This window comes from Blastococcus sp. TF02A-26 (genome assembly GCF_003319125.1).
Lineage (GTDB): Bacteria > Actinomycetota > Actinomycetes > Mycobacteriales > Geodermatophilaceae > Trujillonella.
The window spans coordinates 56,862-113,072 of record NZ_QOHG01000013.1; the positions used below are offsets into that span (position 1 = coordinate 56,862).

General features: G+C 76.2%; 57 protein-coding genes, 1 pseudogene and 1 riboswitch (2 of these 59 running past the window's edge). Of the genes and pseudogenes, 25 read left to right on the forward strand and 33 right to left on the reverse strand.

Going from position 1 to position 56,211, the window contains the following annotated elements; all coding sequences use genetic code 11:
• Positions 1–1,631: the 5' portion of a sodium-translocating pyrophosphatase gene (locus tag DQ240_RS15295; RefSeq protein ID WP_113840483.1), read on the reverse strand. It extends 631 nt beyond the left edge of the window; only the first 1,631 of its 2,262 coding nucleotides appear in the window; the start codon lies at positions 1,629–1,631; its stop codon lies off the left edge, out of view.
• Between the two features lie 273 nt (positions 1,632–1,904).
• Between DQ240_RS15295 and DQ240_RS15300 the strand changes: the two genes are divergently transcribed.
• Complete coding sequence (locus DQ240_RS15300) at positions 1,905–4,412, forward strand: DEAD/DEAH box helicase (RefSeq protein WP_113840484.1); 2,508 nt, start codon at positions 1,905–1,907, stop codon at positions 4,410–4,412.
• A gap of 33 nt (positions 4,413–4,445) precedes the next feature.
• Here DQ240_RS15300 and DQ240_RS24435 read toward each other — a convergent pair.
• The 7 genes and pseudogenes from DQ240_RS24435 to ssd form a co-directional block, all read right to left on the reverse strand.
• Positions 4,446–4,784, reverse strand: a pseudogene (locus DQ240_RS24435) (Rv3654c family TadE-like protein); the annotation flags it as partial.
• Positions 4,781–5,164, reverse strand: a complete 384-nt coding sequence (locus DQ240_RS15310) for a TadE family type IV pilus minor pilin (protein WP_233498741.1) — start codon at positions 5,162–5,164, stop codon at positions 4,781–4,783. The gene DQ240_RS15310 and the pseudogene DQ240_RS24435, both read right to left, overlap by 4 nt.
• Before the next feature lie 2 nt (positions 5,165–5,166).
• Positions 5,167–5,427, reverse strand: coding sequence for a DUF4244 domain-containing protein (locus tag DQ240_RS15315; protein ID WP_113840485.1), 261 nt, complete (start codon positions 5,425–5,427; stop codon positions 5,167–5,169).
• Positions 5,428–5,553: 126 nt separating this feature from the next.
• Entirely contained in the window at positions 5,554–6,294 is a 741-nt protein-coding gene (locus DQ240_RS15320; RefSeq protein ID WP_233498742.1) for a type II secretion system F family protein, read from the reverse strand.
• Complete coding sequence (locus DQ240_RS15325) at positions 6,291–7,082, reverse strand: type II secretion system F family protein (protein WP_113840486.1); 792 nt, start codon at positions 7,080–7,082, stop codon at positions 6,291–6,293. Before DQ240_RS15325 ends, DQ240_RS15320 begins: the two co-directional genes overlap by 4 nt.
• A complete protein-coding gene (locus tag DQ240_RS15330; RefSeq protein ID WP_113840487.1) occupies positions 7,079–8,221 on the reverse strand; it encodes a TadA family conjugal transfer-associated ATPase in 1,143 nt (380 codons plus the stop codon). The genes DQ240_RS15325 and DQ240_RS15330 overlap by 4 nt, the downstream gene beginning before the upstream one ends.
• Positions 8,218–9,267, reverse strand: a complete 1,050-nt coding sequence (gene ssd, locus DQ240_RS15335; protein ID WP_233498743.1) for a septum site-determining protein Ssd — start codon at positions 9,265–9,267, stop codon at positions 8,218–8,220. Before ssd ends, DQ240_RS15330 begins: the two co-directional genes overlap by 4 nt.
• A gap of 159 nt (positions 9,268–9,426) precedes the next feature.
• Here ssd and DQ240_RS15340 point away from each other — a divergent pair, with 159 nt between their 5' ends.
• Together DQ240_RS15340 and DQ240_RS15345 are read left to right on the forward strand one after the other, a co-directional pair.
• Positions 9,427–10,272 (forward strand): HAD family phosphatase, encoded by an 846-nt coding sequence (locus DQ240_RS15340; RefSeq protein WP_113840489.1) that lies wholly within the window; start codon positions 9,427–9,429, stop codon positions 10,270–10,272.
• Positions 10,273–10,344: 72 nt separating this feature from the next.
• Positions 10,345–10,626 (forward strand): hypothetical protein, encoded by a 282-nt coding sequence (locus DQ240_RS15345; RefSeq protein ID WP_113840490.1) that lies wholly within the window; start codon positions 10,345–10,347, stop codon positions 10,624–10,626.
• A gap of 62 nt (positions 10,627–10,688) precedes the next feature.
• Here the strand turns inward: DQ240_RS15345 and DQ240_RS15350 are convergent, their stop codons facing one another.
• Positions 10,689–11,477 carry an oxidoreductase gene (locus tag DQ240_RS15350; protein WP_113840560.1) on the reverse strand — a complete coding sequence of 263 codons (789 nt, stop codon included), beginning with the start codon at positions 11,475–11,477 and terminating at the stop codon, positions 10,689–10,691.
• A gap of 112 nt (positions 11,478–11,589) precedes the next feature.
• Between DQ240_RS15350 and DQ240_RS15355 the strand changes: the two genes are divergently transcribed.
• The 3 genes from DQ240_RS15355 to DQ240_RS15365 are packed head-to-tail and all read left to right on the forward strand — an operon-like array spanning position 11,590 to position 13,432.
• Positions 11,590–12,141: a histidine phosphatase family protein gene (locus DQ240_RS15355; protein WP_113840491.1), complete on the forward strand. Its 552-nt coding sequence runs from the start codon at positions 11,590–11,592 to the stop codon at positions 12,139–12,141.
• Positions 12,138–12,659 carry a bifunctional adenosylcobinamide kinase/adenosylcobinamide-phosphate guanylyltransferase gene (gene cobU, locus DQ240_RS15360; protein ID WP_113840492.1) on the forward strand — a complete coding sequence of 174 codons (522 nt, stop codon included), beginning with the start codon at positions 12,138–12,140 and terminating at the stop codon, positions 12,657–12,659. Before DQ240_RS15355 ends, cobU begins: the two co-directional genes overlap by 4 nt.
• Positions 12,656–13,432 (forward strand): adenosylcobinamide-GDP ribazoletransferase, encoded by a 777-nt coding sequence (locus DQ240_RS15365; RefSeq protein ID WP_113840493.1) that lies wholly within the window; start codon positions 12,656–12,658, stop codon positions 13,430–13,432. The genes cobU and DQ240_RS15365 overlap by 4 nt, the downstream gene beginning before the upstream one ends.
• Before the next feature lie 296 nt (positions 13,433–13,728).
• Here the strand turns inward: DQ240_RS15365 and cobN are convergent, their stop codons facing one another.
• A complete protein-coding gene (gene cobN, locus DQ240_RS15375; RefSeq protein WP_113840495.1) occupies positions 13,729–17,358 on the reverse strand; it encodes a cobaltochelatase subunit CobN in 3,630 nt (1,209 codons plus the stop codon).
• 52 nt (positions 17,359–17,410) lie between these two features.
• Positions 17,411–17,479, reverse strand: a riboswitch (cobalamin riboswitch).
• A gap of 374 nt (positions 17,480–17,853) precedes the next feature.
• On the opposite strand from cobN, the gene DQ240_RS15385 reads away from it, so the two are divergent.
• Genes DQ240_RS15385 through DQ240_RS15405 form a run of 6 tightly spaced genes read left to right on the forward strand, consistent with a single transcriptional unit; the run spans position 17,854 to position 25,720 of the window.
• Complete coding sequence (locus tag DQ240_RS15385; RefSeq protein WP_304550499.1) at positions 17,854–19,353, forward strand: aspartate aminotransferase family protein; 1,500 nt, start codon at positions 17,854–17,856, stop codon at positions 19,351–19,353.
• A complete protein-coding gene (locus DQ240_RS15390) occupies positions 19,350–20,657 on the forward strand; it encodes a lysine N(6)-hydroxylase/L-ornithine N(5)-oxygenase family protein (RefSeq protein ID WP_113840496.1) in 1,308 nt (435 codons plus the stop codon). Before DQ240_RS15385 ends, DQ240_RS15390 begins: the two co-directional genes overlap by 4 nt.
• Positions 20,654–21,232 (forward strand): GNAT family N-acetyltransferase, encoded by a 579-nt coding sequence (locus tag DQ240_RS23650; RefSeq protein ID WP_199589336.1) that lies wholly within the window; start codon positions 20,654–20,656, stop codon positions 21,230–21,232. The genes DQ240_RS15390 and DQ240_RS23650 overlap by 4 nt, the downstream gene beginning before the upstream one ends.
• Positions 21,229–23,019, forward strand: a complete 1,791-nt coding sequence (locus DQ240_RS15395; protein ID WP_233498744.1) for an IucA/IucC family siderophore biosynthesis protein — start codon at positions 21,229–21,231, stop codon at positions 23,017–23,019. Before DQ240_RS23650 ends, DQ240_RS15395 begins: the two co-directional genes overlap by 4 nt.
• A complete protein-coding gene (locus DQ240_RS15400) occupies positions 23,016–25,130 on the forward strand; it encodes a penicillin acylase family protein (RefSeq protein ID WP_113840497.1) in 2,115 nt (704 codons plus the stop codon). Before DQ240_RS15395 ends, DQ240_RS15400 begins: the two co-directional genes overlap by 4 nt.
• A complete protein-coding gene (locus DQ240_RS15405) occupies positions 25,112–25,720 on the forward strand; it encodes a GNAT family N-acetyltransferase (RefSeq protein ID WP_113840498.1) in 609 nt (202 codons plus the stop codon). Before DQ240_RS15400 ends, DQ240_RS15405 begins: the two co-directional genes overlap by 19 nt.
• On the opposite strand, the gene DQ240_RS15410 is transcribed toward DQ240_RS15405, so the two are convergent.
• Together DQ240_RS15410 and DQ240_RS15415 are read right to left on the reverse strand one after the other, a co-directional pair.
• A complete protein-coding gene (locus tag DQ240_RS15410; RefSeq protein WP_113840499.1) occupies positions 25,717–26,100 on the reverse strand; it encodes a hypothetical protein in 384 nt (127 codons plus the stop codon). The two genes, DQ240_RS15405 and DQ240_RS15410, sit on opposite strands and share 4 nt — an antisense overlap.
• A 29-nt stretch (positions 26,101–26,129) precedes the next feature.
• Positions 26,130–26,759 (reverse strand): TetR/AcrR family transcriptional regulator, encoded by a 630-nt coding sequence (locus DQ240_RS15415; RefSeq protein WP_113840500.1) that lies wholly within the window; start codon positions 26,757–26,759, stop codon positions 26,130–26,132.
• Positions 26,760–26,820: 61 nt separating this feature from the next.
• Between DQ240_RS15415 and DQ240_RS15420 the strand changes: the two genes are divergently transcribed.
• Entirely contained in the window at positions 26,821–27,510 is a 690-nt protein-coding gene (locus tag DQ240_RS15420; RefSeq protein WP_113840501.1) for a hemerythrin domain-containing protein, read from the forward strand.
• A complete protein-coding gene (locus tag DQ240_RS15425) occupies positions 27,507–27,971 on the forward strand; it encodes a nitroreductase/quinone reductase family protein (RefSeq protein ID WP_158548740.1) in 465 nt (154 codons plus the stop codon). Before DQ240_RS15420 ends, DQ240_RS15425 begins: the two co-directional genes overlap by 4 nt.
• On the opposite strand, the gene DQ240_RS15430 is transcribed toward DQ240_RS15425, so the two are convergent.
• Together DQ240_RS15430 and DQ240_RS15435 are read right to left on the reverse strand one after the other, a co-directional pair.
• Positions 27,961–29,835, reverse strand: a complete 1,875-nt coding sequence (locus DQ240_RS15430) for an ABC transporter ATP-binding protein (RefSeq protein WP_199589340.1) — start codon at positions 29,833–29,835, stop codon at positions 27,961–27,963. The two genes, DQ240_RS15425 and DQ240_RS15430, sit on opposite strands and share 11 nt — an antisense overlap.
• A gap of 120 nt (positions 29,836–29,955) precedes the next feature.
• Positions 29,956–30,291, reverse strand: a complete 336-nt coding sequence (locus tag DQ240_RS15435) for a tetratricopeptide repeat protein (protein ID WP_199589337.1) — start codon at positions 30,289–30,291, stop codon at positions 29,956–29,958.
• A gap of 117 nt (positions 30,292–30,408) precedes the next feature.
• Here DQ240_RS15435 and DQ240_RS15440 point away from each other — a divergent pair, with 117 nt between their 5' ends.
• Complete coding sequence (locus DQ240_RS15440; protein ID WP_113840503.1) at positions 30,409–31,089, forward strand: DUF4383 domain-containing protein; 681 nt, start codon at positions 30,409–30,411, stop codon at positions 31,087–31,089.
• A gap of 36 nt (positions 31,090–31,125) precedes the next feature.
• Positions 31,126–32,286, forward strand: coding sequence for a nitrite/sulfite reductase (locus tag DQ240_RS15445; protein ID WP_113840504.1), 1,161 nt, complete (start codon positions 31,126–31,128; stop codon positions 32,284–32,286).
• A gap of 26 nt (positions 32,287–32,312) precedes the next feature.
• On the opposite strand, the gene DQ240_RS15450 is transcribed toward DQ240_RS15445, so the two are convergent.
• Positions 32,313–33,494, reverse strand: coding sequence for a glucose-1-phosphate adenylyltransferase family protein (locus DQ240_RS15450; RefSeq protein WP_113840505.1), 1,182 nt, complete (start codon positions 33,492–33,494; stop codon positions 32,313–32,315).
• Positions 33,495–33,568: 74 nt separating this feature from the next.
• Between DQ240_RS15450 and DQ240_RS15455 the strand changes: the two genes are divergently transcribed.
• From DQ240_RS15455 to DQ240_RS15465, 3 genes are all read left to right on the forward strand, one after another.
• Complete coding sequence (locus DQ240_RS15455; protein ID WP_113840506.1) at positions 33,569–34,189, forward strand: precorrin-8X methylmutase; 621 nt, start codon at positions 33,569–33,571, stop codon at positions 34,187–34,189.
• Positions 34,186–35,688 (forward strand): precorrin-2 C(20)-methyltransferase, encoded by a 1,503-nt coding sequence (locus tag DQ240_RS15460; RefSeq protein ID WP_113840507.1) that lies wholly within the window; start codon positions 34,186–34,188, stop codon positions 35,686–35,688. The genes DQ240_RS15455 and DQ240_RS15460 overlap by 4 nt, the downstream gene beginning before the upstream one ends.
• Before the next feature lie 111 nt (positions 35,689–35,799).
• The gene (locus DQ240_RS15465) at positions 35,800–37,032 is read left to right on the forward strand and encodes an MFS transporter (protein ID WP_233498745.1); all 1,233 of its coding nucleotides are present in this window, start codon (positions 35,800–35,802) and stop codon (positions 37,030–37,032) included.
• Between the two features lie 4 nt (positions 37,033–37,036).
• Here the strand turns inward: DQ240_RS15465 and DQ240_RS15470 are convergent, their stop codons facing one another.
• From DQ240_RS15470 to DQ240_RS15485, 4 genes are read right to left on the reverse strand one after another with little or no spacing between them, the layout of a single operon-like run.
• A complete protein-coding gene (locus DQ240_RS15470; protein WP_113840564.1) occupies positions 37,037–37,657 on the reverse strand; it encodes a flavodoxin family protein in 621 nt (206 codons plus the stop codon).
• 29 nt (positions 37,658–37,686) lie between these two features.
• Positions 37,687–38,337, reverse strand: coding sequence for an HAD hydrolase-like protein (locus DQ240_RS15475; RefSeq protein ID WP_113840565.1), 651 nt, complete (start codon positions 38,335–38,337; stop codon positions 37,687–37,689).
• Entirely contained in the window at positions 38,334–38,828 is a 495-nt protein-coding gene (locus DQ240_RS15480; RefSeq protein WP_113840509.1) for an FBP domain-containing protein, read from the reverse strand. The genes DQ240_RS15475 and DQ240_RS15480 overlap by 4 nt, the downstream gene beginning before the upstream one ends.
• Positions 38,816–39,559: a cobalt-precorrin-6A reductase gene (locus DQ240_RS15485; RefSeq protein WP_113840510.1), complete on the reverse strand. Its 744-nt coding sequence runs from the start codon at positions 39,557–39,559 to the stop codon at positions 38,816–38,818. The genes DQ240_RS15480 and DQ240_RS15485 overlap by 13 nt, the downstream gene beginning before the upstream one ends.
• 26 nt (positions 39,560–39,585) lie before the next feature.
• Here DQ240_RS15485 and DQ240_RS15490 point away from each other — a divergent pair, with 26 nt between their 5' ends.
• Positions 39,586–40,668, forward strand: a complete 1,083-nt coding sequence (locus DQ240_RS15490; RefSeq protein ID WP_113840511.1) for a cobalt-precorrin-5B (C(1))-methyltransferase — start codon at positions 39,586–39,588, stop codon at positions 40,666–40,668.
• 30 nt (positions 40,669–40,698) lie between these two features.
• Here DQ240_RS15490 and cobM read toward each other — a convergent pair whose 3' ends face one another.
• Genes cobM through def form a run of 3 tightly spaced genes read right to left on the reverse strand, consistent with a single transcriptional unit; the run spans position 40,699 to position 43,218 of the window.
• A complete protein-coding gene (cobM, locus tag DQ240_RS15495) occupies positions 40,699–41,439 on the reverse strand; it encodes a precorrin-4 C(11)-methyltransferase (protein WP_113840512.1) in 741 nt (246 codons plus the stop codon).
• Between the two features lie 28 nt (positions 41,440–41,467).
• The gene (gene cbiE, locus DQ240_RS15500; RefSeq protein WP_113840513.1) at positions 41,468–42,685 is read right to left on the reverse strand and encodes a precorrin-6y C5,15-methyltransferase (decarboxylating) subunit CbiE; all 1,218 of its coding nucleotides are present in this window, start codon (positions 42,683–42,685) and stop codon (positions 41,468–41,470) included.
• On the reverse strand, positions 42,682–43,218 hold the full coding sequence (gene def / locus DQ240_RS15505) for a peptide deformylase (protein WP_113840514.1): 537 nt from the start codon (positions 43,216–43,218) through the stop codon (positions 42,682–42,684). The genes cbiE and def overlap by 4 nt, the downstream gene beginning before the upstream one ends.
• A gap of 31 nt (positions 43,219–43,249) precedes the next feature.
• Here def and DQ240_RS15510 point away from each other — a divergent pair, with 31 nt between their 5' ends.
• The gene (locus DQ240_RS15510) at positions 43,250–44,209 is read left to right on the forward strand and encodes a cobalamin biosynthesis protein (protein ID WP_113840515.1); all 960 of its coding nucleotides are present in this window, start codon (positions 43,250–43,252) and stop codon (positions 44,207–44,209) included.
• A gap of 24 nt (positions 44,210–44,233) precedes the next feature.
• Here DQ240_RS15510 and DQ240_RS24290 read toward each other — a convergent pair whose 3' ends face one another.
• From DQ240_RS24290 to DQ240_RS15560, 11 genes are all read right to left on the reverse strand, one after another.
• Positions 44,234–44,359 carry a hypothetical protein gene (locus DQ240_RS24290; protein WP_255410905.1) on the reverse strand — a complete coding sequence of 42 codons (126 nt, stop codon included), beginning with the start codon at positions 44,357–44,359 and terminating at the stop codon, positions 44,234–44,236.
• 82 nt (positions 44,360–44,441) lie between these two features.
• The gene (locus tag DQ240_RS15515) at positions 44,442–45,164 is read right to left on the reverse strand and encodes a PIG-L deacetylase family protein (RefSeq protein WP_113840516.1); all 723 of its coding nucleotides are present in this window, start codon (positions 45,162–45,164) and stop codon (positions 44,442–44,444) included.
• Positions 45,165–45,340: 176 nt separating this feature from the next.
• Positions 45,341–46,036, reverse strand: a complete 696-nt coding sequence (locus tag DQ240_RS15520) for a PIG-L deacetylase family protein (RefSeq protein WP_113840517.1) — start codon at positions 46,034–46,036, stop codon at positions 45,341–45,343.
• Between the two features lie 5 nt (positions 46,037–46,041).
• On the reverse strand, positions 46,042–46,614 hold the full coding sequence (locus DQ240_RS15525) for a hypothetical protein (RefSeq protein WP_113840518.1): 573 nt from the start codon (positions 46,612–46,614) through the stop codon (positions 46,042–46,044).
• Between the two features lie 95 nt (positions 46,615–46,709).
• On the reverse strand, positions 46,710–47,198 hold the full coding sequence (locus DQ240_RS15530; RefSeq protein WP_147262004.1) for a hypothetical protein: 489 nt from the start codon (positions 47,196–47,198) through the stop codon (positions 46,710–46,712).
• A gap of 156 nt (positions 47,199–47,354) precedes the next feature.
• Entirely contained in the window at positions 47,355–48,071 is a 717-nt protein-coding gene (locus DQ240_RS15535; RefSeq protein ID WP_233498747.1) for an HAD family hydrolase, read from the reverse strand.
• Positions 48,068–49,219: a non-hydrolyzing UDP-N-acetylglucosamine 2-epimerase gene (wecB, locus tag DQ240_RS15540; RefSeq protein ID WP_113840567.1), complete on the reverse strand. Its 1,152-nt coding sequence runs from the start codon at positions 49,217–49,219 to the stop codon at positions 48,068–48,070. Before wecB ends, DQ240_RS15535 begins: the two co-directional genes overlap by 4 nt.
• A complete protein-coding gene (locus DQ240_RS15545) occupies positions 49,216–50,256 on the reverse strand; it encodes an ATP-grasp domain-containing protein (protein WP_113840520.1) in 1,041 nt (346 codons plus the stop codon). Before DQ240_RS15545 ends, wecB begins: the two co-directional genes overlap by 4 nt.
• Positions 50,253–51,542, reverse strand: coding sequence for an archaeosortase/exosortase family protein (locus DQ240_RS15550; protein WP_113840521.1), 1,290 nt, complete (start codon positions 51,540–51,542; stop codon positions 50,253–50,255). Before DQ240_RS15550 ends, DQ240_RS15545 begins: the two co-directional genes overlap by 4 nt.
• Positions 51,539–52,990: a glycosyltransferase family 2 protein gene (locus DQ240_RS15555; protein WP_113840522.1), complete on the reverse strand. Its 1,452-nt coding sequence runs from the start codon at positions 52,988–52,990 to the stop codon at positions 51,539–51,541. Before DQ240_RS15555 ends, DQ240_RS15550 begins: the two co-directional genes overlap by 4 nt.
• Before the next feature lie 84 nt (positions 52,991–53,074).
• Entirely contained in the window at positions 53,075–53,368 is a 294-nt protein-coding gene (locus DQ240_RS15560) for a hypothetical protein (protein ID WP_113840523.1), read from the reverse strand.
• A 61-nt stretch (positions 53,369–53,429) separates the two neighbouring features.
• On the opposite strand from DQ240_RS15560, the gene DQ240_RS15565 reads away from it, so the two are divergent.
• The 4 genes from DQ240_RS15565 to DQ240_RS15580 all read left to right on the forward strand — a co-directional run.
• A complete protein-coding gene (locus tag DQ240_RS15565) occupies positions 53,430–54,887 on the forward strand; it encodes a PLP-dependent aminotransferase family protein (RefSeq protein ID WP_113840568.1) in 1,458 nt (485 codons plus the stop codon).
• 147 nt (positions 54,888–55,034) lie between these two features.
• Complete coding sequence (locus DQ240_RS15570; protein ID WP_158548742.1) at positions 55,035–55,364, forward strand: ANTAR domain-containing protein; 330 nt, start codon at positions 55,035–55,037, stop codon at positions 55,362–55,364.
• Between the two features lie 111 nt (positions 55,365–55,475).
• The gene (locus DQ240_RS15575) at positions 55,476–56,141 is read left to right on the forward strand and encodes a 1-acyl-sn-glycerol-3-phosphate acyltransferase (RefSeq protein ID WP_113840525.1); all 666 of its coding nucleotides are present in this window, start codon (positions 55,476–55,478) and stop codon (positions 56,139–56,141) included.
• On the forward strand, positions 56,138–56,211 hold the start of the coding sequence (locus DQ240_RS15580; RefSeq protein ID WP_113840526.1) for a cobyric acid synthase. The gene runs 1,426 nt beyond the window's last position; only the first 74 of its 1,500 coding nucleotides appear in the window; it begins with the start codon at positions 56,138–56,140; the stop codon falls past the right edge of the window. Before DQ240_RS15575 ends, DQ240_RS15580 begins: the two co-directional genes overlap by 4 nt.

The following is a 56,211-nucleotide window of genomic DNA, read 5'->3' on the forward strand; positions in this document are numbered from 1 at the left end:
CTCACCAGCAGCCCGCTGAAGAGGAACACGACGGACGCCCCGAGCAGGGCGCCCACGATGTTGTTCGGGTTCACCAGGCTGAAGGCGTCCCCGAGGCTGGAGCCGGCATCCCGCAGGGCGACCTGCACCTGGGCGTTGTAGGACCCGAAGAGCGCGGTGGCGGCGAGCACCGCCGTGGCGATCGCGATGCCCTTGGTGATGGCCTTCGTGGTGTTCCCGACCGCGTCGAGGTCGGTGAGCACCCGGGCGCCGTCGTCGTCGATGTCGCCGGACATCTCGGCGATGCCCTGCGCGTTGTCGCTCACCGGGCCGAAGGTGTCCATCGAGACGATGACGCCGGCGGTGGTGAGCAGGCCGCAGCCGGCGAGCGCCACGGCGTAGAGGGCCGCGCCGCCGCCGATGAGGAAGGCCAGGTACACGCCGCCGCCGATGAGGAGCGCGGCGTAGACGGCGCTCTCCAGGCCGAGCGAGATGCCGGAGAGGATCACCGTGGCCGGGCCGGTGAGGGAACTGCGGCCGACGTCCTTGACCGGCTTGCGCGAGGTCTCGGTGAAGTAGCCGGTGAGCTGCTGGATCGCCCCGGCCAGGACGATGCCGACGAGGACGGAGAGGAACCCGAGCACCTGCGGGCTGACCACGGTGTCCTCGAGGTCGGCGACGCTGGGCAGCACGGTGAACGACGCGACCGCCACCAGCACCAGCGAGGCGACCGCCGAGGTGAAGAAGCCCCGGTTGATCGGCGTCATGCCGCTGGAGTCACGGTCGCTCGGGTTGCTGGCGAGGATGCCGACCACCGAGGCGATGACACCGATGGCGGCCACCACCAGCGGGAAGACCATGCCGTCGGCGCCGAGGAAGACCTGGCCCAGGATCAGGGCGGCCACCAGGGTGACGGCGTAGGACTCGAAGAGGTCGGCGGCCATCCCGGCGCAGTCGCCGACGTTGTCCCCCACGTTGTCGGCGATCGTCGCCGCGTTGCGCGGGTCGTCCTCGGGGATCCCGGCCTCGACCTTGCCGACCAGGTCGGCGCCGACGTCGGCGGCCTTGGTGAAGATGCCGCCACCGACACGCATGAACATCGCCAGCAGCGCGCCGCCGAAGCCGAAGCCCTCGAGGACCACCGGCGCCGTCTCGTCGAAGAAGAGCAGTGCCAGCGAGGCGCCGAACAGGCCCAGCCCGATGGTGATCATCCCGACGACGCCGCCGGTGCGGTAGGCGATGCGGAAGGAGGGGACGTAGCCCCCGCCGCGGGCTGCCGCGGCGACCCGGACGTTGCCGCGGGTCGCCAGCGTCATGCCGATGAACCCGACCGCCGCGGAGAAGAGGGCGCCGACGAGGAAGAAGACGGCCCGTCCGAGCTTCGTCCCCCAGCCGCCCTCGGAGACCGGCAGCAGGAGCAGCAGCAGGAACACGACGACGGCGAACGCCCCGAGGGTGCGGAACTGTCTGCGCAGGTAGGCCGCCGCACCTTCCTGCACCGCCCGCGCGATGTCGCGCATGGTCGTCGTCCCCTGGTCGGCGGCCATGACCGCCCGGACCAGGTACGCGGCGAAGGCGAGGGCGGCGAGGGAGATGGCGAGGACGACGACGACCAGCGCCACGTCCCCGCCCGACAGAGCGGTCTCCGGCATGAGGTTCCTCCCAGCGGTCAGCGACTGCCGGGACACACGCGCCCCGGTCGGCGGAGGTCTCGTCCGTCGGCGGGTCTCACCGGGCCGGACGCCGCGCGAGTGTAAGCCAGATCACACCGGCTTCCGGTAGTCCCTGCAGCGAGACCGTTACGGACCGGGGCCGCCACGGGTTGCCGACAGGTGTGACAGTGGTGAGGTGACCGAGCTTGCGAGGTCGCCCGAGGGCACAGCACCGCCGGGCGCGCGAACGCCGAGCGCCGGCGAGGAGGGCGCGTGACGGCGCTCCACCCGGTCCGGCCGGCTCCCCCTCCCGGCACGGACGCCGGCTCCGAGGGGCGTGCCCGACCCACCGGGGTCCTGCCCGGCGCCGAGCTGCTCGACGACCTCCTGGCGGCCACGCCGGAGGAGGAGCACCCGGTCACCCACGTGCACCGGATGCCGGTCCGGGAGAGCAGCACGCTGCCCTGGCCGGCCTGGGTGGCCGCGGACCTGCGCGCTCGCCTGGAGGAGCAGGGTGTCACGGCGCCCTACCGGCACCAGGTCGAGGCCGCGCAGCTGGCGCACGACGGCACGTCGGTGGTCGTGGCGACCGGCACCGCCTCGGGGAAGTCGCTGGCCTACCAGCTGCCGGCGCTCAGCCGCCTGGCCGAGGACGACCGGGCCTGCGTTCTGTACCTGGCGCCGACGAAGGCGCTGGCGCGTGACCAGCTGGCCTCGGTGGCCGCGCTGGCGGGCCCCTCGGTCCGGCCGGCGGCCTACGACGGCGACACCGCGATGGAGGAGCGCGACTGGGTGCGCCGTCACTCGCGGTGGATCGTGACCAACCCCGACATGCTCCACCGCGGGATCCTGCCGGCCCACCAGAAGTGGTCCTCCACGCTGCGGCGGGTGGCCTACGTCGTCGTCGACGAGTGCCACGCCTACCGGGGGGTCTTCGGGTCGCACGTCGGCCACGTGCTGCGCCGGCTGCGCCGGATCTGCCGTCGCTACGGCGCCGAGCCGGTGTTCGTGCTCGCGTCGGCGACGGTCAGCGACCCGGCCGGAGCGGCCGGCCGGCTGGTCGGCGCCCCCGTGGTGGCCGTGACCGAGGACGGCTCACCACGGCCGGGCGCCACGTTCGCGCTGTGGGAGCCGCCGCTGACCGAGCGGCTCGGTGAGCACGGCGCCCCGCTGCGCCGGTCGGCGGCCCACGACGCGGCGTCCCTGCTGGCCGACCTGGTGGAGCGGGAGGCCCGGACGCTGGCGTTCGTCCGGTCGCGGCGCAGCGCCGAGTCGGTCGCCGACCAGGCCCGGCGGGTGCTCGTCGAGCGGGGCCGCGCGGACCTGGCCGCTCGGGTCGACTCCTACCGGGGCGGCTACCTGCCCGAGGAGCGCCGCGAGCTGGAGCGCGCCCTCTCCTCCGGCGAGCTCCTCGGGGTGGCCACCACCAACGCCCTCGAGCTCGGCATCGACATCGCCGGGCTGGACGCGGTCGTCCTCGCCGGCTACCCGGGCACCCTGGCCTCGCTGTGGCAGCAGGCGGGACGCGCCGGCCGGGCGCAGCGCGAGTCGCTGGTGGTGTTCGTCGCGCGCGACGACCCGCTGGACCACTACCTGGCCCACCACCCCCGCGCGGTCTTCGGCCGGCCGGTGGAGGCGACCGTGACCGACCCGAGCAACCCCTACGTGCTCGGTCCCCAGCTGTGCTGCGCGGCGGCCGAGCTGCCGCTCGTGCCGGCCGACCTCGCCGAGTTCGGCGGCCCGGCCGCGGAGGCCCGGATCGAGGAGCTCGTCGCCGAGGGGCTGCTCCGGCGGCGACCGACCGGCTGGTACTGGGCCGGGCGCGGCCGTCCGGACGTGGACATCCGCGGGGACGGCCACGCCCCGGTGGCGATCATCGAGGGCGCGACCGGCCGGCTCCTCGGCACCGTCGACGGTGGCGCCGCGCACTCCACGGTCCACACCGGCGCGCTGTACGTGCACCGCGGCGAGACCTTCGTCGTCGACGAGTACGACGTCGAGGAGGCCATCGCGGTCGTGCACCCGGAGTCGCCGGAGTGGACCACCGTGGCCCGGGACGTCACCGACCTCTCCGTGGTCGACGTCGACCGCTCCCGCCGGCTGCGGACGGTCACCGCGCACACCGGCGTCGTGGACGTGGTGAACCAGGTCGTGGCCTACCAGCGCCGCCGGCAGGGCACCGGCGAGGTCCTCGCCGAGTTCCCGCTGGACCTGCCGGCCCGCCAGCTGCGCACCCGCGCGGTCTGGGTGACGCTCGACGAGCGGGCGGTCGCCCGGGCGGAGGTGGACGACGCGACGCTGCCCGGCGCCCTGCACGCCGCCGAGCACGCGGCGATCGGCATCCTGCCGCTGCTGGCGACCTGCGACCGCTGGGACCTCGGGGGGCTCTCGACCGCCCTGCACCCGGACACGGGCGTCGCGACGATCTTCGTCTACGACGGCCACCCCGGCGGCGCCGGTTTCGCCGAGCGGGGGTTCGCCGCGCTGCGCCGGTGGCTGCAGGCCACCCGCGCGACCATCGCCAGCTGCGAGTGCGAGAGCGGCTGCCCCTCCTGCGTGCAGTCGCCCAAGTGCGGCAACGGCAACGACCCGCTGGACAAGGCCGGCGCCGTTCGGGTGCTCGACGTCGTCCTCGACGAGCTGGCCGCCGCCGACGAGCGGACCGGGCCAGCGCGCGACGACGACCTGCTCGACGACGGGGCCGACGACGACCCGGTCGTGGAGGCCGCCACCGTCGCTCCGCCCGCCGCCGACGTCCGCGAGGACGACCTCGTCTTCTGAGGGACCGACCTCGGGTTCGACCGGGCCCGCCCGGGCCCGTGCGACGGCCTGCCGGGTGCCCAGCGGCCCCAGGTGCACCGACACCTCGACGGTGACCGCCACGACGGCGCCGTCGCCGACGGCGCAGCTGCGCAGGGTGGCGCCGTTGGCCTGCGCCACCTCGCCGGCGACGGCACAGGCTCCCGGGTCGCCCACCACCGCCCGGCCCGCGCCGGCGAGCGCCGCCAGGTCGGCGGCGGCCGTCGCCCGGTGCCGGGCGGTGACCGCGGCGCCCACCAGGACGGCGGCCACGCCGATCGCCGCCAGCACGCCGCTGAGCGCGACGGCCCACACGGTGGCCGAGCCCCGCTCGCGGTCCGCCCGGCCCGTCATCCGGCGGTCTCCGGCACCGCCCCCGGCTCCAGCTCGGCCACCGCAGTGGCGCTGACCCGCACGGTGAACGGCACCGGTCCGAGCGGTGGGACCACCGCGGTGACGGTCACCCGCACCCGGTCGCCCTCCACCACCACCGCGGTCGTGGCCCCCTCGGGCGCGGCCCGGCCGACGACCGCCCGCACGGCGGCGACGTCGTCGCCCCGCGCCGCCGCCCGCGCCCCCTCGCGAGCCGCGTCCACGCACCGCAGGTGCGCGCCCACGACCACGACGGCGGAGACCGCGGCGGCCAGCACCAGGAGCAGGACCGGGAGCACCACCGCGGTCTCGGCGGTGACCATCCCGGCCTCGCCGCGGAGGCGGCGGTACGGCGTGGGCACGGTCAGGACAGCGTGGCCAGGGCGGTCGCGACCAGGTCGGTGAGCGCGGTGACGATCGACCCACCGGTCACCACCTTGTAGAGCACCGCGGCGAACGCGCAGGCGGCGATCGTGCCGACCGCGTACTCCGCGGTGCTCATGCCCGCCTCCGGCTCCGCGACGAGCTGCGCCCAGCGGCGGCGCAGGCCCGCGGGCGGCTCCGTCGCGTCCGCCGCCTCCGTCTCCTCGGTTCGGATCGGATCGGTCTCCTCGTGCGTCCCCATGGCTCCTCCTCGCGTCAGCGGCCCACCGTCGGGGCCCGGCACCGCGACCCTTCCGGCGAGCCGGGCCCGGATGGGCGGGCCGGCGCACTCTGTGGAGGACCGCGGTCCCTGTGGACGCAGGGCTGCTCACGGCAGGACCTCGCCGGCGATCCCGAGCACCACGGGGGCGATCCCGAGGCAGACGAAGGCCGGGAGGAAGCAGGCGCCGAGCGGGGCGAGCACCCAGACCCCCGCGGAGCGCACGCGGGCCTCCGTGGTGGCCCGCAGCGCGACGCGGGAGTCCGCGGCGAGGGCCCGCAGCGCCGCGATGACGGTGGACCCCGACTCCCCGGCGCGGGACACGACCCGTCCGAGACCGGCGACCGGCGGGGTCACGCTCGTCCACGCCGCGGCGGCCTCCGACCCCAGCCGGTAGCGGCCGGCGACCACCGCGAGCTCGGCCGCCAGCGGACCGTGCAGCGCACCGGCCACGGCCGCGAGCGCCCCGCCGACCGGCAGGCCGGCCGCGAGGCAGACCGCGAGCAGGTCGCAGGCCACGGGGAACTCGTCCTCGGTCGCCATCCGGTCGCGGCGGGCGTCCGCGCCGTCCGCTCGGCGCAGCGCCCGGTCGGAGCCGACCCCGACGACCGCGCCGGCGACCACGCCCGCGACGCCGCCGAGGAGCAGCACCGTGCCGCAGACGGCGGCTGCGGTCAGCAGCGCACGGGTCCCCGGGCCCCGCGTCCGGCCGCGCGGGTCCTCGGACCGGGCCGGTGCCCGCGCGCGGACGAGCGCGCGGACCCGGTCGCTGCCGACCGGCGCGGACCACACCAGCAGCGCCGCCGCGCCGGCGGCCAGCACGACCGGGAGGGAGCCCGCGGTGCTCACGGCGTCACCCGCGCGACCAGGCGGGCGGTCCAGGCCAGCCCGGCCGCCTCCAGCGCCACCCCCAGGACCAGCAGGACCTGACCGGTGCCGGTCGTGGTCAGCACCCGCCACGGATCCGCGCCGATCCCGCCGCCCATGAGGAGGGCGAGCACCGGCAGTCCCGCCAGCAGCGCGGCGCTGGCCCGTGGACCGGCCAGGGCCGAGCGCAGCTCCAGCCGGTGTCGCCGGCGGGCGCGCAGGTCGTCCTCCACGGCACCGACCACGGCGGACAGCGAGCAGCCGGTCCGGACGCTGAGCCGGGCGGCGGCGGCCACCCGGGCCACCGCCGCGTCCCAGGCCCCGGCGTCGCGATCCGGCGCCGGGAACGAGGCGGGCGCCCGGACCGCCCGGAGCAGCGCCTCCGCCACGGCTCCGTCCCCGCACGCGGCGCCGGCGGCCGCTGCTGCGTCCTCGAGCGGCCGCCCGCTACGCAGCTCCGCGGCCAGCGCACCGAGCGCCTCCGTGAGGCCGGCGACGCGTTCCTCCTCGACCCTCGCGCGACCCCGTCGTCGCCGCCCCAGCACCGCGGCGGCCGCTCCCGCCGCGGCCAGTCCGGCGACCACCGGGGTGCTCAGCGCCGCGCCCGCGAGCGCCGCCAGCACCGCCGCCGTCGCGGGCAGCGGCACGGCGTCGGTGCACGACGCCGACCGGCGGATCGGCGGCAGCCGGACCACGGGACGCCGGGCCGGCCACGACAGCACCGCGGCGGCGAGGAGGAGGACGGCCGGAGCCACCGCCCGGGCGGTCACCGGACGCCACCGCCGAGCAGGTCGTCGAGCCGGTCCCGGCCCGGGCACCGAGCGCCATCCGCCCGCCAGGCCGGCTCGACCACGATCAGTTCCCCGGCCCGGCGGAACACCCCGAGCTCCGCCACCCGGCGCACGCCGGCCCGGCGCCGCAGGTGGACGACGACCGCCAGCGCGGCGGCGGCCTGGCTGTGCACCGCCACCCGGTCGAGCCCGGCCGCCACGCCCAGCGCCTCCAGGCGGGCCGGCACCTCCGTCGGCCGGTTCGCGTGCAGCGTGCCGCAGCCTCCGTCGTGGCCGGTGTTCAGCGCCGCGAGCAGATCGGTCACCTCCGCGCCCCGGACCTCGCCGACGACCAGCCGGTCCGGCCGCATGCGCAGCGCCTGGCGGACGAGGTCCCGCAGCTCCACCGCCCCGACGCCCTCCACGTTGGCCGCGCGGGTGACCAGCCCGACCACGTGCGGGTGGTCCGGCGCGAGTTCCGGCGCGTCCTCGCAGACCACGATCCGCTCCGCCGGGTCGACGATCCCCAGCAGCGCCGAGAGCAGCGTCGTCTTGCCCGAGCCGGTGCCCCCGGTGACCAGGAACGCCGACCGCGCGGCCACGACCGCCCGCAGGAGGTCGGCCGACTCCCCCGGGAGAGTCCCGCGGTCGACCAGGTCGTCCAGTCCCAGGGAACAGCGGCGGAGCACCCGCAGGGACAGGCAGGTGCCCCGCGCCGAGACGGGGAAGAGGACGGCGTGCAGGCGGGTGCCGTCGGGCAGCACGGCGTCCACCCACGGCGCGGCGTCGTCGAGCCGGCGCCCGGCCGCCGCGGCCAGCCGGACCGCGAGCCGCCGCACCGCGTCGTCGTCGGGAAACCGCACCGCGACGCGCTCCAGGCCGCGACCGCGGTCGACCCACACGTCGTCGGGGCCGTTGACGAGGACGTCACTGGTGCCCGGTTCCCGCAGCAGGTCCTCCAGCGGTCCGGCACCGGCGAGCTCGTCGACCGCGGCACGCACCGCCGAGAGGACGCTGACGTCACCGGTCAGGCCGCCGGCCTCCTCCCGCACGAGGGCCGCCACCGCCGACCGGGTGGGCGGCTCGGGGACCGTGGCCAGACGGGCCCGCACCCGCTCCACCAGCGGCGCGCCGGTCACGGCACCGCTCCTGACCGGGACAGTGCCCCGAGCACGGCGCGGGCAGCGGCTCCGGCCGGGGACCGCGCACCGACCGGTGGCGGCTCGCCGCGTTCCCCGCGCACCGTCGCCGACCGGTCGTGCGCGAGCTCGGCCAGCACCGGCCGGCCGACCACGTCGGCCACCTCGTCGGGGGCCAGGCCACCGGGGACGCGGCGGACCACGAGCCGCGCCGAGCTCCAGGGTGAGCTCTCCGGGCCGTCCACCAGCACGCGGGCAGCACAGGCCGCGCGGACCCTGGCCGGCACGACGAGCACCGCCAGGTCGGCCTCGGCGAGCACCGCCTCCGCGACGCCGTCGGCCGGCAGCGGCCCGCGGGGCAGGTCGACGACGACGGGCCAGCCACCGGCGCGTCCGGCGTCCACCACCGCGGCCACGGCCTCCGGGCACGGCGCGACGGCCGCGGACCGTGACGCGGCGAGGACCCCGACCCCGGCGACGGTCGGCAGCGCCGCCATCACCGCCTCCCCGGAGACCCGGCCGCGGAGCCCGTCCAGGTCGGGCCAGCGCAGCCCCTCGGCGTTCTCCACCCCCAGCAGGAGGTCCAGGCCGCCGCCCCACGGGTCGCCGTCCACCAGCAGCGATCCCCCGCGCCCGGCGGCGACGAGGGCGACCGCCGTGGCGAGGGTGCTGGCGCCCGCTCCCCCGCACGCTCCACCCACGACCACGAGGGACCCGCGCTCGACGGGCTCGCGCAGCGCCGCGCCCGCCCGCCCGAGCACCCAGGACTCGTCGGCCGGCAGCACCGCCACCCGCTCGGCGCCCAGTTCCACGGCCGCGGCCCAGCCCGCGGGTGGCAGGTCGGCCCGGGCGACGACCACGACGCCGGGCCGTCTCGGGAGCGCGCGGACCGGAGCCGAGCCCAGCGCGTCCGCGCCGAGCAGCACCAGCGGCGCCTCGCGGTGCGCCCGCCGCAGCGCCGGACCGGCGGTCGCCACCTCCGGCTCGACGCCGGCGGCCGCCAGCAACCGGAGGGTCTCGTCGAGGAGCTCGTCGTCGGCGCTCACGAGCAGGGGTCGGACCGGGTGTGGAGAGGACACCCGGCCAGCTCAGGGCGGAGTCGGCGGGGACGCGAGAGTCCCGTGGGATCTGTGGATGACCCGAACGGGTGTGGACACCGGGATGGCGCGGGTCACACCCGGGGCCTCCCCTTACAGTCGTGAACCGTGACCCGCGCAGCGGCGTTCTTCGACCTGGACAAGACGATCATCGCCAAGTCCAGCACCCTCGCCTTCGGGCGGCCCTTCTTCGAGGGCGGGCTGATCAACCGCCGCACCGTGCTGAAGGGCGCCTACGCGCAGTTCGTCTTCTCCCTCGCCGGCGCCGACGCCGACCAGATGGAGCGGATGCGTGCGCAGATCACCCGGATGTGCACCGGGTGGGACGTCGCGACCGTGCACGACATCGTCCGCGAGACGCTGCACGAGATCGTGGACCCGCTGGTCTACGCCGAGGCCGCCGATCTGATCGAGGCGCACCGGGCCGCCGGCCGGGAGATCGTCATCGTCTCCAGCAGCGGTGCGGAGATGGTGGAGCCGATCGGCGAGATGCTCGGGGCCGACCGGGTCGTGGCGACCCGGATGGTGACCGTGGACGGCCGCTACACCGGCGAGATCGACTTCTACGCCTACGCGGAGAACAAGGCGGTCGCGATGCGGGAGGTCGCCGCCGAGAGCGGCTACGACCTGGCCGACTGCTTCGCCTACAGCGACTCGGTCACCGACCTGCCCATGCTCGCGGCCGTGGGGCACCCGACCGCGGTCAACCCCGACCGGGGCCTGCGCAAGGCCGCCGCCGAGCGCGGCTGGCCGGTGCTGGAGTTCAGCCGTCCGGTGTCGATCCGCTCCCGCTTCGGGCCGACGGCTCCGGTCGTCACCGGTGCCGCGATGGGTGTGGGCGCGGCGGTCGTCGGGCTCGCCTGGTACGCCCGGCGTCGTGCGCTGCGGGAGGCGGCCGGGCCGCCGACCACCCCGGCGCCACTGCCCGGTCGACGCCGCCGCCGGGGCGCCTGACCACTCGCGCGTCCCTGCTCGCCCGGCGGGTCACCACCCCCGGCGGGGCGCGCTGCGCCATCCTCGGGGACCGTGCTGACGGTCCCACTCGCCTGGACGACGGTGCTCGCGGCCGCCGTCGCGGCGGCGCTGTTCGGGCAGACCGCCCGCACCGGGATCCACCCGCGGGGACCACGGCGGACGACGCTGCGCACCCGCGTGGGGCTCGCCGTCTCGATGTCCGGGCCGTGGCTGGTGCTGCTGGCCGGGATCGGTACGGGCGCGGCGACCGGGGCGTGGACGGCGGCGGCGGCCGGGACGTTCGCCGCGGTGGTCGCCGTCGCCCTCACCGGGCTGGCGCTCGCACCCCGCTGAGCACCCGGCACCGCCCCGCTGAGCGCCCGGCCGCGCCGCACCGCTCAGCCACGCAGCAGTGCTCAGCCGCGCAGGATCGCCTCCGCGACCGCGAGACCCTCCAGGGCGCCGTGCTCGGTGGCCCGGCAGCAGTGCACCAGCCAGCCGGCCAGCCCCTCGGGCCCCCCGGTGGCGTAGCCGGCCAGTGCGGTGGCGTAGGCGTCGGCGCCCAGCTCCGCGAAGCCCATCTCCGGGACGGAGACGGCCTTGGGGTCCAGCCCCCGGACGATGCCGGTCAGGCGGCCCGCCGCCCGGGCGACCACGCCGTCGGCGCTGCCGAAGGGGGCGAGCGCGGCCAGCTCGCCGTGCACCAGGCCCGCCACGAGGACGGCGGGGACCGTGCTCGTGCCGGTCACCACGGTGAACAGCGACGTCAACCGCGGGCCCGCGTGCGGTCGGGGCCGGCCCAGCTCCGCCCGGTCGACGAGGTCCGCGGCGGCGAGCGCGTGCAGCCGGGCGAGCACCTGCCCGGGCGCCCGCGACCAGGTGTCCACCAGCGAGCCCAGCGCCAGCGAGGCCCGCAGCGCCCCCTGCACCACGGGGTCGTCGACCTGACCGGCCCGCAGGTCGACCAGCGGGACGTCGACCCCCTCCAGCGCCGCCGAGGCGCGGGCGCCGCGCAGCGCGGACTCGGCACTGACCTCGGCCGACCGGTTGCGCATGAGCCGGTGGCGCAGCAGCCGGTCGATCGCCGCCCGGGCGCTCTCCGCGGCATCACGGACGCCCGGCAGCTCCAGCAGCGGGGCCAGCGGATCGGGCGCGGCGGAGCGCGATGCGGCGGCAGGAGCCCCGGGACGGAGGGGGATGGTCACGCCCACGACGGTACGAGGGGTGACCGCGTCCCCGGCCGGCCGGGCCGTCGGGTTGCTCCCGAGCCGCCCCGCGGGAGGCCGGCGCGCCGGGGCGTCCTAGGCTCCGCAGGCCATGTCGCGTCCGCTCACCCTCCTGCTGGTCCGTCACGGGCAGAGCGAGTGGAACGCCGCCGGCCTGCTGCAGGGCCAGACCGCCGACGTCCCGCTCACCGAGCTCGGTCACGCCCAGGCCGCGCGGGCTGCCCGCGAGCTGGCCGGGCTGCGGCCCGGTGCGCTCATCTCCAGCGACCTCCGCCGCGCCGTGCAGACCGCCGAGCACTGCGTGCGCGCGACCGGCCTCGCGGTGAGCACCACCCCGGCGCTGCGCGAGCAGGGGTACGGCGTGCTGGAGGGCCGGCCCTCGCGCGAGCTGTGGGACGTCGTCGACTGGACCGATCCGCACTGGGCGGCCGAGGGCGGCGAGAGCCTGGCCGAGCTCCACGGTCGGGTCGCGGCCTTCCTCGAGCACCTGTGCGCCGAGCCGCCCGCCGACGTCGTGGGGCTGGTGACGCACGGGGACACCATCCGGGCGGCTCAGGCCGTCGCCGGCGGGCTGGGGCCGGACGCGATGCCGGCCGTCACGCCGCACAACGGGACCGTCACGCGCCTGGAGATCTGCCGGTGAGCCGCGTCCTGGTGCTGGGCGGCTCCCGGTCGGGGAAGTCGGCCCACGCGGAGTCCCTCGTCGCCGGGCACGACGACGTCGTCTACCTGGCCGCCTCCGCCCCGGTCACCGGCGACGCCGAGTGGGCCGCGCGGATCGAGACCCACCGCGCCCGCCGGCCCGCCGCGTGGACGACGCTGGAGACCACGGCGCCCAGCGACCTGCTGCGCCGCGGCACGGTGCTCGTCGACAGCGTGACCACCTGGGTCGCCGCGCTGATGGACGAGACCGGCGTCTGGAGCGACGAGCCGGGCGCCGCCGACCGGCTCGTCGACCGCTGCGACGCCCTGGTGAACGCCTGGGCGATGACACCCGCCCACGTCGTCGCGGTCAGCGACGAGGTCGGCCTGGGCGTGGTCCCGGAGACCCGGGCCGGCCGGCTGTTCCGCGACACCCTGGGCACGGTCAACCAGCGGCTGGCCGGCACCGCCGACGAGGTGTGGTTCGTCGTCGCCGGGCTGCCCCAGCGGCTGCGGTGACGCCGCCCCGCCCGCGCTGGGCCGGTCCGTTCGAGTCCGCGGCCCTGCTCACGGTGCTGCGGGTCCCGGCGGCGGCCACCACCTCCGCCCGCGGCGTCCTGCCGTGGGCGCCACTCGTCGGGCTCGTGCTCGGCGGGCCGGCCGCCGGGATCGGCGCGGCCGGCGCGCACCTGGTGTCGCCGCTGACCGGCGCGGTGCTCGCCGTCGCCCTGCTCGCCGCGCTCACCCGGGGGCTGCACCTGGACGGGCTGGCCGACACCGCCGACGGCCTGGGCCCGCTGCGCGGCCGCGAGCGTGCGCTGAAGGTGATGAAGCAGGGCGACGTCGGCCCGTTCGGCGTCCTCACCCTGGTGCTGACGCTGCTCCTGCAGGTCGCGACGGCGGCGGCGCTGCTGGCCGTCGACGGCGGGTGGGTCGCGGTGTGGACGGCGGTGGTGGTCGCCCGTCTGGCGATGACCCGCACCGGGCTGCCGGGGGTGCCCACCGCGGAGGGCTCCTCGCTCGGCCGGGCGGTGGCCGGCACGGTGTCCGTGCCGTGGCTGACCGGGTGGTTCGTCGTCGCCACCGCGCTGGCCGGGGGCGGAGGCTGGCTCGCCGGTGGGGCGGACCGCGCGTGGCAGCTCCCGGTCGCGGTCGTGGGAGGACTGCTCGCCGCGGAGCTGCTGCGCGTCCGGGCCACCGCGCGGCTGGGCGGGGTGAACGGGGACGTGATGGGTGCGACCGGCGAGGTGGCGGCGACCGTCGTCCTGCTGGTCGCCGCCTGCCTCACCTAGACGTCCTCAGCGGCGGCGGAGGAGCCCGCTCACCAGTCCGCCGAGGCCGCCCGCGGGTGCGGGTGCCGCCGCGCGACCCCGGCCCATCCTGCGGCCGGCGCTCATGCCGGTCGAGCGGCCCATGCCCCGCGTGGGGCGTGCCCCGGCGCGGCCGCCCCGGGCGGCTCCGCGCGCAGCGCTCTCTGCAGTGCCCATCAGTCGGTTCAGGATGCTCATGACCCACCTGTACCCAGCCGGTCCGGAGGTGCCCACGGAACCGCCCGGTCCCGGCGTGGCGTCACACCGGGTGACCGGGCTCAGGCCGGTGCCCCCTGCTGGGCGGGGGTCTCCCCGCCCTCCAGGTCGCCCTCGGTGTCCAGGTAGGCCTGCTGGAGCTCGGCCAGCAGCGCCGGGTCCGGCGACGCCCACATCCCGCGGTCGACCGCCTCCAGCAGCCGCTCGGCGATCCCGTGCAGCGCCCAGGGGTTGGACTGCTCGAAGAACTCCCGCTGCTCGGGGTCCAGCACGTACGTCTGGGTGAGCTTCTCGTACATCCAGTCGTCGACGACGCCGGTCGTGGCGTCGTAGCCGAACAGGTAGTCCACGGTCGCCGCCAGCTCGAACGCGCCCTTGTAGCCGTGCCGGCGCATGGCCGCGAGCCACTTCGGGTTGACCACGCGGGCGCGGAAGACGCGGGCGGTCTCCTCCCCCAGCGACCGGGTGCGCACCGACTCCGGCCGGGTGGAGTCACCGATGTAGGCCCGCGGCGCCGACCCGGTCAGCGCGCGGACCGTGGCGACCATCCCGCCGTGGTACTGGAAGTAGTCGTCGGAGTCGGCGATGTCGTGCTCGCGGGTGTCCACGTTCTTCGCCGCCACCGCGATCCGCCGGTAGGCCGCCTCCATGTCCGGCCGCGCCTGCACGCCGTCCAGGTCGCGGCCGTAGGCGTAGCCGCCCCACACCGCGTAGACCTCGGCGAGGTCGGCGTCCCCGCGCCAGTTCCGGCTGTCGATCAGCGACAGCAGGCCGGCGCCGTAGGCGCCCGGCTTCGACCCGAACACCCGGGTGGTCGCCCGCCGGCGGTCCCCGTGCGTCGCCAGGTCGGCCTCGACGTGGGCCTTCACGTGGTTCTGCTCGTCGGACTCCTCGGACAGCCCCGCCACCAGCGTCACCGCGTCGTCCAGCATCGTCACGACGTGCGGGAAGGCGTCCCGGAAGAAGCCGCTGATCCGCACCGTGACGTCGATCCGGGGCCGGCCCAGCTCGTCCAGCGGGATCGGCTCCAGGCCGGTGACCCGGCGGGAGGCGTCGTCCCAGACGGGGCGGACGCCGAGCAGCGCGAGCACCTCCGCGACGTCGTCACCGGAGGTCCGCATGGCCGAGGTCCCCCACACCGACAGGCCCACCGACCGCGGGTACTCCCCCGTGTCGGCCAGGTACCGCGCGACCAGCGACTCGGCCATCGCCTGGCCGGTCTCCCACGCCAGGCGGGAGGGCACCGCCCGCGGGTCGACCGAGTAGAAGTTGCGCCCGGTCGGGAGCACGTTGACCAGCCCGCGCAGCGGCGAGCCCGAGGGCCCGGCCGGCACGTAGCCGCCGTCGAGGGCGTGCAGGGTGGCGTCGAGCTCGTCGGTGGTGCGGGCCAGCCGCGGCACGACCTCGTCGACGGCGAAGCGCAGCACCGCGGCCACCGCGTCGTCGTCCCGGCCGAGCACGTCGCGCACCACGGAGGAGACGGCGTCAGAGGTCCAGCCGGCCGACTCCATGCCCGTGACCAGCCCGGAGGCGAGCTCCTCGACCGCGTCGGTGGCGCGCAGGCCGGCGGAGCCGTCCTCGGTGAGGCCGAGCGCCTCGCGCAGGCCCGGCAGCGCGACGGAGCCGCCCCAGATCTGCCGGGCGCGCAGCATCGCCAGCACCAGCCCGACCCGGTCGTCCCCGACCGGCGGCGAGCCGAGCACGTGCAGCCCGTCGCGGATCTGGGAGTCCTTGATCTCGCAGAGCCACCCGTCGACGTGCAGGATCATCTCGTCGAAGTGCTCGTCGGCCGGGCGCTCGTTCAGCCCCAGGTCCGAGTCGAGCTTGGCCGCCTGCAGCAGCGTCCAGATCTGCGCCCGGACGGCGGGGAGCTTCGCCGGGTCCATCGCCGCGACGTTGGCGTGCTCGTCGAGCAGCTGCTCCAGCCGCGCGATGTCGCCGTAGGAGTCGGCCCGGGCCATCGGCGGCACCATGTGGTCGACCAGCGTGGCGTGCGCGCGGCGCTTGGCCTGCGAGCCCTCGCCCGGGTCGTTGACCAGGAACGGGTAGATCAGCGGCAGGTCGCCGATCGCGGCGTCGGGCGCGCAGGAGGCCGACAGTCCGACGGTCTTGCCCGGCAGCCACTCCATGTTGCCGTGCTTGCCGACGTGCACCAGCGCGTGCGCGCCGAACACCGAGCGCAGCCACCAGTACGCCGCCAGGTAGTGGTGCGAGGGCGGCAGGTCGGGGTCGTGGTAGATCGCGATGGGGTTCTCACCGAAGCCGCGCGGCGGCTGGACCATCACGACGACGTTGCCGGCCCGGAGGGCTGCGAAGACGATGGCCGGGCCATCGGGTCCGGAGTCGTCCACGAACAGCGAGCCCGGCGGCTGCCCCCAGTGCTCGACCATCGCGTCGCGCAGGTCGTCGGGCAGCGTCTCGAAGAAGGCGCGGTACTCCGCGGCGGCGATCCGCACCGGCTGGCCGGACAGCTGCTCCGACGTCAGCCAGTCGGCGTCCTGCCCGCCGGCGGCGATGAGCGCGTGCACGAGCGCGTCGCCGTCGAGGTCCGCCACACCCGGCAGCGCGCCCGGGCCGGAGAACGGGCCGATGTCGTAGCCCGCGCCGGACATCGCCGCGAGCAGCCGCACCACCGACGCCGGGGTGTCCAGGCCGACGGCGTTGCCGATCCGCGAGTGCTTGGTCGGGTAGGCGCTCAGCATCACGACGATGCGCCGCTCGGCCGGCGGCGTGTGCCGCAGCCGCGCGTGGGCGACCGCGGTGCCGGCGACCCGCGCCGCCCGCTCGGGGTCGGCGACGTAGCTGGTCAGGCCGTCGGCGTCGGTCTCCTTGAACGAGAACGGCACGCTGATCAGCCGGCCGTCGAACTCGGGGATCGCGACCTGGTTGCCCACGTCGAGCGGGGAGAGCCCGTCGTCGTCGGCCAGCCAGTCCGCGCGCGAGCGGGTCAGGCAGAGACCCTGGATCACCGGGACGTCGAGCGAGGCCAGCTGGCCGACGTCCCAGGCGCCGTCGTCCCCACCGGCCTGCGCGGTGGCCGGGCGGGCGCCGCCGGCGGCCAGCACGGTCACGACCATCGCGTCGGCGCCGCGCAGCGTCTCCAGCAGGCCCTCGTCGATCGACCGGAGGCTGGAGGTGAAGACCGGCAGCGCCGAGCCGCCGGCCGCCTCGATCGCGGTGCACAGGTCCTCGACGAAGCCGGTGTTCCCGGAGAGGTGGTGCGCGCGGTAGTAGAGGACGGCGATGCGGGGCCCCTCACCGGTGGACTCCCGCTCCAGCAGCCCCCAGTCCGGCGCGACCGACGGCGGCTCGAAGCCCTCACCGGTCAGCAGGACCGTGTCCGACAGGAACCGGTGCAGCTGCACGAGGTTGTCCGGGCCGCCCTGCGCGAGGTAGCCGTGCGCCTCGGTGGCCACGCCCATCGGGACGGTGGAGAGCTCCATCAGCTCCGCGTCGGGCACCTGCTCGCCACCGAGGACGACGACCGGCGCCGGCCCGGCGAGCAGCGGCGCGAGCATCTCCTCGTACTGCCGGCGGACGCCGAGGATCCGGACGACGACGAGCTCGGCGCCCTCGACCAGCGCGGCCACGCCGTCGTCGCCGAGGCGGACCGGGTTGCCCAGCCGCCACGCGGCGCCGCTGGCCCGGGCCGACAGCAGGTCGGTGTCGCTGGTGGAGAGCAGGACGAACACGCGCGCTTCCTCACTCGGGGTCCGCGCCCCGGGTCGTCGGTACGGCAGCACCGAGTGTCTGGCTGCGCCCCGGTCGGGGCTCACAGTGGCGGGACCGCGCCGGGTTCTCACCGGCTTCCTCGGGTGCACTGCCGCGGTGCGGCGACGGTACCCGGCGGGCGTGCCGTTCCTGGTCGGCGGACACAGGCTGCCAGTCGCCGACCCGGTCGGCGACCGGCTCCAGGGGCTACTGCCAGATCCGAGCCTGGGTGACCGCGTCGAGGCTCGCGGTGATCTCGTCGGCGACCAGGTAGCGGGGCCGGGCGAGCAGCGCGCGGGCCGGGTCCACCCGCTGCAGCTCGCCGGCGCTGATCTCGTGCGGACGGCGGTCCGGCCAGGCCGGCGCGACGAGCCGGGGGTCCAGGGGGGCGATCCAGACCCCTGGTCCGGCGTCCGGACCGCTGTGTAGTGTCCGGCCCGAGTTAGGTGAGGCTTACCTAGATAAGGGGTACCTGAGTGTCGGAGCAGCCACCCACGACGCACCTGTTCTCGGGCGCGACGGTCGACCACTACGCCGCCGTCGTGACCTCGACGCTGGGGGCCCTCGCCGACCGCGTCCGGGTGGTCCGCCGGCCCCGCTCGGGGGCTCCGCAGCAGGACCTCGAGGAGCTCGTCGCGAGCGTCGACCTCGACGCGCCGCTGGGTGACACCTTCTCCGCGGTCAAGGAGACCTCCCGCCTCTACCTCGAGCACGCGGTGTGGTTCCACGAGCCCGGCTACGTGGCCCACCTGAACTGCCCGGTCGCCATCCCCGCGCTGGCCGCCGACCTGCTCGCCTCCGCGGTCAACACCTCGGTCGACACCTACGACCAGTCGACGACCGCCACGCTCATGGAGCGCCGGCTGATCGCCTGGACCGCCGGGCGGGCGGGCCTGGGCCCCGGCGCGGACGGCGTCTTCACCAGCGGCGGCACCCAGTCGAACCTGCAGGCCCTGCTCCTCGCCCGGGACGAGACCCTCGCCCGCCTGCCCGGCGGCGCCCTGCCCGAGGGCGCGCGGTTGCGCATCCTCGCCAGCGGCCAGGCCCACTTCAGCGTCACCAAGTCCGCCCGCCTGCTCGGGCTCGGCGCCGACGCGGTCGTCGCGGTCCCCACCGACGCCGGCGACCGGATGGACCCGGCGGCCCTGCGCACGACCGCCGCGGCGGTGCGGGCGGCCGGCGACGTCGTCATGGCGGTGGTCGCCACCGCCGGCACCACCGACCTGGGCCGCATCGACCCACTTCCGGCGATCGCCGACGTCTGCGCCGACCACGGCGCCTGGATGCACGTCGACGCCGCGTACGGCGGCGCGCTGCTGGTCTCCCGCCGCCGCCGGCACCTGCTCGACGGCATCGAGCGCGCCGATTCGGTGACCGTCGACTTCCACAAGGGTTTCTTCCAGCCGGTGGCGTGCTCGGCGGTGCTGGTCCGCGACGGCGCGACGCTGCGGCACGTCACCCACCACGCCGCCTACCTGAACCCGCGCGGTGAGCGGGCGCCGAACCAGGTCGACCGCAGCCTGCAGACCACCCGCCGGTTCGACGCCCTGAAGCTGTGGGTGACCCTGCGGGCGATGGGCGCCGACGCCATCGGCGACTCCTTCGACGCCTGCCTGGACCTGGCCACGCAGGTGCACGCGGACCTGCTCGCCGACCCGCGGTTCGAGGTGCACAGCGCGCCGACGCTGAGCACGGTCCTCTTCCGCTACCGCCCGGTCGGCCCGGACGGCCGGCTCGACCCGGCCGCCGCCGACCGGCTGGTCGCCGCGATCCGCGAGCGGCTGTTCGAGGAGGGCGAGGCGATCGTCGCCCGCACCGTCGTCGACGGCCGCCCGTGGCTGAAGTTCACGCTGCTCAACCCGGCCAGCACCCTTGACGATGTCCGCACCGTCGTGGACCTCGTCCGGGAGGTCGGCGACGACCTGCTCGGCGTCCCCGCCGCGCCGGTCCGCGCCCGCGAGGAGGTGCTGGCGTGACCGTGCACGACCTCATCGGCGTCGGCATCGGGCCGTTCAACCTCGGCCTCGCCGCGCTCAGCGCCCCGGTGCCGGAGATCGACGGGCTCTTCCTCGACGAGCACGAGGAGTTCTCCTGGCACCCCGGGATGCTCATCGAGGGAACCACGCTGCAGGTCCCGTTCCTCGCCGACCTGGTGACCATGGCCGACCCGACCTCGCCGTACTCCTACCTGGCCTACCTCAAGGCGACCGGCCGGCTCTACCCCTTCTACATCCGCGAGGACTTCCACCCGCTGCGGGCGGAGTACGACGCCTACTGCCGGTGGGTGGCCGAGCGCGTCCCCGGGCTGCGGTGGGGGCGCCGCGTCGAGCGGGTCGAGCACGACGGCGACGCGTACGTCGTGCACGCCCGGAACGTGCGCACCGGCGAGGTCGAGCTGCACCGCGGGCGGCGACTCGCCCTCGGGGTGGGGACGGCGCCGTGGCGGCCCGAGCCGCTGCGGGACCTGCCGGGCCCGGCCTGGCACGCCGCGGAGTACCTCCAGCACAAGGAGGAGCTGCAGACGCTCGGGCACGTGACCGTCGTCGGCAGCGGGCAGAGCGCGGCGGAGGTCTACCTGGACCTGCTGACCGAGGCCGACCGGCTGGGCTACCGCGTCGACTGGGTGACCCGGTCGCCGCGGTTCTTCCCGATGGAGGTCACCAAGCTGACCCTGGAGATGACCTCCCCCGAGTACGCCCGCTACCACCACGGCCTGCCGATGGCCCGGCGCGACGCCCTGGCCCGCGAGCAGCGGCACCTCTACAAGGGCATCAGCGCCGACCTCGTCGACGCCATCTACGACACGCTCTACCGCACCGGACGGCGCGGCGAGGTGCCGACGTCGCTGCTGACCGGCGTGGACGTCGTCGGCGCCGAGTGGGACGTCGACCGCCGCGAGTACGCGCTGCGGCTGCACCACGCCGAGTCCGACCGCACCGGCACGAGGACGTCGCGCGGGCTGGTGCTGGCCACCGGCTACCGCGCCCGGGTACCGGAGTTCCTGGAGCCGGTCCGCGACCGCATCCGGTGGGACGCCCGCGGCCGCTACGACGTCGCCCTCGACCACTCGGTCGACGGAACCGGCCGGGAGGTCTTCGTGCAGAACGCCGAGGAGCACACCCACAGCCTCATCGCGCCGGACCTCGGTATGGGCGCCTACCGCAACTCGGTGATCCTCAACGCGATCTGCGGCCGCGAGGTCTACGCCGTCGAGGAGCACATCGCCTACCAGGAGTTCGGCCTCGCCGAGAGCGAGATCCCGGTGGGGGCGGCCCGATGACCGCCGTCGTCCCCTGGACCGGCCGCACCCGGGTCGGGGCGGTCACGCTGGAGCCGCTGGACGTCGACCGCGACCTGGACCTGCTGCACGCGTGGGTCACCCACCCCCGCTCGGCGTACTGGCTCATGCAGGGCGCCTCGCCGGCCGGCGTGCGCGACGCCTACGCGGCGATCACCGCCGATCCGCACCACGACGCGTGGCTCGGCCGGGTGGACGGCGTCCCGACGTTCCTCGCCGAGACCTACGACCCGCGCCTGCGCGAGCTCACCGGGAGATGGCCGGCCGAGGAGGGGGACGTCGGGATGCACGTGCTCGTCGCACCGCCCGCCGCCGATCCCGTCCCCGGGCTCACCTCCGCCGTCTTCGCGGCGGTCGTGCGGTTCTGCCTGGACCTGCCCGGGGTGCGCCGCGTCGTCGTGGAGCCCGACGCGCGCAACGCGGCGATCCGGGCGAAGAACCGGGCGGCCGGCTTCGTCGAGCACGGCCCGCTGGACCTCGGGCACAAGACGGCGATGCTGAGCACCTGCACGCCCGAGGCCTTCGCGGCGAGCCAGCTCGCCGGGGTGCTGTCGTGACCGCCGTCGCGGAGCGGTCGGGTATCGGCGCCGACCACCTGGAGCCGGCGGCGATGGACCGGGCGCACCGGCACGTCGTCACCAAGGCGCTGTCGGAGTTCGCCCACGAGCGCCTCGTCGCGCCGGTTCGCACCGACGGTCCGGACGGACGCACGTGGTGGTCGCTGACCACCGCGCCCGGCACCGTCTACCGGTTCGCCGCGCGGGTGCTGCCGCTGGAGCACTGGGACGTCGACCCGGCCTCGGTCACCCGCACCGTCGACGGCGCCGACGCACCGCTGGACGCCCTCGCGCTCGTCGACGAGCTGCAGGCCGACCTCGGCATCCCCGACCCCCTGCTCGGCACCTACCTCGAGGAGGTCAGCGCCACGCTGGCCGGCGCGGCCTGGAAGCTGCACCACCGCCGCGCCGACGCCCGGGAGCTGGCCCGCGCCGACCTGCAGACCGTCGAGCGGTCGATGACCGAGGGGCACCCCGCCTTCGTCGCCAACAACGGCCGGATCGGCTTCGGGCTGACCGACTGCACGGCCTACGCCCCCGAGGCGGGGACGCCGGTGCGGCTGGTCTGGGTGGCGGCCCGACGGGCGCTCACCCACCTGGCGCTGGGCGCCGGCGTCGACGAGGCGGGGCTCTACACCGGCCAGCTCGGCCCGGAGCTGCTGGACCGGTTCGCCGGCCGGCTGCGGTCGCTGGGGCTCGACCCGGACGACTACCGCTACCTGCCGGTGCACCCCTGGCAGTGGGAGCACCGGCTGGCGGTCACCTTCGCCGCGGACCTCGGCCGGCGCGATCTCGTGCCGGTGGGGACCAGCGAGGACCGCTACCAGGCCCAGCAGTCGATCCGCACGTTCTTCGACCTGGACCGCCCCGACCGGCACTACGTGAAGGTCGCCCTGGCGATCCAGAACATGGGCTTCCTGCGCGGCCTCTCGCCGGCCTACATGCGCAGCACGCCGGCGATCAACGACTGGGTGGCCGGGGTGGTCGCCGGCGACCCGGACCTGGGCGGCTTCGGGATCCTCCGCGAGCTGGCCTCGATCGGGTACACCGGCGACGCCTACCACCGGATGGCCGCGCGCGGGGTGCGCTCCCCCTACCAGCGGATGGTCGCCGCGCTGTGGCGGGAGAGCCCGGTGCCGGGCCTGGCGGCCGACGAGCGGGCCATGACCATGGCCGCCCTGCTGCACCGCGACGCCGAGGGCCGGTCGCTGGTCGGCGGGCTGATCGCCGACTCCGGTCTCGAGCCACGGGCCTGGCTGCGCACCTATCTCGACGCCTACCTGCGGCCGGTGCTGCACTGCCTGCTCGCGCACGACCTCGCGTTCATGCCGCACGGCGAGAACGTGATCCTCGTGCTGCGCGACTCCGTGCCCCACCGTGTCCTCATGAAGGACATCGGCGAGGAGGTCGCCGTCTTCGGGGACCGGCCGCTGCCGGCCGACGTCGAGCGGGTCCGCGTGGACCTGCCCGACGACGTGCGGCTGCTGTCGGTGTTCACCGACGTCTTCGACGGGTTCCTCCGCTACCTGGCCACGGTGCTGGACACCGACGGGCTGCTCTCGGCCGAGGAGGTCTGGGGCGTCGTCGCCGAGTGCCTGCTGGGCCACCGCGAGGCGCACCCCGACCTGCACCGGCGGTTCGACCTGTTCACCCCGGAGTTCGCGCACTCCTGCCTGAACCGGCTGCAGCTGCGCAACACCCTGCAGATGGTCGACCTCGCCGACCAGGCCTCCTCCCTGCAGTACGCCGGCACCCTGGCCAACCCGGTCGCGCGGTACCGACCGTGACGACAACCCGCGACGCCTGGGGCGTGCCGACGGTCCGGGCGGGGTCGCTCGACGACCTCGCCCGGGAGCAGGGCCGCGTCACCGCGGTGGACCGGGCCTGGCAGCTCGAGGTGGAGCGGTGGCGCAGCGAGGCGACGCTGGCCGCGCACGTCGGCGCGAGCGAGATCGAGTGGGACGCCTTCGCCGCCCGCGCCCGGCTGGACGACACCGCCCGCCGTTGCTTCGAGGCGTTGGACCCGGCGACGCAGCGGTGGATCACCGCCTACGTCGACGGGGTGCGCGACGGGCTGGCCGAGGGCGCGGCCCGCTCCCCGGAGCTGCGGGCGCTCGGCTTCCCGACCGGCGGGCACGGCGAGTGGCGGCCCTGGACCCCGCTGGGCGTCTTCGGTGTCCACCACGTCCTCTTCGGCTCGATCGGCTCGAAGGTCTGGCGCGGGCACCTGGTGCGGTCCTTCGGCCCCGGGCTGGGCCGGGAGCTGGCCGGGGCGCTGGGCCTCGGTCCCCCCGACGGCAGCAACGCCGTCGCGGTGACCGGCTCGCGGACGGCGTCCGGGCTGCCGCTGGTGGCCGGGGACCCGCACCGGCTGCTGGAGCGACCCGGCATCTACCAGCAGGTGCGCCTGGTGGCCTCCGACGACGACGTCGACGTGGTGGGGCTGGCCTTCCCCGGCGTCCCGGGAGTGGCCCACTTCGGGCACACGGGCACGGTCGCCTGGGCGGTCACCAACGCGATGGCCGAGTACCAGGACCTCTACCGCGAGCGGCTGCGCCGCGACGGCGACCGGGTGTGGGCACTGGGCCCCGACGGCGAGGAACCGGTCGAGGTCGCGACGGTGGAGCTGGCCGTCCGCGACGCGGAGCCGGTGTACGTCGAGACCCTCGAGACCGCGCGCGGCCCGGTCGTCGTCCCCTCGTGGGAGGGAGCCGGCGGCGAGCCGGAGGCGCTCAGCCTGCGCGCGCCCAGCCGGGTCGACGCCGCGCTGGGCTTCGAGGCGCTGCCGCAGCTGCTGCGGGCCCGGACGGCGGCCGACGTCGAGGCCGCACTCGGGTCGTGGGTCGAGCCGGTGAACAGCTACCTGATCGCCGACACCACCGGGGACGTGCGCCAGCTGGTCGCCGGCCGGGTGCCCGACCGCGCCGTCGCCAACCGCTGGTACCCGGTGCCGGCCTGGGAGCAGGCGTACGCCTGGCGCGGCACGTGCCCGATGCCCGCCGGCCTGCGGGTGACCGACGACGCCCCCTGGGACGGCGTCGCGGTGACGGCCAACGACGAGCGCCCCGACACGGCGGCGTTCGGCTCCGTCTTCGCCCGGCCGCACCGCGCGGCCCGTATCCGCGCCCTCGTCGGGGACCGCACCGGCCTGACGCCGGACGAGCTGGTCGCGGTCCTCCTCGACACCGCCACCCCCGCCACGGGGCTGCTCGACCTGCTGGCCCGCACCGACGGGCCCGCGGCCGGCACCCCGGCCGCCGACCTGCGCGCCGAGGCGCTGGACTGGGACGGGCGGATGGACGCGACCTCCGTCGGCGCCGGGGCCTTCGCCGCCTGGCGATCCGCGCTGGTGCGCCGGCTGCTCGGCCTGCCGCTGCTCGCCCCGCTGCACCGGCCGGCGGGCGTCCCCGGGGTCCTGGCGCCGTGGCTGTCCCCCGCCGAGCGGGTCGGGACGTCGCTGGAGCGACTGCTCGCCGTCCTCCCCGGTTCCGGCGTGGACGTCGGCGCGCTCGTCCGCGAGGCGCTGGTGGACGCCGCCAGCGACCCGGCGCCGGAGTGGGGCGCGACCCACCGGCTGCACACCGTGCACTCCCTCGACGGCACGCCGTGGCAGGACGCCGTCGTCCGCCCCGCCGACGGCACCCCGCTGGACGGCGACACCGACTGCGTGCAGGCCACGGTGTCCCTGCCCGCCCTGACCGACCTCTGCCTGCGCGGCCCGGTGGCCCGCTACGTGTGGGACCTCTCCGACCGCGCCGCCGGCCGGTGGGTGGTCCCGCTCGGCGCCGACGGCGCGCCGGGGCCGCACGCCGAGGACCAGACGCCGCTGTGGGCCACCGGCTCGTTCGTCCCCGTCCCCCCGACCTCCGAGGAGCCGCCATGTCCGACACCCGCCTGACCGACGCCCGCCTGACGGAGGGGACCCACCCGTTCGGCGACGGCCGCTCGATGGACCTGCGCGTGCTCGACCCGGCCGGCGACGCCCCGCTCGTGCACTCCTGGGTGAGAGAGGAGCGCTCCCGCTTCTGGGGGATGACCGACCACAGCGAGGAGCAGGTGCGCGACATCTACGCGTTCGTCGACTCCCTCGACACCCACCACGCCTACCTGGTGTCGGTCGACGGGGCGCCGGTCGCGCTGCTGCAGACCTACCAGCCGGCCGAGGACCCGGTCGCCGAGGTCTACGAGGTGCAGCCCGGCGACCTCGGCATCCACCTGCTCATGGGGCCGGCCGCGGCCCGCGAGGAGGGGTTCACCGACCGCCTGGTGGCCGCCCTCGGTGCGGTCGTGCTGCTCGACCCGGGGGTCCGCCGGGTCGTCGTGGAGCCCGACGCGGGCAACGAGCGGGCCGGCAGCCGCGTCCGCCGCACCGGGTTCGAGCTGGGCCCGCAGGTCGACCTCGGCGAGAAGCGCGCCCAGCTGGCGTTCCTCGACCGGGCGACCCTCGAGGCGGTCGCCGCCAGCGTGGTGGCGACGCCCACCCGCTAGCGACCGGCCAGCGCCGCGTCGACGGCCGCCCGGAACGCGGCGTACTGCGCCGCACCCCGGCGCGGCGGTCCGGGCGGCCGCGGCACCACCCGCGGCTGCTGCACCACCTCGTGCGGCGCGAACTGCTCGCTGGTCAGGTCGACCTCGCGGCCGTCGGGCAGCCGGTTCCACCAGTGCACGCCCTGCCGGGAGCCGTCCGGGTGCAGCACCTCGGCCAGCAGCAGGTCCCCGCCCAGCAGGTCCTGGACGGTGAGCGCGGTGACCCCGCACTGACCGCGTGCCGGGTTGCCCGGCGTCCAGTCGGCCAGGTCCACCTCGTCGCAGGTCTCGCGCGACCACGCCGCCCGGACGGCGGCGGTCACGGTGGCGAGGGTGTGCACGCGCGGAGCATGCCCGCACCCTCCGACGCTCAGCGCAGCAGCAGCCGGTCGACGGCGTCGGCGAACCACTCCCCGTACTGCTGCCCGGTCCACCCCCGCTCCCGGATCAGCCGGTCGGGGGTCTCGATGCCGAACACCGCCCACCAGGTCTCGGCCGCCGTGTCGACGTCGAGGTCCGGGCGCAGCCACGGCGCCAGCATCTGCACCATCGCCCGGCTGTCGGCGTAGCGACGGGACTCGTAGTCGACCCACGCCGCACGGACCTCGGGATCGGCCGCGGCGGCCGCCTCGAACATCCGGAGCATCGGTGTCACCGCCGGGCCGCGGTCGGCGGCGATGTCCCGGAGGGCTGCGAGCTTGCCCGCCTTGTCGGGCGCCTCGGCCAGCCGCACGAACAGGTCCCGCGCCAGGAGCGGGGCCTCCTCGTCGTCCCCCACCATCGCGCGGTCCACGCACGCCAGCAGCAGCGCCGCCTTGCCGCCCTGGGCGAAGACGGTCGGGACCGAGACCCCGGCGGCGGCGGCGACGTCCTTCATGGTCGTCGCCGCGTAGCCGTCGGCGAGGAAGCAGCGTCCGGCCGCGTCGAGCACGGCGGCGCGCGTCCGCCGGGCCTGCTCCGCCCGCAAGGACGAGCGGTAGACCCTCTTGCCCTCCGACACGGTTCGACCTTACCGTGCCGCTATTCGTTTTATTAACGCTCTACCCAATAGGGAGGACACCGTGACCGCCGTTCCCCAGCTGCTGCTCGAGGGTCAGGCCGCTGCCCCCGAGGGCCCGATCGACCTCGCCGCCATGTACCTGATGCACCGCGGCTACCGGCGCGACACCGCCGCCTTCGCCGCCGTCGTCCCCACGGTCGACCCCGACGACCGCGCCCGGTGGGCACTGCTGGCCCGCCGCTACGCGCTGTTCGCCGGGATCCTCCACAAGCACCACTCCGGCGAGGACCGCGGCATGTGGCCCCTGCTCGCCGAGCGCGGCGCCGACCGGACCGTGCTCGACGCGCTGGAGGCCGACCACGCGGGCATCGACCCGCTGCTCACCGCCGCGCAGGCCGACCTCGACGCCCTGGCCGCCGGGACCGCCGGACCCGGCACCCGCGAGCGTCTGACGACCACCCTGGCGCGACTGCGCGACGACCTCGGCGCCCACCTGGGCCGCGAGGAGCGCGACGGCATGGCCCTGGTGCAGCGGTACCTCACGCAGGAGGACTGGGACCGGCTCGACCGGGAGGTCTTCGCCGCCGACTACACGCCCCGCGAGGTGCCCGCGACGCTCGGCTGGGTGGCGAACGGTCTGACCGACGAGCAGGTGCGCCGCCTGCCCGGCGCCAACCCGGTCCTCCTCGCCGTCGCCCGGTTCATGGCCCGCCGCGCGGCGCGGCGCGACGCCCTGGTGTTCGGCCGGTGACCCGCGACGCGGTCCTGACCCTGGTCAGCCGGCACGTCGCGCGGTTGCACACGCGGGTGCTGCGGCGGACCGGCGGCCGGGTCGGCGCCCGGTGGCTCGGCGGGGACGTCGTCCTGCTCACCACCCGCGGCCGCGTCTCCGGCCGGGAGCGCACGACCCCGGTCCTCTTCGTCCGCGACGGCGAGGACCTCGTGGTGGCCGCCTCCAACGGCGGGATCGACGCCGAGCCGCAGTGGTGGCTGAACCTCCGGGCCGATCCCCGGGGCGCGGTGGAGGTGGGCGGACGCCGCACCGCGGTGGTCGCGAGCGCCGTCGCCGACACCGACCGGCAGCGGCTGTGGGACGCGCTGATGGGCCGGTGCGACGCCTACGACGGCTACCAGGCGCGGGTGTCCCGCCGGATCGCCCTGGTGCGCCTCTCCCCGGGCGGCACCCCTCCCCCGCCCGCGATCACGGGGTGAGGACGGGGGCGGGCTCCTCGAACTGGGTGCGGTACAGCTCGGCGTAGCGCCCGCCGGAGGCGAGCAGCTCCGCGTGCCGGCCACGCTCGACGATCCGGCCGGCCTCCAGCACGAGGATGCAGTCGGCCGCCCGCACGGTCGACAGCCGGTGGGCGATGACGATGGCCGTACGACCCTCCAGCGCCTCGTCCAGCGCGGCCTGCACCGCGGCCTCCGACGTCGAGTCCAGGTGGGCGGTGGCCTCGTCGAGCAGCACCACGCGCGGGCGGGGGAGCAGCAGCCGGGCGATGGTCAGCCGCTGCCGCTCGCCACCCGACAGCCGGTAGCCCCGCTCGCCGACCACGGTGTCCAGCCCGTCGGGCAACGCGTGCACGAGGTCGGCCAGCCGGGCGCGGGACAGTGCGGCCCACAGCTCGTCGTCGGTCGCCTCGGGCGCGGCCAGCAGCAGGTTCGACCGCAGCGACTCGTGGAACAGGTGCCCGTCCTGGGTGACCAGTCCGAGGGTGCGGCGGATCGCGGCGAACGACAGGTCGCGGACGTCGATCCCGCCCAGCCGGACCGCGCCCGCGTCGACGTCGTACAGCCGCGGCAGCAGCGACGCGATCGTGGACTTCCCCGCCCCCGAGGAGCCGACGATCGCCACGACCTGCCCCGGCTGGACGGTGAACGACACGTCGTGCAGGACGTCGACCCCGCCGCGGGAGTCCAGCTGGGCGACGTCCTCCAGCGAGGCCAGCGACACCTTGTCCGCCGACGGGTAGCCGAAGGTCACGCCGTCGAACTCCACCGACACCGGGCCCTCGGGCACGTCACGGGCGTCGGGCCGCTCGCGGACCAGCGGCTCCAGGTCCAGCACCTCGAAGACCCGCTCGAAGCTGACCATCGCCGAGGAGATGTCCACGCGGGCGCTGGCCAGCGCGGTCAGCGGTGCGTAGAGCCGGGTCAGCAGCAGCGCGAGGGCGACCACGGCGCCGGGGTCCAGCGAGCCGCGCAGCGCGTAGTAGCCGCCGAGCCCGTAGACGAGCGCCAGGGCGAGCGCCGAGACGAGCATCAGCGCGCTGACGAAGGCCCACTGCACCATCGCCGTCCGGACGCCGATGTCGCGCACCCGGCCCGCGCGCGAGGCGTACTCCGCCGACTCGCGGTCGGGCCGCCCGAAGAGCTTGATGAGGGTCGCGCCGGGCGCGGAGAACCGCTCGGTGGTCTGGTCGGTCATCGCCGCGTTGTGGTCGGCGGCGGCGCGCCCGAGGTCGGCCAGCCGGGCGCCGATCCGCCGGGCCGGCAGCAGGAACGCCGGCAGCAGCAGCAGGGACAGCACGGTCACCTGCCACGACAGCGTCAGCATCACCGCGCCGGTCAGCACCAGGGTCACCGTGTTGCTGACGACGCCGGCGAGCGTGTCGCTGAACGCCCGCTGCGCCCCGATGACGTCGTTGTTCAGCCGCGAGACCAGCGCGCCGGTGCGGGTGCGGGTGAAGAACGCGACCGGCATCCGCTGCACGTGGTCGAAGACGGCGGTGCGCAGGTCGAGGATCAGCCCCTCGCCGAGGCTGGCCGACAGGAACCGGCCGAGCAGCGACAGGCCGGTGCCGGCGACCGCGATGACGGCGATGAGCACCGCGAGCCACACCACGACCGAGGTGTCGCTGCCCTCGACGATCGCGTCCACGACCCGCCCGGCCAGCAGCGGCGTCGCCACGGTGAGCACGGCCTCGACGACGCCCACGGCGACGAACGCACCGATCCGGCGCCGGTGCGGCCGGGCGAACTCCAGGACCCGGCGGACGGTCGACCACGAGAACGGACGGCGCTCGGTGCGGCCGTGCATCGCGTTCGACAGCGCCGACCACGCCGTCATCTCCATGCTCACGGCGGCGACGCTAGGACCTCCAGCCCACTGGAGGTCAACGACCGTTCGTGCGGACCCGTGTGCGGAATGGCGGTTCTGCACGGTGCAGAACCGCCATTCCGCACGGGAGCGGGCTCAGCGGGTGGCGCCCAGGGCGTCGGCCAGCCGGTGGTGGATGGCGGCCTCGTCGCCCCGGCTCTGCCGCTCGAGGGTGCGGGCCAGCGCGCGGCGGGCCCAGGCGTTGGACGGGGCGAGCTCCACGAGCCGGCCGAGCGCCTCCTCGGCGCGGGTGAGCTGCGCGGAGGCGAAGTAGCTGCGGGCGAGCAGTTCGAGCGCGGCCTCGTTGGCCGGTTCGGCCTCGACCACCGGCGCCAGGATCCGCGCGGCCTCGGTCGGCTGCCCCATGGAGAGGAACAGGTCCGCGCGCAGGTACTCCGAGTGCAGGTCCATCTCGAACGGCTGGGTGGTCATGCCCGGACAACACGCCCGAGTCGCGAACGATTTCGTGGCGCACGTCCTAACGGGCGCATCCGGAGTACGGAGCGGCGCGGAAGCCCAGGTGTCGTCCCGAACAACGAGGAGACCGCCATGACCCTGCACCTCTCCCGCCCCCACCGGACCCGGGCCTCCGGGGCCACCGCCCTCACCCCCGGCCAGCGCGTGCCGGTGGTGCACCGCATCGGCGCGCTGGTCGTCGCCGCGGTCATCGCCGTGTTCGGCGTGCTCGGCCTGCTCGACGGCCTCGACTTCTTCTCCACCGACGGCGGGGACGTGCTGGGCCTGAGCTCCAACGGCCTGCTCTCCACGATCTCGATCGCCACCGCCGCGGTGCTCGTCTTCTCCGCGTTCCGCAGCCCCCGCACCGCGTCGACCGTCATGATCGTCGTCGGTGTGCTGTTCCTGCTCTCGGCGCTGGTCAACCTCGCAGTGCTGGAGACCGGGGCGAACGTGCTCGCCTTCCGGTGGCCCAACGTCGTCTTCTCCGTCGTCGCCGGCCTCGTCCTGCTGCTGCTGGGCGCCTACGGCCGGGTCAGCGGCAACCTGCCCGCGGACAGCCCGTACGCCAAGCCGGCCGACGACGACCCCGAGCCCGTGGACGAGTCGCCGTCCACGCCGCAGGAGTACGCCGCGGAGCGGGCGATGCGCGACGCGGAGGTGGCCGTGGTGCAGCACCGGGCCACCCCCGACCAGCAGCGCCGGGTGGCGGCCATGGCCGAGGTGCGCAGCCGGGCCGACCGCCGTCGGGTCTGGATGTCGTTCGACCGATGAGGTGGCGGCCGCGGGGCACGTAGCCTCGCTGCCGTCATGAGCAGCCCCCTCCGCGACCGCGTCGACGCCTGCCCCGGCGCGCTGCAGACCCATGCCGCCGCCGACGGCGGGCTGGCCCGCGTGCGGGTGCCCGGCGGCCTGGTCTCCCCCGCCCAGCTGCGCGTGCTGGCCGCCGCCGCCCGCGAGCTCGGCGACGGCGCGCTGGAGCTGACCAGCCGCGGCAACCTCCAGCTGCGCGGGCTGCCGGCCGGCGCGGAGACGTCGCTGGGCGACCGGCTGGCCGACGCCGGGCTGCTGCCCAGCGAGACGCACGAGCGGGTGCGCAACGTCCTGGCCAGCACGCTCTCGGGACGGACGGCGGGCGGCACGCTCGACGTCACGCCGTGGGTCGCGGCGCTCGACGCCGGGCTGTGCGCCGACCCCGCGCTGGCCGACCTCCCCGGCCGGTACCTGGCCACGCTCGACGACGGCCGCGGCGACGTCGCCGGTCTCGGTGGGGACGTCGGCCTGGTCGCGCTCGACGCCGGCACCGTGGCGCTGACCCTCGCCGGAGCCGACAGCGGGCTGCGGTGCGCCCCGCCCGACGCCGTGGAGCTGGCCCTCGCGGCGACCCGCGCCTTCCTCGCCGAGCGCACCGCCCAGGCCAGCACCGCGTGGCGCCTCGCCGAGCTCGACGACGGCCCCGCCCGCGTCGCCGAGCGAGTGGGGACCTCGATGAGCGTTTCGCGCGCGGAGGTCCGGGGACTCTCGCGCGCGAAAGGCTCACTCCGCGCCGGCGTCGTCCCCCAGCTCGACGGGCGGACGGCGCTCGTGGCAGTCGTCCCGCTCGGCCGGCTGACGGCGGCGCAGGCGGAGCTGCTCGCGGCCACGGCGCCGACGGGTCTGCAGGTGACGCCGGGGCGCGCGGTCGCCGTCCCCGACCTGCCGGACGCCTCCGCGGCGGCCGCCCTCACCGCCGCCGGTCTCGTCCTCGACCCCGGCAGCCCGTGGTTGCAGGTGACCGCCTGCGCCGGCCGGCCGGGGTGCGCGAAGTCACTGGCCGACGTGCGGGCCGACGCCGCCTCCGCCGTCGCCACCGGGACGCTGCCGGCCGGCGGCGCCCGCCAGCACTGGGCCGGGTGCGGACGCCGCTGCGGCCGGCCGCGGGGCGAGGTCGTCGACGTCGTCGCGACGCCGGCCGGCTACTCGATCGGCTGAGGAGCGTTTCGCGCGCGAAACGCTCCTCAATCGGACTCGGGGTCGGGGAAGCGGGCGCCGGCGGCGATCTCCGCGCCGTCCTCGACCCGCACCCCGCGGCCGACCAGCGTGATGTCGCCGTCCCCACCGACCGAGGCGCCGCCGCCGACGTCCACGCGGTCGTCGATCACGGCGCGGGTCACCGTGGCCCCCGCCCGCACCCGCACCCCGGGCAGCAGCACCGAGTCCACGACCGTCGCGCCGGCCTCCACGATCACGCCGGGCGAGAGCACCGACCCGCGCACGTCGCCGGAGACCCGCGTCCCGCCGGAGAGCAGGCTGTTCTCGATCCGCCCGTCGTCGAGCACCCGCGCCGCGCTGTGCCGGCCGCCGCGGGTGTGCACCGGCCACGCGTGCTCGTCGAGGTCCAGCGGCGGCTCCTCGGCCAGGAAGTCCTGGTGCGCCTCCCAGTACGAGGTCACGGTGCCGACGTCGCGCCAGTAGCCGTCGAACCGGAACGCGCGCGCGGCGCCGTCCCCGGTCTGGGCGGGCAGCAGGTGCGAGCCGAGGTCCTCGAGCCCGTCGTCCCCCACCTCGTCGGCCAGCGCCTCCAGCCGGTCGAGGGTCGGCCGCGGGCTGAAGACGAACACCTCGTTGGTGGCCGTCGTCGTCGCCGGCTCGTCGGGCTTGTAGGCGTAATCGGCGACCCGGCCGTCGTCCCCGACCCGGACGATCCCGTAGCGCGCGGCGTCGTCGGCGGCGACCTCGGTGGTCACCATCGTGACCTCGGCGCCGGAGCCGAGGTGGGCGTCGACGACCTCCCGGTAGTCGAGCTTGTAGACGGCGTCGGAGCTGACGACGACGAGCGCGTCGGGGTCGAAGCCGCGGACCAGCTCGGCCTGCCGCCACAGCCCGTCGGCGGTGCCCTCGGTCCACCCGCCGCGCTCGTTGCCCTGGAACGGCGGCAGCATCATCAGCCCGCCGGTGGTGCGGTCCAGGTCCCACGGGCGGCCGTTGGCCAGGTGCTCGGACACCGACTGCGGCTGGTACTGCACCGAGACCCACACGTCGGCGATGCCGGAGTGCTGGCAGTTGGACAGCGGGAAGTCGATGAGCCGGTAGACCCCGGCGAAGGGGACGGCGGGCTTGGCGCGCGTCTCGGTCAGCAGTTCGAGGCGGTTGCCCTTGCCGCCGGCGAGGACGAGGACGAGGACGCGGGGAAGGGCCATGTCGACCCCGGTACCCGCGCACGACGGCGTCCCGAACCCGATGTCGGTGTTACCGGCACGTAGCCTCCTGGCCGATGTACGCCTACGAGAAGGACGGCGCCGAGATCTACCGGCAGTCGTTCGCCACCATCCGCGCCGAGGCCGATCTGGCCGGGCTGCCCGAGGACGTCTCCCGGGTCGTGGTCCGGATGATCCACGCCTGTGGCCAGGTGGACCTGGTCCCCGACGTCGCCTTCTCCCCCGCCGTGGTCTCCCGCGCCCGGGCCGCGCTGGACGCCGGGGCACCGGTGCTCTGCGACGCGCAGATGGTCGCCTCCGGCGTGACCCGCAAGCGGCTGCCGGCGGGCAACGACGTCGTCTGCACGCTGAACGACCCGCGGGTGCCCGGCCTGGCCGCCGAGCTCGGCACCACCCGCAGCGCCGCGGCGCTGGAGCTGTGGCGCGACCGGCTCGAGGGGGCCGTGGTGGCGATCGGCAACGCGCCGACGGCGCTGTTCCACCTGCTGGAGATGGTCGAGGCCGGGGCGCCGCGGCCGGCCGCCGTCCTCGGCATCCCGGTCGGCTTCATCGGGGCCGCCGAGTCCAAGGACGCGCTGGCCGCCACCGACCTGGAGCACCTGGTGGTGCGCGGGCGGCGCGGCGGCAGCGCGATGACCGCGGCGGCGGTCAACGCGATCGCGAGCGACGTCGAATGAGCGGCCGTCTGTACGGGGTCGGGCTCGGTCCCGGAGACCCGGAGCTGGTCACGGTCAAGGCCGCGCGGCTCATCGGCGCGGCCGACGTCGTCGCCTTCCACGCCGCGCAGCACGGCCGGTCGGTGGCCCGGGCGCTGGCGGCGCCCTACCTGCGCGCCGGCCAGGTCGAGGAGCTGCTGGTCTACCCGGTCACCACCGAGACCACCGACCACCCCGGCGGCTACCAGGGCGCCATCGACGAGTTCTACGAGGCCGCCGCCGCGCGCCTGGCCGCGCACCTGGACGCCGGCCGGGACGTCGTCGTCCTGGCCGAGGGCGACCCGCTCTTCTACGGCTCGTACATGCACATGCACAAGCGGCTGGCGCACCGGTACCCGACCGAGGTCGTGCCCGGCGTGACCAGCGTCAGCGGCGCCGCCGCCGCGGTCGGCCGGCCGCTGGTGGAGCGCGACGAGGTGCTCACCGTGCTGCCCGGCACGCTGCCCACCGAGGAGCTCGCCGAGTGGCTGGCGACCACCGACTCGGCCGCGGTGATGAAGCTCGGCCGCACGTTCCGCTCGGTGCGCGACGCCTTCGAGGAGGCGGGCGTGCTCGACCGGGCGCTGTACGTGGAGCGGGCGACCACCGAGCGCCAGCGCACCATGCCGCTGGCCGAGGTCGACCCGGACACCGTGCCGTACTTCTCCCTCGCGCTGCTGCCCAGCCCGCTGACCGAGCCCACCCCCGGCCCCGAGCAGTACGACGAGGACCGGCCGCGCACCGGCGAGGTCGTCGTGGTCGGCCTGGGCCCCGGCCAGCGCTCGTGGACGACGCCGGAGGTCGCCGCGGCCCTCGCCGCCGCCGACGACCTCATCGGCTACGGCCCCTACCTGGACCGGGTGGAGGTCAACCCGCGGCAGACCCGGCACGCCAGCGACAACCGCGTCGAGGCCGAGCGGGCGGCGCACGCGCTGGAGCTCGCGCGGTCCGGACGCCGGGTCGCGGTCGTCTCCAGCGGTGACCCCGGCGTCTTCGCGATGGCCGCCGCGGTGCTCGAGGTGGCCGACCGGCCGGAGTTCGCCGGGGTCGCCGTCCGCGTGCTCCCCGGGCTGACCGCGGCGCAGGCGGTGGCCTCCCGCGTGGGCGCCCCGCTGGGCCACGACTTCGCGGTCATCAGCCTCTCGGACGTGCTCAAGCCGTGGGAGGTCGTCCTCGATCGGCTGCGGCACGCCGCCCAGGCCGACCTGGTGCTCGCGCTCTACAACCCCCGGTCCAAGGCCCGCCCGCACCAGCTGGGCGAGGCGCAGAATGCGCTGCTCGACGTCCGCGACGCCGACACGGTGGTCGTGGTCGGCCGCGACGTCGGCGGGCCGGAGGAGAGCGTGCGGGTCACCACCCTCGGCGAGCTCGACCCCGAGACCGTCGACATGCGCTGCCTGGTGCTGGTCGGCTCCTCGCGCACCCGGGTCGGCCCCGGGGGCGCCGTCTACACGCCCCGGACCTACCCCGCCCCCGCCTAGGCATGGGTACCGATACCCCTGTCCCGGAGCCCGGAGGCGGGGGTATCGGTACCCATGCCTGACACGCCCGGGGCGGGAATGCGCCCGGGATCGTTCGCCTTGCGAAGGGTCGTGCCCTCCCCGACGCTCTCGCGCGCGCCCGCGTTCTGGACGGCCGCCGGCCTGCTGCTCCTGGCCCTGGCCGCCTCGGGGGTGCCGACGCCGCTCTACCGCGTCTACTCGGAGCGCTTCGGCTTCGGCCCGGGCACGCTGACCGTCGTCTTCGGCATCTACGCGTTCGCGCTGCTGGTCTCGCTGCTCGTCGTCGGCGGGCTCTCCGACCACGTGGGACGACGTCCGGTGCTGGCCGGGGGCCTGCTGCTCATGGCCGGCGCGATGGTGCTCTTCCTGACCGCGGACGGCGTCGGCTGGCTGATGGTCGCCCGCGTCGTCCAGGGCCTGTCGATGGGCGCCCTGACCGGGACGCTCGGCGCGGTCCTGCTCGACTCCCAGCACCCCGACCGGCCGCTGGGGAACCTGGTCAACAGCGCCTCCCCCGGGTTCGGGCTGTCGGCCGGGGCGGTCGGTGCCGCGGTGGTCGTGGAGTACGTCGCCGAGCCGACCCGCTCGGTGTTCGCCGTCCTCGCCGTCGCCCTCGTCCTCGCCGCGGCCTCGGTGGTGCTGCTGCCGGAGACCTCCCCGCGCGCGCCGGGAGCCCTCGCCTCGCTGCGCCCCTCGGTCCGGGTGCCGCACCCCCAGCGGCCCGGGTTCGTGCTGGCGCTGCCCGTGGTCGCCGCTGCGTGGGCGCTCGGCGGCCTCTACCTCTCCCTGGGCCCGTCGCTGGCCGCGAACGTGTTCGGCGTCGAGGACCACCTCGTCGGCAGCCTGCTGGTGCTGGCGCAGCAGGGGTCGGCGGCCCTCGGTGCGATCCTCGGCCGCGACGTCGGGCGGGAGCGCGCGATGGTCGGCGGCGCGCTGCTGTTCGCCACCGGCGTCCTGGGCACCATCGCCGCGCTGCTGACGGAGTCCATCGCGGTCATGTTCGCCTCCGCGGTCGTCTCCGGCCTCGGCTTCGGGCTCTCCTTCCTCGGCGCCGTCGCCACCATCACCGCCGGGGTCGCGCCGGCGGAGCGGGCCGGGCTGCTGTCGGCGGTCTTCGTCGTCGGCTACCTCAGCTTCAGCGTCCCGGCGATCGTCGCCGGCACCGTCTCCTCCTCGGTCGGGCTCCGGACGGTCGCCGAGGTGTACGCCGGCGTCCTCGTCGTCCTAGCGCTGACGGCGGTGGCCGGCGTCCTGCTGCGCCGCCGCAGCGTCCGGCGGGCGGACGCCGCAGCCGCGGAGCCCGCCCGCTCGCTCGTCGCCTGAGCGGTCAGCGCCCCGGGTACGGGGTGGCCTTGAGCGCCCGCGCCAGGTGCGCGGCGTTCTCCGCGAGGGTCGTCGTGGTGGAGGCGACCGCCTCCGGGGTCTCGTCGAGGTCGAGGTAGTCGCGGCTGCCCATCGCCTCGTCGTTCCAGTACGTCCCGCCCTGGGCCGGGATCGTGAAGCCGATGTCGTTGAGGCCCTGCATCAGGTCGGCGGTGATCTTGTGCGCGCCGTCCTCGTTGCCGACGACGGCGGTGACCGCGACCTTGCTGGTGACCAGGGGCCGGCCGGAGTCGTCGGTCTCCGACAGCTCCCCGTCCAGCCGCTCCAGCACCCGCTGGGCGACGCTGCTCATGTGCCCCACCCAGGTCGGGGTGGCGACGACCAGGATGTCGGCGGCCATCATCCGCCCGCGGATCGCCGGCCAGGCGTCGCCCTCGCCCATGTCCACCTCGACGCCGGGCTTCACGTCGTGGTCGACGACGCGGACGACGTCGCCGGTGACGCCGTGCTCGGCGAGGGCCGCGAGCACCTCGCGGGCCATCTTCTCGCTGCTCGAGGGCTTCGGGGAGGGCGACAGGGTGCAGATCAGGGCAAGGGCGGTCAGGGGCGACGCGGTCTCGGTCATGTCGACCCCGTGCCCCGGTCGGTTGCGCACTACACGTCGGCGAGCAGGCCCCTGACCTGCGCCGGGGTGGCCGCTATGACCGCACCCGCCGCGCGCAGCTCGTCCGGCGCCGGCCCCCAGCCGGCGCCGATGCAGGGCAGCCCGTGGGCGGCGGCACCCAGGACGTCGTGCTCCCGGTCGCCGACCAGCACCGGCCGCGCTCCCCCGGGGTGCGCGGCGAGCGCGGCGGCCACGACCTGGTCCTTGTGCCGCACGGCGCCGTCGAGGGTCGCGCCGTGCACCGAGGCGAAGGCGTCGCGCAGCCCGGTGTGCTCGAGCACCCGGACGGCGAACGGCTCCGGCTTGCTGGTGGCGACCGCCAGCACCGCTCCCGCCGCGCGCAGCCCGGCCAGCAGGTCGCGGACGCCGTCGTACACGGTGACATCGAGCAGCGCCCCGGCCGAGTAGTGCGCCCGGTAGGCGGCCACGGCGCGCGGCACGTCGTCGGCCGGGACGCCGAGGACGAGCGCGAAACCGTCCTGCAGCGGCGGGCCGACCATGTCGCGCAGCTGCGCCGGGCTCGGCTCCGGCAGGCCGAGTTCCGCCGTCGCGACCCGGACCGACGCCCCGATGCCGGGGGTGGAGTCGACGAGCGTGCCGTCGAGGTCGAACAGGACCAGCCGGCCGTGCAGCGCGCTCAGGAGCCGAGCACCGAGTCGAGGAAGCCGTGCACGCGCGTGCGCAGCTCCGCCGTCCGCTCCGCGGCGACCTCGTCCGGGTCGCGCTCGCGCAGCCACGGCGGGATCTCGGTGCGCGCCCGCTGCGCGCAGCCCAGGTCGGCGCAGATGTAGGTGCCGACCGTGTTGCCGTTGCGCCCGGACTCGCCGCTGCGCCGGGCGGTGAACAGCGAGATGGCGTCGCCGGTCTGCGCGGTCTGGCAGAGCAGGCACATGGCCGCCGTCCGGCTGGACATCCTCGTGTCGGCGGCGCGCAGCGCGATGCCCACCGGCCGGCCCTCCCGGCGGACGACGAGGTAGCCGCGCAGCGGGGCCTTCGCGTCCCGCCAGCCGAGCAGCTCCAGGTCCTCCCACGGCAGCTGGTCGAGCTCGCGGGGCAGGGTGACCGAGTTCGCCTCGCCCTTGGAGCAGTTGACGAAGGAGCGGCGGATCTGTTGCTCGGTCAGGGGTTCCACGTCTGTCGAGTATCCGCCAGCCAGTCCAGCGCTTTCTCGACCGTGGCGACGACCGGGACCCCGTCGGGCAGCGGCGGGCGGCGGACCAGCACCACCGGGACGCCCAGGTCCCGGGCGGCGGTGAGCTTGGCCGCCGTCATGGCGCCGCCGCTGTCCTTGGTCACCAGCACCTCGACGGCGTGCTCGCGCAGGAGCGCCGTCTCCTCCTCGACGGTGAACGGCCCGCGGGCGAGCACCACGGTGGTGCGCGGCGGCAGCGGCGGGTCCGGCGGGTCGACCGAGCGCACCAGCACCGCGCCGGTCAGGCCGGCGAAGGCGGCGAGCCCCTGGCGGCCCGTGGTGAGGAAGATCGACGCCGCGTCCCGGACCGACCCGGCCGCCTCCTCGAGGGAGTCCACCCAACGCCAGTCGTCGCCGGGGCCGGCCGACCAGCCGGGGCGCTGCAGCCGCAGCAGCGGGGTGCCGGTGGCGGCGGTCGCCGCCGCGGCGTTGCGCGTGATGGCCGCGGCGAACGGATGCGTCGCGTCGACGACGGCGTCGACCTCCCCCAGCGCCTCCGCCAGCCCCTCGACACCGCCGAACCCACCGACCCGGACCTCACCGGGCGGGAGCACCGGGTCGGCCACCCGGCCGGCCAGCGAGCTCAGGACGTCGACGCCGGCCGCGACGAGCGCGGTGGCCAGTCGGCGCGCCTCGCCGGTGCCGCCCAGCACGAGCACCCGCGGGCTCATCGCACCCGCCCAGGCATGCTGGTGCCGTGAGCAGGGAGGGCAGCGGGCTGCGCCACGGCTGGACGACGGGCGCCTGCGCGACCGCCGCGGCCACGGCGGCGTACACCGCGCTGCTCACCGGCGAGTTCCCCGACCCGGTGACGATCGACCTGCCGAACGACCGGCACCCCTCGTTCGCGCTGGCCCGGGAGGCGCTGGTGCCCGGCGCCGAGGCGACCGTCGGGATCGTCAAGGACGCCGGCGACGACCCCGACGTCACCCACGGCGCGCTGGTCTCCTCGCGCGTGCTGCTCGGGGAGCCCGGCTCCGGCACCGTCTTCCGCGCCGGCGCGGGAGTCGGCACGGTGACCAAGCCGGGGCTCCCGCTGGCCGTGGGCGAGCCGGCGATCAACCCGATGCCCCGGCAGTTCATCACCGAGCACGTGGCCGCGGTCGCCGCCCGGCACGGGGGCACCGGCGACGTCGTCGTCGAGGTGTCGGTGGAGGACGGCGAGGAGCTGGCCCGGCGCACCTGGAACCCGCGGCTGGGCATCCTCGGCGGGCTGTCGATCCTCGGCACCACCGGCGTCGTCGTGCCGTACTCGTGCTCGTCGTGGATCGACTCGATCCGCCGCGGCATCGACGTCGCCCGCGCGGCCGGGCGCACCCACGTGGCCGGGTGCACCGGCTCGACCAGCGAGCGGGTCGCGCAGGAGCTGCACGGCCTCCCCGAGGACGCGCTGCTCGACATGGGCGACTTCGCCGGCGCGGTGCTCAAGTACCTGCGCCGCCACCCCGTGCCGCGGCTGACCGTGGCCGGGGGCATCGGCAAGCTGGCCAAGCTCGCCGAGGGGCACCTGGACCTGCACTCGGGCCGCTCGCAGGTGTCGTTCGAGGCGCTCGCCACGCTGGTCCGGGACGCGGGGGGCGCGCCGTCCCTGGTCGAGGGCGTGCGCGGCGCCAACACCGCGCTCGACGCGCTCCAGCAGTGCTCGGCCGCGGGGTTCCCGCTGGGCGACCTGGTGGCGGCCGGGGCCCGGGACACCGCGCTCGGCGTGCTCCGCGGCGCTCCGGTCGAGGTCGACGTCGTGGTGATCGACCGCGCCGGCACGATCGTCGGCCGCGCCTGAGCGGAGTCGCTCGAGCGCGGAAATCGTCACCTAGCGACTCCGATGGGTCGAGTAGAGGTGGCTGTCGCGGAACTGCTCGGCGGTCAGTGCCCGGCCGACCACCACGATCGCCGTCCGCCTGATCCCGGCGTCGGCGACCTGCGCGGCGATGTCGGCGAGCGTGCCGCGCAGCACCACCTCGTCGTCCCGGCTGGCGTACGCGACGACGGCGGCCGGGCAGTCGGCGCCGTAGTGCTCGGCCAGCTCGGGTGCGAGCTCGTCCAGCCGCTGCACCGCCAGGTGCAGCACCAGCGTCGCGCCGGTGGCCGCGTAGGCCGACAGCTGCTCCCCCGGCGGCATCGGCGTGGAGCGGGCCGAGGTCCGCGTGAGGACGACGGTCTGCGCCACCCCCGGCACGGTCAGCTCACGCTTCAGCGCGGCCGCGGCCGCGGCGAACGACGGCACCCCCGGGACGACCTCGTAGGGCACCCCGGCCGCGTCGAGCCGGCGCATCTGCTCGGCCATCGCGCTGTAGACCGACGGGTCGCCGGAGTGCAGCCGGGCGACGTCGAGACCGGCCTCGTGCGCGGCCACCAGCTCGGCGGTGATCTGGTCGAGGTCCAGGTCCGCGGTGTCGACCAGCCGCGCCCCGGCGGGTGCGGTGTCGAGCAGCTCCCGCGGCACGAGCGCACCGGCGTAGAGGCAGACCGGAGCCGCCGCGATCAGCCGGGCGGCACGGAGGGTGACGAGGTCGGCCGCACCGGGGCCGGCGCCGATGAAGTGGACGGTCACCGCAGGGACTCTCGCGCGCGAAGTGCTCTCACCGGGTCACGCTCCAGATCGTCACGGGCATGGCGGCCCGCCAGCCGGTGAACGTCCCGACCGGCTCGGCACGCTGCACGGCGATGCGCACCAGCTCGCCGCCGACGCGGGCGTGCCACGCGGCCAGCACCGCCTCGCTCTCCACGGTGACCGCGTTGGCCACCAGGCGGCCGCCGGGCGGCAGCGCCTCCCAGCAGCTGTCCAGCAGGAGCGGGGTGGTGAGCCCGCCGCCGATGAAGACGGCGTCCGGGGTGGGGAGGCGGCCGAGGACCTCGGGCGCGGAGCCGTGCACGACACGCAGGTAGGGGACGCCGAGCCGGCCGGCGTTGCGGGCGATCCGGGCCGCCCGCTCCTCGTCGGCCTCGACCGCCACGGCGCGGCAGGTCGGGTGGGCGCGCATCCACTCGATGCCGATCGAGCCCGAACCGGCCCCGACGTCCCACAGCAGCTGACCCGGGACGGCGGCCAGCCGCGACAGGGTGACCGCACGGACCTCGGACTTGGTGAGCTGGCCGTCGGACTCGTAGGCGCCGTCGGGCAGGCCGGGCGTGGTGGGCATCGGCATGGTGCCGCGCTCGGCCCGGCACTCGACCGCGGTGACGACGAGCGCCGGCGCGGGCTGGGACCAGGTGGCCGCGGTGCCGGTGCGCACCGTCTCCTCGGGGCCGCCCAGGCCGCCGAGGACGGTCACCAGGCTCTCGCCGTAGCCGCGGTCGGCCAGCAGCCGGGCGACGTGCGCCGGGGTGTCGCCGTCGGACCCGAGCACGAGCAGCCGCGCGCCGGGGTGCACGTGCGGGTGCAGCAGCTCCAGCGGCCGGCCGACGAGGGTCACCACGCAGGTGTCCTCCACGGCCCAGCCCAGCCGGGCGCAGGCGAGCGAGACCGACGACGGCGCCGGCAGCACCCGCACCCGGTCGGCGCCGAACAGCCGGGTGAGCGTGGTGCCGATCCCCGACAGCATCGGGTCGCCGCTGGCCAGGACCACGAGGGCCCGCCCGGCGTGCTCCTCCACCAGCCCGGGCAGCGCCTCGCTGAGCGGCGAGGGCCAGGGCACCCGCTCGGCCGTCACCGACTCCGGCACGAGCTGCAGCTGGCGCCGGCTGCCGAGCAGGACGTCGGCCCGCTCGACCTCCGCGCGCGAGGTGGGCGCCAGGCCGTCCCAGCCGTCGGCGCCGATGCCCACGACGACGATGGGTGCGCCGACGGCGGCCGTCACGAGCGGGACTCCGCGAGCAGCCGCTCGCGCAGGTCCTCCGGGAGCCGGTCGACGTACACGGTGCCGTCGAGGTGGTCGACCTCGTGCTGCAGGCAGCGGGCCGCCATCCCGGTCGCCTCGATCGTCACCGGTGAACCGTCGGCGTCGACGCCGTCCACCCGCGCCCGGAACGCGCGCGGCAACTCGGCGTAGGGGCCGGGCACGGAGAGGCAGCCCTCCTCGGTGACCTCCTCGGCCGGGTCGTCGCCGACCGGCTCCGGGATGGTCAGCACCGGGTTCACGACGTAGCCGACGACGTCCTCGCCGTCGGCGTCTGGGCAGTCGATGACGAAGACCCGCGCGTCGACGCCGATCTGGTTCGCCGCGAGGCCCACGCCGTCGGCGGCCTCCATGCTGGCGAACATGTCGAGCACGAGGCGGCGCAGGTCGCGGCCGAACTCGGTGACCGGGGCGCAGGGACGGTGCAGGACCGGGTCGCTGCCGTACGTGACGATCGGGCGGGCGACGCCGTCGTAACGGCCGGGCAGGCGCATGCGGCGATCCTAGGGAGCGCCGGTTGACAGGATGACCGCCGTGCGCGCGGACCGGGACCTGGCGACGGCGGCCGGTCTGGCCCTGGGGGCCGCGGCGGACCTGCTGCTGGCCGATCCCCGGCGGCTGCACCCCGTGGCGGGGTTCGGCACCGCGGCGGCGGCCCTGGAGCGACGCGCGCACCGGGACTCCCGTGCCGCGGGTGCCGGGTACGCGGCCGTGCTGGTCGGTGCGGCGGGCGCGCTGGGCGCGGGGCTGGACCGCGCCACCCGTCGGAGGCCGGTGGCCCGCGCGCTCGGAACGGCCGCGGTCACCTGGTCCGTCCTCGGCGGCACCTCGCTCGGCCGGGCGGCCCGGACCGTCCACCTGCCGCTGGTCGAGGGCGACCTCGCCACCGCCCGGGAGCGGCTGCCCTCCCTCGTCGGCCGCGACCCCGCCGGCCTGGACGCCGGCGAGCTGGCCCGGGCGACGGTCGAGTCGGTCGCGGAGAACACCTCCGACGCCGCGGTGGCGCCGCTCTTCTGGGGAGCCGTGGCCGGGCTGCCGGGGCTCACCGCCTACCGGGCGGTCAACACCCTCGACGCGATGGTCGGCCACCGGTCGCCGCGGTACGCGCGGTTCGGCTGGGCCTCGGCCCGCGCGGACGACGTCGCCAACTGGGTGCCGGCCCGGCTGACGGCGGCGCTCACCGTGGCGGTGGCGCCGCTGACCGGGGCGTCGGCGGGCGGCGCGCTGCGGATCTGGCTGCGCGACGGCGCGGCGCACCCGAGCCCGAACTCGGGCCGGTGCGAGGCCTCGCTCGCCGGAGCGCTCGGGCTGCGGCTGGGTGGCCGGAACGTCTACGGCAGCCGGGTGGAGGTGCGGCCGACGATGGGCGACGGCCGGCCGCCGGTGGCCGGCGACATCCCCCGGGCCGTGCGGCTGTCCCGCGCGGTGTGGACGACGGCCGCCGCCCTCGCCGTGCTCGGCCGGCTCGCCCGACCCCGCTCCTGAGGGGAGCCGGACGAGCCGGCGGCGTCAGACGTTGCTGTCGCGGTCCTCGGGCTTCTTCGAGGTCTCGATCTCGGTCCCGGTGAGCGGCACGCCGCTCCCCTCCTCCGCTCCGCCGCGCTCGACGTCCTCGTTCCCGGTGGGCTCGCTCATGACCTGCTCCTCTGGCTCGTCGGGCGTACCGACGACCCCCTACCCGAGGACCCCGGCCGATCCACCTCAACCCGGGGTGAGGTCAGACGGTGCCGATCGGCATCGACGGCGTGAGCTGCCAGGAGGCCGGCACCGCCGCCACGGCGCCGCCCTGCACCGGGGCGAGGTCGAGCACGAGCCGGGTGGGCTGGAACGCCTCGGCGTACCCGATCCGCGCCTGGGCGCCCCAGTGGCGGGCCGAGGCGACGACCGCGTCCGGCTCGACCATGGCCGAGAGCTCGACCTGGGTGGCGTGGGCGGCCAGCGCGGCGACCTTGCCCGACAGGTGGGCGGTGACGTCGACGAAGACGGTCGGGCTGAACGAGAGCGTGGAGGGGCTCTGATAGTGCAGCACCCGCGGCAGCCGGCGGGCGGCGCCCTGCGTCGCCGAGGCCACCGCGCGGTGGTCCTGGTGGCTGTCGTCGGGGGCGTGGACGTAGACCAGGTCGGCGCGGGTGGCGCGCAGGACCCGCTCGATCAGGCGGACGGTCTGGGAGTCGGGGACGACCTCGCAGTCGCGCAGCCCGCCCCACACCAGCCGGGCGCCGATCATCTCCGCGGCACGCTCCTGCTCGGCGCGCCGACCGGCACCGCGGGCGCCGTCGCCGGGCCCGTTCTCGCCACCGGTCACCACGAGCATGGTCACGGTGTCGCCGGCGGCCACGTGCGCCAGCAGCGCGCCGCCGCAGCCGAGCTCGATGTCGTCGGGATGCGCGCCGATGGCCAGCACGCTGCGCCCCGCGATCCCCGTGTACCCGCCGTCCATGGCCGGTGCCCTCCGCTCCCGAGGGCGGCACGCGCCGCCCGATGCCCGTCCATCGGCCGTTCGGTGGAGCGCCTCCACCGAGAACGGCCCGGACCTCCCCCCTGGGGGTGAGGGAAGGACCTGCCTGCCCCCCCACCACTCGCACGCTCGTGGCGGGCCCCTGCAGGCAGGCCGACTCAGCCGACGAGACGGGGAGTGGGGACGAGCCGGTGCACCGACGGCAGCGCGTCCTCGGCCCGCCGACGGGGCACCGGCGCCAGGTCCATGACCATCCGCGTCGGCGCGAACGCCTCCGCGTAGCCGATCCGGGCCTGGGCGCCCCAGTGCCGGGCCGAGGCGACCACGGCGTCGGGCTCGACCATCGCCGACAGCTCCACCTGCGAGGCGTGCAGGCCGAGCGCGTGGAGCTTGCCGGTCAGGTGCGCGGTCACGTCGACGTAGACCGTCGGGCTGAACGAGAGCGTCGAGGGGCTCTGGTAGTGCAGCACCCGCGACAGCCGCCGGGCCGCGCCCTGCGTCGCCGACGCCACCGCGCGGTGGTCCTGGTGGCTGTCGTCGGGCGCGTGCACGTAGACGACGTCGGCGCCGGTCTCCTCGAGGACCCCCTCGATGAGCGCCACCGTGCCGGCGTCCGCGGTCAGCATGCAGTCGCGCATGCCGCCCCAGACCAGCCGGGCACCGAGGCTGCGCGCCGCCGCCTCCTGCTCGAGCCGGCGCCCGGTGACCTGTCCGGGGTCCCCGGGGCCGTTCTCGCCCCCGGTCATCACCAGCATGGTCACGGAGTCCCCCGCCGCCGCGTGGGCGAGCAGCGTGGCGCCGCAGCCCAGCTCGACGTCGTCGGGGTGCGCCCCGATCGCGAGGACGCTGCGCACGGCCGTCAGGCCGCCGCGTCCGCCGACGGCGAGGTCCCCGTCAGGCGCGCCAGCCGGCGGCGGAAGCGGTAGAGCATCGCCGCACCGACGACGCCGGCCGCACCGAGCGCGACCGCCGTCCCGGTGCCGTTGCCGTCGGCCGGCAGCTGCGTGGTCGGCGGGCAGACCGTCGCGTACTGCACGTAGTACGAGTAGCGGAGGGTCTGGCCGTTCAGGATCCAGCGGGCGTCCTGGTAGAAGATCTCCTGGTAGCTCAGCCGCACGGTCCAGGCGCCGTGCACGGTGCCCGCGGCGAACTGCTTGGGCTGCTGGCCCTGCAGCCGGGTCGGGTAGACCTGGTTCGCCGTCCCGTAGTTGTGGATCTGCTGGCGGCCGGTCGTGTTCTCGTAGCCGAGGACGATCCAGAAGGTGCCGTCCCCGTTGTCGCGGTAGCAGTCGACGATCGGCGCGACGCCGACGGTCGCCGAGGCGGTGCCCGGGGTGAAGATCGTGGCCAGCGCCGCGATCACCCCGATCGCCGCGATCCGCGCGAGCCGCGCACGGATGCGCGCGCCGGTCTTCCTGCTGGTGCCTGCCATGGCGTCGTCCCTCGGGTGCTCCGGAGCGGCCTTCCCGCTCCACCCGGGTGGCATCGGACGATGCGTCGCCGATCTGGAGGGTCTGCCGGCCGAAGTCACCCCATCGAGGGAGGTGCGGTCCCAGCGGTGCCGCGCCGGCGGTGCCATGCCTCGACGACGAGCGCGCCGGCGCCCAGGACGGCGGAGCCGCCGAGACCCATGGCCCAGCCCCAGCCGTTGCCGTCCGCCGGCAGCTGGGTGGACGACGGGCACGCCGTGCTCCCGGTCCGGTACGCGGTGACCCGGCTGTCGTACAGCTCCCACTGGATGCTGCTGTACGCCGATGGCACGCGGACCGTGAAGACGGCGTGGTGGGTGCCGGGAGCGAAGGTCTCGACCTGCGCGCCGTTGAAGAGGTCGGGGTCGAAGTCGTTGTCCCCGCCGACCGGCTGGCTCTGGGTGACCGACGTCGAGTTCGTGTAGCCGAAGATCGCGGTCCAGTAGCCGTCCTGCACCGCGGTCACGCAGGACACGAGCGGGGCGACCGGGTCGGCGGCCGCGGCAGCACCGGGGGTGGCCAGCACCACCGCGGCTCCGATCGCCACGGTCACCGCCGACCGTGTGGATGTCCCGCGTGCTCTCGTGCCCCGCATCGTGCGTCCCTCGGATCGGGGCGGCCCGTCCGCCCTGCACCTCGACAACGGCATGCGCGCGGCCCGACCCGAGGGGATGCGGCGCAGGACCACCCGGAGGTGGGAGGGTCACGCAGGGACGGCGGACCCGAGCATCTCGAGCGCGAGCGCCGCGGCGGCCGGGAACGAGTCGACGACGGCCTCGGCCCGCGGCTCGTCCGGCGCGTGCGCGTACTCCCCCTGGCGGATGCGGACGGCCCGGGCACCCACGGCGGCCGCCACCGCGACGTCCTTGCCCGGCCGGTCACCGATGACCAGGACCCGGTCGGCGGGGACGCCCAGCCGGTCGGCGAGCGCGAGCAGCCCGGCGGGGTGCGGCTTGCGCGCCGCCCGGCCGCCGAGGGTGTCGGTGACGAGCACCTCGCCGAGCAGCGGTCCGAGCCCGGTCGCGGCCACCTTGGCGGCCTGGATGACCGGGTTGCCGTCGGTCAGGCAGCCCAGCGGCGCGGCGGCGGCCAGCGCGGCCAGGGCCTCCGGCACGCCCGGGTAGGGCGTCAAGGTGTCCGGCTCGTGCCGGGTGAAGGCAGCCACCAGCGGCGGCACCAGCGCGGGGAGGTCACGGGCCGGCACCCCGGCCGCCAGCAGCGCCCGGTCGATCGTGCCTCCGGCGTCGGAGCCGGCGGCCAGTTCGCGGACGAGCGCCGCGTGCACGCCGGCGCCGTCGACGCCCAGCCCGGTCGCGGCGGCACCGACGGCGGCGGCCGCGCCGGCCAGGTAGTCGGCCTGCGGGTAGAGGGTGTCGTCAAGGTCGACGACGACGGCCAGCGGCAGGAGCGGTGCGGTCACCAGGGCAGCCGCCCGTCGGTGAAGTCCGGCTCCTCGATCGCCAGCAGCGCGTCGGTCGCCTCGTCGGCGAGGATCGCGGCGACCTGCGGACCGGTGGTCCCGTCGCCGTACGGGCACGGCAGGGACGCCGCCCGCGCCAGCTCCGCGGGGGCGGTGTGCCGGGCCGCCGCGGCGAGCACGGCGTCGGCCGCGCTGTCGTCGGCCAGGCTCGCCAGCGTGGTGGTGCCCGCCTCGACGCCCTCCCAGCGCGGGGTCGAGCCGCGGAGGACGACGACCGGGACCCCGAGGTAGGCCGCCTCCTCCTGGATGCCGCCGGAGTCGGTGACCGCGATCCGCGCCGAGGCCAGGGCGGTCAGCAGCTCGTCGTAGCCGACCGGGCCGCTCAGCGAGATCGCCGGGTGGTCGAGCTCGGCGTCGAGACCGGTCGCGGCCAGCCGCCCCGCGGTGCGCGGGTGCACCGGGAAGGTCACCGGCCCCACCTGCTCGGCCAGGGAGCGGACGATGCCGACCAGTCGCTTCAGCCGCACCGGGTCGTCGACGTTCGTCGGCCGGTGCGCGGTGACGAGGACGCCGGTGCGCTCGGCGACCGGGACCGCCCGCACCCCGCGCCCGACCAGGGTGTCGACCACCGGGTTGCCGACGACGAACACGCGCTCGTCGGGGACCCCCTCGGCGGCGAGGAAGGCCGCGGCGCGCCGGGTGGGGGCCAGGTGAAGCGCGGCGACGGCGGCGGCGACCCGGCGGTTGACCTCCTCGACGCTGCGCGGGTTCAGGCTGCGCAGCCCCGCCTCGAGGTGGGCGAAGGGGATGCCCGCGCCGCGAGCGGCCAGCGCGTACGCCGGCACGGTGTTGGTGTCGCCGAGCGCGAGGACGACGTCGGGCCGGTACTCCCCCACCGCGCGGGCGGCGTCGGCGTGCAGCGCGCCGAGCCGGCTCGCCGGGGAGTCGGTCGGCAGCGCGAAGCGGCGCGTGGGCACCAGACCGAGGGCCTGCTGCAGCTCGCCGGCCAGCGCCGGGTCGGTGTGCTGCCCGGTGTCGACGACGTCCACGCGGTGCCCGGCCGCGGTCAGCGCGGTGACCACCGGTGCCAGCTTGACGACCTCCGGGCGGGTGCCGAAGGGCACCAGCACCGACCGGCTGCGGGTCACGCCCACACCGCCGCGGACACGGAGGGGTCGGCCACCGGGGCGCCGGACCGGTCGGTGAAGACCTCGGCGTGGTAGCGGCGCATGCTCACGCCGGGGGTGAACCAGAGGTGCTCCAGCTGCCGGTCCGGCTCGCGGATGCCGGTCAGGTAGGCGCTGACGACGTCGGCGCCGGCGGCGAGGGTGAGCGGGAGGCCGCCGGAGAACCGGGGGTTGATCTCCACCACGGCCGCGTCGCCGTCGGGCGCCACGAAGCCCTGCACGTTGGCCGGCCCGGTCAGCCCCACGGCCTCGAGCGCGCCGACGACGACGTCGGTCACCGCCTCCGAGTCGAAGGTGGTGCCCTTCACCGAGATGCCGGCCTTGGTCTCCTCCCGCCAGCGCGGGACGACGGTGAGGATCTCCCCGGTGCGGGAGACGAGCGTGTCCGCGGTGAACTCGCGCCCGTGCAGCCGGGTCTGGGCGACCAGCGACGGGTCGGTGCACAGCGCCTCCACCACCTCCGACCGGCGGTCGAGCAGGCGCACGCCGCGGCTGCCCCGGCCGGCGCGCGGCTTGACGACCCACGGGCCGGGGACCTCGACCAGCGCCGAGGTGGTGTCGGTGGTCGGCGGGTGCGGCACGCCGGCGGCCCGCAGCGTCCGGGCGAAGGCAGCCTTGTCGCAGCACACCGCCACGGCCGCCGGGTCGGCCAGCCACGTGGCCACGCCGGCGGCGGCCAGCCGGTCGGCGCCGGCGGAGAGCGCCGGCAGCTCCTCGGCCACGGTCGGGATCAGCGCGTCGGCGCCCTGTGCGGTGGCGACCGCGACGAGGGCGTCGACGAAGTGCGGGTGGTCGGCCCGGGGCACGGTGAGCCCGACGGTCGCCAGCGCGGCGCCGGTCGCCGTCGGGTCGGCGTCCACCGCGACGACGCGGTGCCCGAGCGCGATGAGCCGGCGCACGACCGCGATGCCGGCCGGGCCGCCGGCGCCGGTGACGATCACCGCCGGAGCGGCACCCCCGGGCACGGCGTCGGGTCGGGTGGTGAGGAGCGAGGTCACCGGGACACCTCCGGGTGGGGGTCGGCGGGGAGCGGGCGGGCGAAGCTGGACGGGCGCGAGGCGTCGGGGGCGCGGTGCCGGCCGCGGCGCTCGGGGCCGTCGTAGCTGCCGGGCTCGGCGCGGCGCCGCTCGGGACCGGCGTAGCCGCCGGGGGGTGGCGGGGGTGTGCGGAGCCCGATCAACGGGACACGGGTGGTCTCGTCGAGGTCCGGGGAGACCTCGTGCTCGGGCAGGTGGACGACGTCGTCGTCGTCCTCGGGGTGGCGGGCGAGCAGCCAGCCGCGGGCCCACAGCCGCAGCGCCGCCACCCGGTGCGAGGTGACGGGCTCCCACTGGCGCGCGGCGATCGCCAGGGCGAGGCAGTCGAGGACGTAGGGGTCCTCCTCGTAGGTGGCGACGGCGACCAGCGAGGCGCCGTGCGCGCCCAGGCCGTCGGCGACCAGCTCGCGGATGCGGGCCATGCGGGCCGGCGCGGGGAGGTGCCCGATGCGGTAGTCGATCCGGCCGCGCTCGCGGCGGGCGGCCAGCCGCTTCGACGCCCACGACGGGAGGACGTAGCGGTACATCAGCCCGGTGAGGTTGAGCCGCCGGCGCTGCGCCGCGGGCAGCACGCCCTCGACGGTCCGGTAGCCGAGACCGGGGCGGGCCCAGCTGTCGGGGCGGCGGGCGGTGTGCCGGCCGTCGACGTCCTGCTCGGCCCGCTCCGGGGTGGGCAGCGTCAGCCAGACCATCAGGAGGAAGCCGGCGAGGGTGGCGACGAGGTTCCACAGCGTGCCCACCCAGTCGTGGAACAGCACCAGCGCGGCGTCGCCCCACCACATGCCGGCCAGGGCCGAGAACAGCAGCCGCAGGTGGTTGAGCAGGAGGAGCGCGGCGACCGCGACGAGGAGACCGCCCAGGGCGTGCAGCTTGCGGCTGCGCAGCACGACGGCGGTCAGCGCGGTGAGGCCGAGTACCGAGAGGATCGACGAGCACGACGCGGTGACGACCGCGTCGATGACGGCGCCGTTCTCGGGGAACAGCAGCACGTGCCCGGGCAGCACGCCCGAGGCCTGGCCGGGGTAGATCCAGGACATGACCTGCGCGAGGCCCCGGGCCTCCAGCTCGCGCATGGGCATCTGCAGGTAGCGGAAGCCGAGCAGGCAGATCGCCGCGGCGAGGACCAGGTCGCCGGCGACCGGCAGCAGCCGGCGGCCGCTCCCCCGCCGGATGAGGCCGGCCCGGCGCGCGGGGGCGGGCGGCGTGGCGGCGCCGGCGGCGGGCCGACGTCCGAGGACGGCGGTCACCGGCTCCCCACCTCCTGGGGCTCCGTAGCGGCGAGGGCGAAGCTCCGCGGCCGCTCGGGGGCCGCGGTGGCGACCGGGGCGACCGTCTCCGACAGCGGGGACGGGAGGGCGGCGGTGGGGCGCACCGTGGACGTCGCGCCGGAACGCGAGGTCTTCACCCAGGTGTAGGGGCGGCCGAGCATGCCGTCGACGTAGGCCCGGGTGGTGATCCAGATGGAGAGGGCGAACGCCGGCAGGAAGCCGAGCAGGCGCCAGGCCGACCGGCGCTCCACGCGGCCGATGAGCAGGCCCACGCAGAGCTCGGCCAGCGGGCCGACGAACAGCAGCATCGACAGCGGGAGCACCGCCACGACCGGCAGGTCACCGATGCCGAAGGCGCGCAGCACCGTGAGGAGCACGCCGAGGCCGGCGAAGACCGGGACGTGGTAGACGAGCAGGAAGAGCGTCGTCTCCACCTTCTCCAGCACGGAGAGGTGGCGCGAGCGCATGAGCGGCCACCAGTAGTCGCGCGCGCACTTCTGGTGGCCCCGGGCCCAGCGGTAGCGCTGCTTCCAGAAGCGCTGGGCGGTGACGACCGCTTCCTCGTAATCGATCGCCGAGACGTCGTAGCGGACCCGCTGGCCGGCCATGACGATGCGCAGGGTGAGGTCGGTGTCCTCGGTGACCGTCTCGGGGTTCCACCCACCGAGGGCACGCAGGGTCGACATCCGCACCGCGCAGTTGGCGCCGCCGTAGGCCGGCAGCTCGAACAGCGCCTGGCGGCCGTACTCGTTGACCAGGTAGCCGGAGAGGTAGTCGACGAACACCGTGCCGGCCATGTGCGAGTCCTGGCCGTTGCGGATCACGCAGCGGCCCATGACGGCGCCCACGGAGGGGTCGCGGAAGTGCCGGACCAGCCGGCGCAGGGCCGTCGGCTCCGGCTCGTGGTCGGCGTCGAAGACGAGGACGACCTCGGCGTCGACGAGCTCCAGGGCGTCGTTGAGCGCGCCGGACTTCCCGCCGCCGGACCCGACCGCCCGGTGCAGCACCCGCAGTCGCGGCTCGATCGCCGCCCAGGCGTCGAGCTTCTCGCCCGTGCGGTCGTCGGAGCCGTCGTCCACCACGACGAGGGTCAGCCGGTCGGCGGGGTAGTCCAGCGCCAGCAGCGCGGTGACCATGCCGTCGACGACGAGTTCCTCGTTCTTGCAGCCCACGAAGACCGCGACCTGCGGGGTGTAGCCCTCCAGGCCGACGTCGGCGGCGAGGAGGTCGCGCTCGGCCCAGCGGGCGGCGGCGACGGCGAAGGCGAGGTGCCGGCAGAAGAAGATCGCGAAGACGACGTTGAGCGCGCCGGCGATGGCCCCGAGCACCGGGTCGGCCCCGAAGAGCCAGATGGTGCCGGTCAGCGCAGCGGCGTAGAGCAGGAGGACCCAGCGTCTCCCCTCGGGCCGTGCGCTGGTGGTGGCCACCGACCCCCTCCTCCGGACGCGGGCACGCCAGCGGTGGAGCGGCCGCTCCACCTCATCGCTGCATCGGCAGTCCGGCCCCGGACCTCAAGCGGAACGTCGCACGGCGCGGCGGACCGGTGCCGACGACAGGTCGCGGGCCGGCGTACGCCGCGCGGTCGGGCCCCCGGCGGGAGCCCCGGAGCCGACCCGGGCGGTGCTCCCGAGCCGGACCCCGCGGGGAGCGGGCAGGACCGGGAACCCGTTCGGGTCCACGCGGGCATGGCTGGCCGGTGGGTCGGCCGGGCCACGGCCACCGCGCACCGCGACCACCAGCGTGGTCACGGCGAGGGCGCCGAGGGCGAGGAGGAACAGCAGGGCGAGGACGCTTCCGGTGGTCATGCGACCACCCTGGCATCGAGTGGACTGGTCTTTTCGAGTCCACTGCGGCATGGTGGCCTGCATGCCACCGCGGATCGAGCAGTCCACTCCCGCGCAGGAACTGGCCACTCTGGTCGGCTCCCTGGAGGCGGCACCCGGGCCGCGCTATCTCGCCCTCGCCCGCCGGGTGCAGGAGCTGCTCGGCACCGGCCGGCTCGCGGCGGGCAGCCGGCTGCCCGCCGAGCGCGAGCTCGCCGCCTCCCTGGGGCTGTCCCGCGTCACCGTTGCCTCGGCCTACCGCGAGCTGCGCGAGTCCGGCCACGCCACCACGCGACACGGCTCCGGGACCGTGACCGAGCTGCCCGGCGGCGGCTCCCCGGGCCCCGCCTGGGGGGTGCACAGCACCGACCCCGGCGTCCTGGACCTCGCCCACGCCGCGCTCGAGGCGGCGCCGGAGCTGACCGCCGCCTACCGGGAGGCCCTGGCCGCCCTCCCCGCGATCGCCGCCGGCCACGGCTACGCCGCCGACGGGCTGCCCGAGCTGCGCCAGGCGATCGCCGACCGCTACACCGCGCGCGGCCTGCCCACCGACCCCGACCAGGTGCTCGTCGCCGCCGGGACCGGCGACGCCACCGACGTCGTCCTGGCCACGCTGCTCCAGCCCGGCGACCGGGTGCTGGTCGAGCACCCCACCTACCCGGGGATCATCGCCGCGGTCGAGCAGCACGGCGGGCGCTGCCTGCCCGTCCCGGTGGACGCCGAGGACCCCGACGCCGTCATCGGCCCCGCGCAGCTGGCCGCGCGGCAGAGCAGCCCGCGGCTGGCGTTCCTCATGCCGGACTTCTCCAACCCCTCGGGGGCCCGGCTCACCGCGGCCGGGCGGCGGCGGCTGGCCGCGACGCTGTGGCAGCAGGGCGTGCTCACCGTCGTGGACGAGGTGAGCGCCGAGCTCCACCTCGACGAGGGCCCGCTCCCCCCGTTCGCCGCCGGGCTGCCGGACGCGGCGACGGTCACCGTCGGCGGGCTGTCCAAGTCGGTGTGGGGCGGCCTGCGCATCGGCTGGGTGCGGGCCGACGCCGCGCTCGTCGCCCAGCTCGGCGAGGTCCTGCGGCGGCGCCAGCTCTCGGTGGGCGTGGTCGACCAGCTGACCGCCGCCGCGCTGGTCCGGGACCTGGACGCCGTCCTCGAACACCGCCGGGCGGCACTGCGCGAGCGCCGGGACGTGCTGCGCGCCGAGCTCGCCCGCCGGCTGCCGTCGTGGACCGTGCCCTGCCCGGCCGGCGGGCTGTCGCTGTGGTGCACGCTCCCCCCGGGGCTGAGCTCGGCCGCCGTGGTCGCCGCGGCAGCACCGCTGGGGCTGCTGCTCGCCGAGGGCCGCGCCTTCGGCACCGGGCACGCGTTCGACGACCACTTGCGGCTGCCCTTCACCCGCCCCGCCGACCAGCTGCGTGCCGCGGTGGAGCTGCTCGTCCAGGCCGAGGCGACGGTGCGGGGCGGAGCCGACCGACGGGTCGGGACGAGGGCGCTCAGCGTCGTCTGAGCCGGCGCCCATGGGATGCGACACCGACCCGGAGTGGATACCGTGGGATCGCGGTCCCCCCTCTCGGTGCCGCCGCAACGCGCAGGTCGAAACCACGGCCCGAGCTCAGCCCGCCGAGACCTCGGCGGTGCCTCCGTGGAGTTCCCCATGACGACGACCCCGACAGCTCCCCTCAGCCGCCACCTGCTCGCGTCGCCGGTCGACGACGACCGCGTGCACCACCTGGAGCTCGAGGTCTCCCAGCTGCGCACGGCGATGGCCAGCCGGGCCGTCATCGAGCAGGCCAAGGGCATCCTCATGCTCCTGACCGGCTGCACCGACCAGGTGGCCTTCGACGTGCTGACGCACATCTCGAGCACCACGCACCGCAAGGTGCGCGATCTCGCCGTGGCGATCACCGACTCCGCCTGCGGCCGCAGGCCGCTGCCGGCCGACGTACAGGACGCCATCCGCGACGTCTGCCCGCCCCAGCACTGACCTGAGCCCCGCCGACCTGGCGACGGGCGGGGCGGGGGCACCGGGCAGGATGCCGGGTGCCCCCGCCGCCGGGACCGACGGCGCCGGGGCCCGACGAGGGGAGGCGCGGCCGTGCTCTACGCCGTCGCGAGGTTCGTGCTGCGACCGCTGGCCCGCGCCGTCCTGCGCATCTCCGTCACCGGCCGGGAGCACGTGCCGGCCTCCGGCGCCGTGATCCTCGCCAGCAACCACCTGTCGTTCATCGACAGCATGGTCATCCCGCTGGCCGCCCCGCGTCAGGTCCGCTACCTGGCCAAGGCCGAGTACTTCACGACTCCGGGGCTCGGCGGCTGGGTGACCCGCACCCTGTTCACCGCGCTGGGCGCCCTGCCGGTGGAGCGCGAGACCCACCGGGCCGCGCAGGCCGCGCTCGACACCGCCCTGGGCGTGCTGCACGACGAGGGCGCCTTCGGCATCTACCCCGAGGGCACCCGCTCCCGCGACGGCCGGCTGGCCCGGGGCAAGACGGGCGTCGCCTGGCTCGCGCTGACCGCCGACTGCCCCGTCGTCCCGGTGGCGGTGCACGGCACGGACCGGGTCCAGCCGGTCGGGGCGACCTGGCCGCGGCCGCACCGGGTCTCGGTCACCTTCGGCCCGCCGCTGACCTTCCCCGAGCACCGCGGCGCGGCCCGCAACGGCCGCGCCCGCCGCGAGGTGACCGACCGGATCATGGAGGCGATCGCCGGGCTGTCCGGGCAGGAGAAGGCCGGGTGGGGCGACCCGCGCGAGGCCGCGTGAGCGGCGCGCTCCTGGTCGCCGGCACCACCTCCGACGCGGGGAAGTCCGTCGTCACCGCGGGGATCTGCCG

Excerpts from the sequence above, each read along its gene's own strand:
- DQ240_RS15315 (WP_113840485.1), bottom strand. The coding sequence starts at position 5,427 with ATGGGGACGCACGAGGAGACCGATCCGATCCGAACCGAGGAGACGGAG.
- DQ240_RS15355 (WP_113840491.1), top strand. The coding sequence starts at position 11,590 with ATGTCGCGTCCGCTCACCCTCCTGCTGGTCCGTCACGGGCAGAGCGAG.
- DQ240_RS23650 (WP_199589336.1), top strand. The coding sequence starts at position 20,654 with ATGACCGCCGTCGTCCCCTGGACCGGCCGCACCCGGGTCGGGGCGGTC.
- DQ240_RS15405 (WP_113840498.1), top strand. The coding sequence starts at position 25,112 with ATGTCCGACACCCGCCTGACCGACGCCCGCCTGACGGAGGGGACCCAC.
- DQ240_RS15430 (WP_199589340.1), bottom strand. The coding sequence starts at position 29,835 with ATGGAGATGACGGCGTGGTCGGCGCTGTCGAACGCGATGCACGGCCGC.
- DQ240_RS15435 (WP_199589337.1), bottom strand. The coding sequence starts at position 30,291 with ATGACCACCCAGCCGTTCGAGATGGACCTGCACTCGGAGTACCTGCGC.
- DQ240_RS15440 (WP_113840503.1), top strand. The coding sequence starts at position 30,409 with ATGACCCTGCACCTCTCCCGCCCCCACCGGACCCGGGCCTCCGGGGCC.
- DQ240_RS15445 (WP_113840504.1), top strand. The coding sequence starts at position 31,126 with ATGAGCAGCCCCCTCCGCGACCGCGTCGACGCCTGCCCCGGCGCGCTG.
- DQ240_RS15450 (WP_113840505.1), bottom strand. The coding sequence starts at position 33,494 with ATGGCCCTTCCCCGCGTCCTCGTCCTCGTCCTCGCCGGCGGCAAGGGC.
- DQ240_RS15455 (WP_113840506.1), top strand. The coding sequence starts at position 33,569 with ATGTACGCCTACGAGAAGGACGGCGCCGAGATCTACCGGCAGTCGTTC.
- DQ240_RS15460 (WP_113840507.1), top strand. The coding sequence starts at position 34,186 with ATGAGCGGCCGTCTGTACGGGGTCGGGCTCGGTCCCGGAGACCCGGAG.
- DQ240_RS15470 (WP_113840564.1), bottom strand. The coding sequence starts at position 37,657 with ATGACCGAGACCGCGTCGCCCCTGACCGCCCTTGCCCTGATCTGCACC.
- DQ240_RS15485 (WP_113840510.1), bottom strand. The coding sequence starts at position 39,559 with ATGAGCCCGCGGGTGCTCGTGCTGGGCGGCACCGGCGAGGCGCGCCGA.
- def (WP_113840514.1), bottom strand. The coding sequence starts at position 43,218 with ATGCGCCTGCCCGGCCGTTACGACGGCGTCGCCCGCCCGATCGTCACG.
- DQ240_RS15510 (WP_113840515.1), top strand. The coding sequence starts at position 43,250 with ATGACCGCCGTGCGCGCGGACCGGGACCTGGCGACGGCGGCCGGTCTG.
- DQ240_RS24290 (WP_255410905.1), bottom strand. The coding sequence starts at position 44,359 with ATGAGCGAGCCCACCGGGAACGAGGACGTCGAGCGCGGCGGAGCGGAG.
- DQ240_RS15515 (WP_113840516.1), bottom strand. The coding sequence starts at position 45,164 with ATGGACGGCGGGTACACGGGGATCGCGGGGCGCAGCGTGCTGGCCATC.
- DQ240_RS15525 (WP_113840518.1), bottom strand. The coding sequence starts at position 46,614 with ATGGCAGGCACCAGCAGGAAGACCGGCGCGCGCATCCGTGCGCGGCTC.
- DQ240_RS15560 (WP_113840523.1), bottom strand. The coding sequence starts at position 53,368 with ATGACCACCGGAAGCGTCCTCGCCCTGCTGTTCCTCCTCGCCCTCGGC.
- DQ240_RS15565 (WP_113840568.1), top strand. The coding sequence starts at position 53,430 with ATGCCACCGCGGATCGAGCAGTCCACTCCCGCGCAGGAACTGGCCACT.
- DQ240_RS15570 (WP_158548742.1), top strand. The coding sequence starts at position 55,035 with ATGACGACGACCCCGACAGCTCCCCTCAGCCGCCACCTGCTCGCGTCG.